Here is a 45,000-nt window from a genome sequence, read left to right on the forward strand (position 1 = left end):
AGTCCGATCGGAGACAACGCCTTATTCACAATTATTCACAAAGTCATTCACATAGTCACAGCCACGGCGGCTGCCCTATGTATGGCAAGCGAGGTACCCTATGGACTTCTTTCAATTATGGGATCAGATCCTGGACTATATCGACCAGTATGACCACCCGTACTATGACATGTTTTCCAACGAAGTCTTTCCTATCTCCATGACAGAAAACACACTGACGATTTCGCCCAAAAACAAGAGGCGGAAACCATGGATCGAAAATGTATATAAAGGAAAGCTGGAAAAAATTATTTTCGACATCACGGGGAAGCAGCTTTCCATCGAGATCTCCGATATCATGAACCAGCCCGCGGAGCCCGCGCCGATGCCGCCGGTTCCGGAAGCCGGCGCCTCCAAAAAGCAGGCAGCGAGCGAGGCACCCTTCCCGATGGCCCATGAGACAGCCGATGCCCCCTATGAAAATACGCCTGCGCCTCTCCCGGAACCTGATATCGATGATCCCTTTCCGAAGGAAGCCATGCCGCCGGATTTTTCCAAGCTGAAGCCTATGACGGCCGATGAGGTACCGCTCCCTGACATCCGGGAGCTCGGAGAGACCTCCCTCTTCGATGCGCCTGTGCGCAGCGAGCCGAAGAAGAGAAATGCCTTCCTGCCGAATCCGGTCAATGAAGAATACACCTTCTCCACCTTCGTCCATGGCAACTGCAACGAGATCGCCTTTCAGGCCGCTTATGCGGTCGCCAAGACGGCCGACCATCCGGATCAGGCCGACCAGAAAATGAACCCTCTTTTCATCTACGGACCCTCCGGCCTTGGCAAGACGCATCTGCTCCACGCCATCTGCAACTACATCCACGAAAACAAGCCGGAGCTTTCCGTCCTCTTCGTCTCGAGCGAGACTTTCACCAATGAGCTGATCGATGCCATCCAGAATCACACCATGCCGAAATTCCGTGCCAAGTATAGAAATCTGGACTTTCTCCTGATCGACGACGTGCAGTTCTTCGGCTCCAAGGATGCGACGAAGATGGAGATCTTCAATACATTCAATGACCTCTTCGATAAGAAGAAGCATATCATCATGACGAGCGACCGCACACCGCAGGATATCGACAAGCTCGAAGACCGCCTGCAGACGCGCTTCTCGAGCGGGCTCGTCGCCCCGATCTCTCCGCCGGACTATGAGATCTGCTGTATCATCCTTCAGCAGAGAGCAGAAAAGCTCAATATCACACTCCCGAAAGACGTGGTCGACTATATCGCAAGTCATATCAATACCAATGTCCGTGAGCTGGAGGGGGCTTTCAATAAGCTCGTCACCTTCTCGCAGATCAAGAAACAAACGATCACGCTCGCCTTCACCAAGGATGCGCTGAAAGACCAGATCCCCCTCGACAACCGACAAGAGCTTACCGTCGACTTCATCATCGATACCGTCTGCCAGTACTACGGCGTCAAGAAGGATAAGCTCCTCGGCCGCGGCCGTCCGCAGAAGATCGTCATCCCGCGCCAGATCGCCATGTACCTGTGCCGCAATGAGCTGAACGAGTCCTACCCGACGCTGCGTGACTATTTCCATAGAAAAGACCACTCGACAGTCCTCTATGCCTGCGAACGCGTGGAAAAAGACATCGAGCGTGACCCGCAGACCCGCGCTTCTATCGAAGCGATCCGAAAGCTCTTAAAGCAGCGGGGATAAGGGACCCCATGGGCGGATAAGGTAAAGTATCCCTTTCTCCCATGCCACTCACTCACTGTGAACAACCCCATTTCCCATCATCCAATATCCTGCTGAAAAACTGTGAAAAACGTCAGGTTCGTAAAAAACTGTGAAAACCGTGAATTCCCAAAAAAGTTATTCAATCCTTTTTAACAAACCGCGAGATCCGAGAAAATCTCACTTTTCACAGAGTTATTCACTTATTCACACCGCCCTACTACGGCGACTACTATCTTTTATCTATCATCGTTATTTTTTAGAGGTGCTGCCATGAGAGTCATTTTCGACAAAACGGAATTGTCTGATGCGATCGACCGCGTACAGCGGGCTGCACAGGCAAAAATTACATCCAATACCAATAACGGATACTTTATTGCTGCAGAAAACGGAAAAGTCGAGCTGCAGGCCAATGATTACACCATCGGGATCAAAACAAGCTGCCCGGCCATGATCGAGGAAGAAGGCATTATCGTGATCGCTGCCAGCCAGCTGCAAAGCACGATCCGCATGATGCCGGCAGGGGATATTGTTATGGAAAAGAAAAAAGAGGAAAATATGGTCTCCTTTACCTGCGGCTCTTATTTTGCCCGCTTTCCGACCCGCGACATCAATGATTTCCCGGAAGTCAAAGAAATGGAGCATACCAATCATGCGACAGTCTCTTGCCAAGACTTCAAAGAAATGACTGGTCAGGTCTCCTTTGCCACGGCTTCCGACAAACAGAAACCGCTTTTCACCGGTGTGCTCTTTGAGGTCGATCAGTACCGCTTCATCATGGCAGCGACCAATACGCACCGCCTAGCTGCCAAAGAGATCACACTGCCGGAGGAAGCAAGCGCCCAAGGACGCTTCGTCGTTTCCGGCAGCATCCTTTCGGATGTGGTCCGCCTGCTGCCGGACGAAGAGGACAGCACCGTCGAGATCTCCTGGTCTAAAAACCATGTCGCCTTCACCTTTGGCAGCACGTACTTCATTACCAGCCTTCTCAACGGTGAATATCCGGATTACCACCGCGTCATCCCGACCCATCATGATGCACTCGTGACAGTCAATGTTCACGATTTTCAGGAAGCCGTCCGTTTCGTCAGCCCGATCTCCAGCGGTGTGGACTACCATACCATCAATTTCATCTTCCATGAGGATGCGGTGGAGATTTACGAAGAGGATCCTGCGATCGGCCGCAGCAGCACATCGATCCCCATCAAGCTCGAAGGCGAGCCGATCAAGATCACCTACAACTGCAACTATATCGAAGATATCCTGAAGCATTCTGAGGGCGAGACAGTCATCCTGCATCTGCAGAAAAACGGCCCGCTTCTGGTAGAGCAGGAAGAAGATAAAGCCTACCAGTATGTCGTGACACCGATGAGGGGGAGACATTGATGGAGATCATAGCCGTCTACGGAGACTACATCCAGCTTGACCAGCTTTTGAAAAAGATCGATGCGATCAGCTCCGGCGGAGAGACCGGCGCTTACCTTGCCCGGCATCAGGTGAAGCTGAATGGCAATCCTGTCCATGAAAAACGCAAGAAGATCCGTCCCGGAGATGTCCTTGCCATCGATGGCAGGGAGTATCAGATGAAGGCCGAATAGGGAAAAGGAAAAGGAAAAGGAGCTGTGAAGAAATGAGGATTCATTTCTTCACAGCTCCTTTTTACTTTGCTTTCATTTGGTTCAGGGTTCAAGGTTCAGGGCTCTCGTGGCGGCTTCGTCGCAATTATATGTGGGGCGATGCCCGATCAAGAATTATTCTCGCCCCTTCCTCTGGAAGGGGCAGACGAGCGAAGCGAGGCGGGGTTGGCATCCCCGCGTGTGAAAATATCGCTTCACGCAGCCAACCTCCGCCCCTTCGGGGCACCTCCTTCCAAAGGAAGGAGGGAGAAAAGCGGAGTGCGTTGACTGGTAACTAGGACTCAGGGCTCTCGTGGCGGCTTCGCCGCCTTTTTTTTAGAAGATGGTATTCTCGTATCGTAGCATTCCCCTCTAGGGGAAGGTACCCGCAGGGGCGGATAGGGTGACTATGGCATGAAAGACAGCTGGGATAAGGTTTCCCGGCTACTCCTATGAGAGCTGCAAGTCCCCGTGGCAGATGGAACGCGAAAATGAGATGATCGTTACTTCACATCGCCTTTTTTCGTGGGGAAAATGGGGTATAATAGGAGAAAGAAATGAAACCACTGCGAGTCAGGAACTACGAAAGGATCTCCCATGTACTGCGAAAAGCTTCGTCTGATCCATATCAGAAATCTGGATGATAAAACCATAGAGCCCGGAAAGGGACTGACCTTCATCGCCGGTCCCAATGGCTGCGGCAAGACGAATCTCATCGAGGCCATCTATTACAGCTCCGTGGGGAAGTCCTTTCGCACGGCGAATGATAATGACATGATCCGGCTCGGCGCGGAGGAGGGCTCGATCCTCTTGACCTACCGCGTGCATCAGACCTCGCATGTGCTGAAGATCCGCATGGTGCGCGGGAAGGGAAAGAAATTCTATCTGAATGATACGCCGATCCGCCGCAAGGAGCTTCTAGGGCTCTTCCGGACGGTCCTCTTCACACCGGATGAGCTGCAGCTCATCAAAGGCGCGCCGCTCATCCGCCGCCGTTTTCTGGATATGGAGATCTCACAGGTTTCTCCCCGCTACTATGAGACGCTCCTCTCCTACAACAGGGCCGTGCAGCAGCGCAATGCGGCTTTCCGTCAGGCGCAGCTCTCCGGACGCAAAGCAGAAGTGGATCTGTGGGATATGCAGATCGCCAAGGGGGCAGCCTACCTCGTGAAAAAACGTCTGGAAACGGTCGCGAAGATGGACCGTAAGGTCCCTTTGCTGGAGCGGTATCTGACGGGAGAGAAGGAGACGCTTTCCATTCGCTATGTGCAGCAGGGGGAAGAAGAGGCGCACACCGAGGTGGAGTGGTACCTGACGATGCTTTCCCAGCATCGTGAGATGGATGCCCGTCTGGCGCATACCTCTGTCGGCCCGCATCGGGATGACCTCCGGTTTCTTCTGAACGGGCTCGACATCGCCGCCTATGGCTCGCAGGGACAGCAGCGGACAGCGATCCTTTCGATGAAGCTCTCGGAAATGGAATTCATCAAAGAGGAAACGGGCTCCTATCCCGTACTGCTCTTAGACGACATCGGAAGCGAGCTCGATGCCGCGCGCAGGGAGGCTTTGATGGCGTATCTGGAAAAAGAGAAGATCCAGACACTCATGACAGGGACCGATTCCGCACTCGTCGGCATGGGGACTGTGATAGAAATGGAAAATAAATAAAAAAAGGTCGGTGTGAAATAACGATCATCTCATTTTCGCGTTCCATCTGCCGCGGGGGACTTGCAGCTCTCATAGGAGTAGCCGGGAAACCTTATCCCAGCTGTCTTTCATACCATAGTCACCCTATCCGCCCCTGCGGGGCACCTTCCCCTAGAGGGGAAGGCTGCGATACGAGAATACCATCTTCTAAAAAAAGGCGGCGAAGCCGCCACCTGAACCCTGAACCTTGAACCAAATGAAAGCAAAATAAAAAGGGGCTGTGAAGAAATGAGGATTCATTTCTTCACAGCTCCTTTTTTTTATTGGCGGAAATAGGCGCAGCAGGGAAGGGTATGGCGGCTTGGAAACGGCCGATCATATCCCTTTCTCACCATGACTTTTTGGGGAGCTTTTTCAGCGCTTCCTCCGCCTCCTGATCCGTCATGGACTCGATGGGGCGATGGGTCAGGAGAGCGAGGAGGCGGCGCTTCTCATCCGGGCGGGCAAATTGATGAAAAATGCGCTCCTTATATCCGTGGATCAGCTGATTCACGCAGGACTCATAGAGCGGATAGGTACAGGGGAAGCGGCTCGTGACCTCCTGAAAGGTGAAATGCGGATTCCTTCGAAGCAGCTCGATGATGCGGGCGCGCTTTTCCTGACGGTTTTTGCGTTCGCAGCTGCTGCAGAGCGAGGTATCCGGCGGCGTGAGTGCGCCGCAGCGCGGGCATGGGTGGTAGCCGGCGGCGAGCTCGCCTTTTCGGATCTGAAGGACAGCCTTCATCATATCGGAGAAGGGAGCCTGCAGAGCTTCCTTTTCTATATGCGTACTGACCCAGTGCCGGATCCAGTCGGTCTCCTTGTCTGTCAGCGGCTGGTCATACATTCGCTGCTCCTTTTCGATCGCGCGATTGATGGGATCTAAGGTCGTGAAGGTCTGGTATTTCTTCTTTCGCGGACCGGCGATGAAGCAGATATCTGTGAATCGCTTTCCGAATTCATCCTCCGACAGGCGCGAAAGGATATCGTTCTTGATGACATAGAGCTGCTGGAGAAAGACGGAATTCGTGACAGTCACGAAGAGCACGTCATTCTTATAGCTTGAGACATAGGACTCCTTCGCCATCACCTGGCCCACCAGCTTTTCCCAGCGCTTCTGGAAGAGGAAGAATTGGAATCCTTCGTGACCGAAGAGCCGATGGTTCAGGTCGGAGGAGGAAAATACGCTGGAAATATTCTCCATCCGGCGAAACCGTTTTCCTGTGGGTTTCTTATCTTCGTCCATAAAGGCCTCCGTTGAAATGTGAAATACGAAATGAAAAAATGCTGGTGCAGCGCATAAGAATGATAAGCGCGGCGAAGTTATACATATAAGGGGGCTATATGAATTGTGCGCCCCTTTCGTCCCATCTGAACCTGACAGGCTCATTTCATAGTAGGGCGCTACTGCGCTGGGGAAAATCGTAAGCCTAATCCCTAATCCCTAATCCCTAGTCACTGTTCACCAGCTACTTATTACTTCCATTATACTATACCTGCCTTCTTCCGGCTTTGTGAATAAATTTTCTATAACTGTCTCTATTGCTTTTTTATTAAATGCATATGGGGAAAATGCACTATAATAAAAGCAAATGCGAAAGAAATGGGCTTGATTTTCCGCGGATATATGGCCCGTCAGACAGAAAGGAAGGATCTGTATGCCGGAAAGTAAGAATGGAAAGATCGATATCGATCGGTATCGCGTCAAAGAAGGAGAAAAGATCTCACTGAAGGATTTCCCGACAGCCTGCGATGTGAAGATCGAGAAAGCAGAAGTGAAGGAAAGATATTTTCCGGAAACCATCGAAAAATTGAAGGTGCTTCAGGAAAAGCTCTATGCCCAGAATACCTACGGTCTCATCATCGTCCTGCAGGCGATGGATGCGGCCGGCAAGGACGGTACGGTGAACCATGTCTTTGCGAGCCTCAATCCGGGCGGCGTGAAGGTCGTCTCCTTCAAGCAGCCGACGAGTGAGGAGAAGGATCATGATTACATGTGGCGCATCAATAAAGCCCTGCCGGAGCGCGGAAATATCGGCATTTTCAACCGTTCGCAGTATGAAGACGTCATCGTGACGCGCATTCATGATCTGATCCATCAGGGGCAGCTTCCGAGAAATCTCATTCACAAGGACATCTGGGAAGAGCGTTATGAGCAGATCACAAACTGGGAAAAATATCTGGCAGCCAACGGCTTCCCCATGTTCAAGATCTTTCTGCATGTATCCAAAGAGGAGCAGCAGAAGCGCCTCATGGACCGCATCTTCAACCAGCAGAAAAACTGGAAATTCTCCATGGCAGATATGCGTGAGCGCCAGTACTGGGACCAGTATCAGGAAATTTACGGAGAAATGATCTCCAAAACATCGAAAGACTATGCGCCGTGGTATATCGTTCCGGCGGATAACAAGTGGTACACCCGATACGTCGTCTCGCAGATCACACTGCAGGCACTGAAGAAGATCGATCCCCAGTTCCCGCCGCTAGCTCCGGACATCGCCGAGCAGCTCGAAAAATTCAAAAAGCTCATCTCCTCTGTGGATGTGAAGTCGCTCGAAGAAATCCAGCAGGCGATCAAGAAGTAAGGCGGCAGAGCTTAGGTCCTCTTGCGCCGCCATTTCGGGCGTCAGCGGGAGATCCTTTCCGCTTGCGGATGGGAGCGAGGCTCCGTTTCCTGTTTCACGTGAAACAAATACACTTATAACAACAATCATTATCAAAAGGAGAGAACGACCATGGAAAAAGAAATGCCTGAGATCAAGATCGACATTGACCGCTATCGTGCCAAGGAAGGCGATAAGATCAACCTCAAAAAGATCGCCACGGCCTGCGATATCGACATCGACAAGGAAGCCGTCAAGACGGCTGCTTTTCCGGAAGCATTGGAAGAGATCAATCTCTTGCAGGCAAAGCTCTATGCACAGAGTACCTATGGGTTCATCATCGTCCTGCAGGCGATGGATGCGGCAGGCAAGGACGGGACGATCAAGCATGTCTTCTCACATTTGGATCCGAATGGCGTCCATGTCGTTTCCTTCAAGCAGCCGAACAGTGAAGAAAAGGACCACGACTACATGTGGCGTATCAATCGCGCGCTGCCGCGCCGCGGGGATATCGGCATCTTCAACCGTTCCCACTATGAGGATGTCATCGTGACCCGCGTGCATGACCTCATCAAAGAGGACAAGCTGCCGCAGAATCTGGTCAATAAAAATATCTGGGATACCCGCTACCGGCAGATCAAGGACTGGGAGCGCTATCTGGGGGAGAATGGCTTCCATGTCATCAAGATCTTTCTCCATGTCTCCAAGGATGAGCAGCGCAACCGTCTGGCCGAGCGCATCCTGAACAAGAAGAAAAATTGGAAATTCTCTATGGCAGATATCAATGAACGCCGCTACTGGGACCGCTATCAGGAGCTTTACAGCGAAATGATCACAGCGACCAGCACAAAGGCTGCGCCGTGGTACATCGTTCCGGCGGATAATAAATGGTATACCCGCTTTGTCGTCTCGCAGATCGTCATCAGGGCGCTGCGCGATATTGCGCCGGAATTTCCGGAAATGTCGAAGGAGATCAAGAACCAGCTCGACGAATTCCGCCGTCTCATCGAAAGCGGCAATGTCGGCATGATCGAAGAAATGCAGGATATGATGAAAGGCGGAAACTAGGGATAGGTGACTAGGGACTAGTAGCTAGGGATTAGGTTTGCGATACGAGAAAACCGCTGGTTTCAAACCTCCGCGGCGCTTCTACATTCTTATGCTCCATTTCTCATTTCTTATTCAAGCGAGGTTTTCGCACGCAATTAAGGGACAGCACGCCCCACGGGTTAAGTTTGAAAGCAGGGATGTGTAGCTAGGGATGAGTGGCTAGGGATGAGGAATTGGGGATTAGGAATTGGGGATTAGGAATTGGGGATTAGGAATTGGGGATTAGGAATGGTGGTGCGGCGCATAAAAATCAGAAGCGCCGCGGAGTTTTGATAGCGCTTCGCGCGCATCGTCATTTCGAGCGTAGCCCTCAATCTTTATTGCAGAACGTTCATCGCCTGATGTGAGACAGCACCAGGACATCGTTTTCCCTCGGCGCATACACGCTAATTCCCGCAGTGCAGTAAAGATCCCTCGGCTACGCTCGGGATGACGATACCGGCGAATCCCAGTCACCAGTCACTCCTAATCCCTAATTCCTCATTCCTAATTTCTCATTCAAGCAGAGCTTTCAAACGTAATCATGGGACAGCACGCTCCGAGGGCCGCCCGGTACTGGCGAGTCCTTCGCCTTTACATGGAATGATATAATAAGATATATATGACCAATATCCTATGACACTTTCCCTGATTTTTTCTACGAGGTGAAGATCATGAAAAAGACAATCGCTATGATGCTGGCGCTGGCTGCGATCTCTACGACCGCATTTGCATCCCCGCAGACGACCTTCCGTCCGGGTGAATTTGAGATCAATGCAGGCATGTGGGACTCGGCGGCTCGCACCGCCGGCTACAAGTCGGATGGAGAATGGAATTTTCTGGGCGGCGTGAGCTATGGGATCACCGATAAATGGGCAGCGCAGTACCAGTACACCGGCCTTCACACCGATCATACGAATGGAAATATGAATGAACTCAATGCCGTGTACTCCCTGCATCCGCAGGTCGCTGCCTTTGCGGGTTGGAACCGCATCGCTATGAAGGACTATCCGTCGGGGATGCTTGATAATGGCAAAGCCACCAACAACATTTTCCAGCTGGGCGTCGTAGCCCGTCAGCCTGTGACGGACGTCGTCGATGTCTATGCCAAAGGGGCTCTCGGTACGGAAGAGACCTCCATGTGGGAGGCCGGCGTGAACATGGCTGTCGACAGTGATGTGGATCTGACGGCTGGCTATCGCTATATGAATACCCGCGGAAACAGTGACCGCAATGTCTCTTATAAGGGATTCCTGGCAGGCGTTTCGTATCGCTTCGGCGGACATGACCCGGTCATGTCCTATGAGGAAGAGCCTTCGAAGAATTATGATTTCGAAGAAGATGAGCCTAGCGATGTGAGCGTGGTGAGGACAGAGGCTCCGGAAGAAGCGCTTCCGGCAGAAACACCGGCTAAGGCAGCGGAAAATGATTACTATCTGAATAGCGTCCTCTTTGAAAGTGACTCGGCGGATATTCAGAATGCCCAGAAGGTGAATCTGGATGCCTTTGTGAAACAGGCCAAGGAAACCGGCCATGTCTTCAAGCTCGTCGGCCGTGCGGATCCGACCGGCAGTGCAGAGTACAACAAAGAGCTCGCTGCCCAGCGCGTGAAGAGCGTCAAGGAATACGCTGTCTCTCAGGGCGTCGATGCGACAAAGCTGGTCGAAATGGTGAAAGGGGCAGACAGTGACAGCAAGGATCACGCTGCCGCTCGCCGCGTCGATATTTTTGAACATAAATAATGTGAGACATATAAAAAAGGAGCTGTGAAGAAATGAATCCTCATTTCTTCACAGCCCCTTTTTACTTTGCTTTCATTTGGTTCAGGGTTCAAGGTTTAGGGCTCTCGTGGCGGCTTCGCCGCCTTTTTTTGGGAAGATGGTATTCTCGTATCGCAGCCTTCCCCTCTAGGTAATGCTATTAAGTTAAGAAAATCGTTAGCTACGTAACGTCTTGCTTCCCCCTTCGGGGGAAGTGCCGAAGGCAATAGGGGCGTGCTAACGGTATAGCGTGCTATGTTGAATAGTCCAATGCTATCGATATTCCAACACTTTCATGCAATACCGCTCTGGATTTTCGCGTCGCTTCACTCCTAAAAATCCAGTTCGCTTGCACAAGCCCTTCAGGCAGCTCCCCCGATGGGGAGCCAAGAACGTTCTGCCGCTTAGCTTAATAGCCTTCCCCTCGAGGGGAAGGTGCCCCGAAGGGGCGGATAGGGCACTGGCGGTATGAAAGAGAGTGGGGAAAGCGGATAAGTGCGTCGTTTATGAAAGCAACCGAGCGCCTCATATATACTTGCGGAGAAGCCGCCACCTTCATTCCTTATTCGAGCAAAGCTTTTATCCCCAATGAAGGGGCGGCATGCCCATAGGGATGCCCCTGAACCTATGACTCCCTCATTCCCAATTCCATGGCCAGCTCCGTTGCATTCTCTACGATGCGTGTCGCGCCATGGCGGGCGAGGAAGCTTTTATTTCTAAATCCCCATGTGACGGAAATGCAGGCAAGGCCGGCGTTTTTTGCTGTCTCTATGTCTACTTCCGAGTCACCGATATAGACAGCCTGTTCTTTCGGAATGGAAAGGTCATGAAGAATGCGATCAAGCATGTCGGGCGCAGGCTTTCTGTGGATGGCAGGGGAATTGCCCATGATGGCGTCGAAAAGACCGGGGAAATGCATCGCGGCGAGCTTCGCTACATCCGCTTCGTCTTTGTTCGAGGCGACGGCGGTACGGATCCCTCTTTTCCGAAGCGCGGAAAGGAGAGCGGGGATGCCGTCGTAGGGGGTGGTGTGAAGGTGGCAGTGTGCGCTGTAGTAGGGCACGAAGATCGACTGCAGGCGGGCGGTGTCCTGCGCTGTAAGACCGTAGGAGGAAAGCGGCGTAGGATTTTCTACGTATTCCAAGTCTTCACCGGCGCATCCGGCGGCCATGGCGAGTGCTTTCTGCATGTCGGCTTCGATGCCGCAGCCGTAGCAGAGCTTCACGAGCTCTGCGGGAAATTCATGGGGCTTTCCCAGCTGGGAAAGTGCGTAATTGGTACAGATCGTAAGATCGGTGATGGTATCGAGGATCGTGCCATCCATATCGAAGAGAACTGCCTGGTACATGATGGGCTCCTTTTTTCGTGGTAGTGACTGGAAATTAGTAGCTAGGGATTAGGGACGCACAGTGACTGGTGACTTGAATTCTACTTTCGGGCATCGCCTCATATATTTTCGGCGAAGCCGTCACCTTCATTTCTCATTTCTAATTCCTTATTCGAGCAGAGCTTTCATCCGTAATCAATGGACATCACGCCCTATGGGCTAGCCCTGAACCCTTTTCCCTATTCTAGAATCCCCCTTTCCATTCTGCTATAATGGGCTTTACGAAATAAAGAATAAGAAGGAAAGAAGGAATCGATATGCATTTGACCATGATGCACATGGGGATCATCATCGCGACGCTCGTATGTGTGATCGGGATCGGGATCTATAGCTCGCGGTCGGTGAGATCGGCGGCTGGATACAGCGTCGGCGGCCGGTCAGCGGGAGCGCCGCTTGTCGCAGGAAGTATCGCAGGGACGGTAGTCGGCGGGGGCGCTACAGTGGGGACGGCGCAACTGGCGTATCATTTTGGCCTTTCCGCGTGGTGGTTCACACTGGGGAGCGGTATCGCCTTCATCATCATGGGGCTTTTTTATGCAAAGAAAATGCGCGGCACGGGGCTTGAGACGATCCCGCAGTTTCTGGCGATGCACTACGGGAAGAAGGCGGAGGAGCTTTCTTCGGTGATTTCCTCCATCGGTATCCTTTTTTCTGCGGTGGCGAGCTGTCTGCCGGGGATAGAGATCGTAGCAGAGGTCTTTCACGTCGATGCGTATACCGCTTCTGCGCTTCTGATCCTTTTGGTCGCTGCCTATACATTCTTTGGCGGGATGAAATCAGCGGGGATCGGCGGTATGCTGAAAATGGGGATCATCTGGGTGGCTCTCTTCATTGCAGGATGGGAAGCCTTTCAGACGGTCCATGAGACTGCTGCGTGGAGTCAGTTTCCCGCTGCTCAATTTTCCCTCTTCGGGCGCGGCGCAGAGCCTGCGCTGGCGAATCTTTTTTCCGTCCTCGTGGGGGTACTCTGTACGCAGACATATATCCAGTGCATTTTCTCTGCGGATACGCCGTCCACTGCATCGGCAGGCTGCTTTTTAGCGGCAGCCATCGTCATTCCCGTTGGTCTGCCTTCTGTCGCGGTCGGCCTCTATATGCAGACTTTGTATCCGGATATACAGCCGATCATGGTGCTTCCGACCTACCTCATCAATGAGGTACATCCGCTCCTCGGAGGTCTGGCCATGGGCGGCATCATCCTGTCGCTGATCGGCGGGATCGGCGGGCTCACGCTCGGCATCGGTACGATGATCACACGCGATATGATCGTGCCGCTCTGTCGCATGACCGATGACCGGAAGATGCTGACGGTGAATAAGCTGACCGTGCTTTTCGTCATGCTTCTGGCCTGCTTCATCGCCATCCTGAATCGCGGGAGTGAGGTGCTTTTTTGGACGTACATTTCCATGGCGCTTCGCGGCGGCGGGATCTTCCTGCCCCTGACGCTCGCTGTTTTCTGGCCGGGGCATGTGAAGAGAGGCTGGGCCGTCCTTTCCATGCTCGGAAGTACAGCGGCCGCACTCCTCACGGCGACGGTGGTAAAGCTCACGATCGACCCGCTCTTTGTCGGGCTGATCGTGAGCGCCCTCTTGCTCCTGCCGGGGATCCGGATGAAGAAGTAAAATGAGGAAGAGGCGCTGTGGAAGGTTTTTGAAGCACTCTTCGAAAGCCGGCTGTATCTCTTGCGTCTTCATCGAATAAGCCATAAAAAAAGAGCTCCCGCGGGAGCTCTTTTTTTATGGCTTATTCGACATCTACGGTGTCTGGTCTGCCTGCGTCATCAAGACCCAGGTAAGCCACTTCTCTGACATGACCATCATAGGTCAGAGTGATGTGGTAATGGAAGGTCTGTCCATCGAATACTTCATCACCGAGCATAATAGCGGTGGTGTAGCTGTCCGGACGGTAGTCTCTGACGGTATCGCCGACGACCGGGAACTGCAGGAATACGTATTCCTCACCCTGGTAGCTTACGCCGCCATAAACACGTTTCAGATCAGCGACGAGATATTTGTCGACGCCATTGACGATGATGCTCTTTTCAGTTACTTCTGCCATGTTTATCACCTCACGACCAATTTATAGCAAGGAAATTGCTATTTCTTCCTATAATATAACACTTTTTCATAATAAACAGAAGAGGAAAAATTTCTAGGGAAACACTGATTAAATCGTTGTCAGATTTTACTCTTGAATTTTTATGCATGGCAAGGAATAACCTGACGCGAATAGCGGGCTATTTAAGGAAGGTTATGACGAAGCTATGTATAAAAATTCTTGTAAAATCTGACTCTGCGATTCAATCAGCGCTTCCCCAGAGCCGTAGGCAGGCCGGAAATGAAGGAGCAAAGGCGGCGCTTTTCCCCAGTGATCGGAGCAGCGGTCTTTTCCTATCCCTTTTGGCAGAACACGAGAGGCTGGTCACGCCCATGCCATGATTTTCTTGACATTCCATGCCTGCTCTGTTACCATTTATAGAAATATTTCAATTCATTGAAGAAAATGTATTCTATGAATCTTGACTGACTGATGGAGCATTTATGGAACAGATCTACATTGATACGGCGAAAATTTTGAAAGCCATCTCCGATCCGAAACGGTTGAAGATCGTCGACATGCTATCCTGCCATGCCCAGTGTGCCAATAAGCTGCAGGAAGCCTTCGCCATCACCCAGCCGACGCTTTCGCATGATATGAAGGTGCTGGTCGAGTCCGGTCTGGTCCTTGATCGTCGTGATGGGAAGCATATTTTTTATACGCTGAATCCGGATGCGTTAGGTGAACTGCACACCATCATGGGGACGATCTTCAAAAAGAAAAAACGCTGCTTTGCAGATCAATAAAACGAAGCCGAGAGGCTTCGCTTTTTTGATGAAAAAAGCCTTGGGAGGGGGATCGGGAGAGTCCGGCGGTCGGGCGATCTTTTTTTTCATGTAAGGGATGGTCTCAGAACGCAGAAATGGGAGATCTGTATTTCCGTGAGCCATGAAAACCGCGCGAAGCGCTCACCGGCATATCCGCTTCCGCGGGGGCCTTCGGAAGCAGGAGAGCTTCATTTTTTCTCCCATAACCCCATACAATCATGGTATAATAAAGTGACTATCGATGAAAGGAAGAAAGCTATGGGCGTGATCATCAGCATTATCAATCAGAAGGGCGGCGTGGGGAAGACGACCACGGCGGTGAACCTGGCGGCCTACCTGGCAGACCGCGGGAAAAAGACGCTTCTTATCGACGAAGACGCGCAGGGAAATTCCACCAGCGGACTCTCTAAGGATGTGGAGCTCAAAAAGAATCTGTATGATGTGCTGCTCGATGATGCGGACGCAGAAGAGGCCATCGTCAAGACAGCGGTGAAGAAGCTCTCTCTTCTTCCTTCCTCCATCGATCTTGCGGGGGCGGATATCGAGCTGTCGGCCATGGACGGACGGGAGCACATCCTGAAGAAAAAGATCGAAGCGCTGAAGGATGCCTATGATTTCATCCTGATCGACTGCCCGCCATCGCTGGGGCTGATGACGCTCAATGCGCTTGTCGCATCCGATTCGATCCTGATCCCGATCCAGGCGGAATTCTATGCACTGGAAGGGCTTTCGCAGCTGGTGAAGACGGTGCAGATCGTCAGCCGCAAGCTGAATCCGTCGCTCCGTATCCTGGGGATCCTCCTCACGATGTTCGACGGACGGACGAATCTGTCGCTGCAGGTGGCGGAGGAAGTCAAGACGTATTTCGGTTCTAAGGTCTTCAAGACAGTGATTCCAAGGACCGTGAAATTATCGGAGGCTCCGAGTTTCGGTGAGCCGATCCTGACCTATGCGCCCAAGTCCAAGGGAGCAGAGGCGTATAAGAAGCTGTGCCGGGAGGTATTGAAACGTGGTTAAGCGAAAATTGGGACGGGGGCTCGGCTCTCTTCTGGAAAATGCACTGGATGAGACGGGCAAGGTCATTGAGCTGGATATTTCCAAGATCCATCCCAATCCCTGGCAGCCGCGCCGCCAGTTTGATTTTAAGTCGCTGGAAGATCTGGCGGCTTCCATCAAGGGAAAAGGACTGATCCAGCCGATCACGGTGCGCTACCGTGACAAGGACGGCGACTTTGAGTATGAGCTCGTCACCGGCGAGCGCCGTCTGCGGGCGGCGGATCTCGCAGGGCTCAAGACGGTGCCGGCGATCGTTTCTGCCTATGATGACAGATCCATGGCAGAGGTGGCGCTGATCGAGAATCTGCAGCGCGAAGACCTGAACCCGATCGAAGAGTGTGAAGCCTATCAGCAGCTGATCAATCAGTATGGGCTGACGCAGGAGCAGATGGCGGCCAAGGTCGGCAAAAGCCGCCCCTACATCGCCAATATGCTCCGTCTCGCGGATTTCCCCGATGAAGTGAAAAAGCTCATGGTCGAAGGCAAGCTCACGACCGGCCAGGCGCGCCCGCTCCTCGGACTTTCGTCCGGCGAAGAGCAGGTCCAGCTTGCGAAACAGATCGTAGACGAAGGTCTCTCGGCCCGCCACGTCGAAGACCTGACCCGTGAAAAGAAGAAAAAGAAAAAAGAAATCGCCGATCCGCAGACGCACGCCTTCCTTCGCTCCATCGAAGAAAAACTAGGCATGTCCGTCGGCAGCCGCGTGGCGATCAAGCTCGGGCGCGGGAAAAATGCCCATAGCGGCACGATCTCCATCACCTTCAAAAATGATGAAGAATTTGAGCGAATCACGGAATTTTTAAATGGGAAAAGGTAGGATGTAGTGACTAGTGACTAAGAGACATCAGACTCTCTCGTATCGTCATTTCGAGCGAAGCGGGAAATCTTTTCCGTTTGCGGTCAAACGAATCATGTCAGAAAAGTTCAAACGGGAAACCTGTTTCCTAAGAAACCTTCGGACATCGCCTTATATATAATTGCGGCGAAGCCGCCACTACAACCCTGAACCCTGAAGTTTGAAAGCAGGGATGAGTAGCTAGGGATTAGTGGCTAGGGATTAGGAGTCTCAAGTGACTAGTGACTTAAATTCCATTTTCGGGCATCGCCCCGTTTCGTCATCCTGAGCGGCGAGAAACGTCGTATGTGAGATAACGAATGCCAGAACAGCTGCGACCTGAGTCGAAGGATCTCGGCGAAGCCGCCACCACCATTCCTAATTCCTAATTCCTCATTCGAGCAGAGCTTTCATCCACAATCAAGGGACGCCCCGTCCCATGGGCTAACCCTGAACCCTGAACCTTTAACCTACAACCCTATCCCCAGGAGATATACACAAATCATGCAGAGTGCAAATATGATCTTTTATGTCATCGGTGCGATCGTCATCGTGCTTTTCATCCTTCTTCTCGTGAACATGTTGCTCATGAGAAATAAGCTGAACCGTCTGGCCAAGAAGTACAAATATTTCATGAATGGCGAAGACGGCGGCTCGCTCGAGCTGCGCCTCTCGACCGAAGTGAGAGAGCTTCGGGAAATGGTGAGTTCCTCCGAAAATATGCTGCATCAGCAGGAGCTTCTCGCGACCATGCAGCTGTCCTCCTTCCAAAAGGTGGGACTTGTGCGCTACGATGCCTTCGATGACACCGGCGACAAGCTCTCCTTCTCGCTGACCGTGCTCGACGGCAAGAACAACGGCTTCATCCTGTCCTCGCTGGCGGGGCACGACACCTCCCGCATCTATGCGAAGCAGATCGTGAATGGCCAGTGCAAGGAGGCTCTCTCTTCTGAAGAAGCGGAAAGCATCAATATGGCTCTGGATACCCTGATGCCGGATATGGCTTCAGAAGCGCAGGAGCTTGTGAATGAGACGCGCGGCGAAGCCCTGTCCAAGTCCCAGCCGGATAACCATCGCATTGATACGGCCGGGAAATAAAGGCTCGCGCTCGGTGACGGGAGACCTGTCATCCGAGAGGATGACCTGAAATAAGGAAGCAACTATGAAACGAAATGAAAATACAGACACTGGCGAAGTGAGCTTTCATTTCAACAGTGACGAATGGAAAAAACTGAAGATCGCAGGCATCGCAGCGGGCCTCCTTCTGGCAGCGAGCCTCGGGACGGCGGTGTACTCTGCCGTGTCTATGGAGAGCCTCTCCCGGCAGAACCAGCTCTATCAGAACCAGCTCAAAATGGCAGAGGAGAAGATGAAGTCGCTGGAGGACAAGACAGCGACGATAGAAAAGCTCTCCGATCAGCTGCAGGACATGGTGAAGGCCAATAGCAATGGCGCCGCGCAGAATATGACGGGCGGCATCGGCGGTGCCTCCACCGTACCGGATAAGGCGAAAACGGCAGCCGTAAAAGAGCAGGGGGCAAGTACCTCCTATGCGACGCCGGGCAGTCTTTTGCGATCGATGCGTCAGCTCGATGCGCGTCTCGATGCGCAGATCAAGACCATGATCGTCCTGCGTGAGCAGGTGATGAACCAGACCTACGGGATGCAGACCACGCTGCTTTCCGCCTCGTCTGCGACGCCGGACATCTGGCCGGTCAAAGGGCAGGTCTCCAGCAGTTACGGCTTCCGCGCAAGTCCTGGGGGCATCGGCTCCACCTACCACGAAGGCCTCGATATTGCTGCCGATTATGGCGCGCCTGTCTCAGCGACGGCCTCTGGTACAGTCACTCGCGCAGGCTGGGTGGACGGCTATGGCTATCTCGTCGAGGTGAAGCACGACGGCGATATCACGACCCGCTATGGACATAATTCTGCGATCCTCGTCACGGAAGGACAGCAGGTCGAGCAGGGCACTATCCTTGCTCTTGTCGGGAGTACGGGAAACAGTACCGGCCCGCACTGCCACTATGAAGTCCGTATCCATGGCGATGCGGTCGATCCGACGTACTTCCTCCCCGGAAATGATTGATCACGAGCAGGCGCAAGCCTGCTTTTTTGATAGAGGGATTAGTGACTAGGGATTAGGGATTAGAAATTTGGCTTCTCTGATCGCCCTCCTTCGAAAAAAAGTGCCCCGAAGGGGCAGAGACTGCTTTTCCTGTAGCGGTAAGCATGCCATCTGCGCTCATGGATAAACAAAGATGGGAAATCCACTATCCAGTAGACTTTCGGGCATCGCCCCATTTATACTCTGCGGCACTCCTGATTATTATGCGCCGCACAACCCCTTTTGAACCTCTTGAACCCATAGAACCCGCTGAACCTCTTTTGTGCGAAATCAAAGGGCAGCACGCCCCAGGGGATAACCCTTAAAATAAGAAAACAACCATGAAACATATCTTACTCTCCGCGCTGCTTCTTGCGGCGCTCCCTACGGCAGCCATGGCCGAGACAGACCTTGGCTCCGTTTTGATGGAAAATGCCATCTCTTATGAAAATGAGGATGCCCGGAAGGCAGAAGATCCGCTTCTGCTTCTTTCCTGGCCGGAAAATGCGGAGTCCGTCCGCTACGAAGTGGAGATCTTCAAAGGACTGCCGGAGCATCTGGATCGGAATACGCCTCTGGAAGAAACGGTCTATCACGACCGCCGCATTTATATGAACCGCATCCTTGTCCGTATCCCGCCTGTCATGGACGGTACGCCGCTCTACTGGCGCGTGCGTCCGATCAATGCCGACTGGGAGGGACTAGCTCCCTTCTCAGCGCCGATGGAAGTCAGGAGCACGATGCGCCTCATTTCCAGAAATGCTCCCTATCCGAAGGCGGTAGGACGGGGGAATGGCGCCTTTCTTCTCTATCCCGTCTACTCTTATACAGGAAATCCGGGAGCCTCATCCTATGAAGTCGAAGTGACGAAGGAATATCCGGAGAATATCGATGACGCGCGTCCCTCCAGATACCGCGTCTGGAGCGAGGTGACGACACTTTCCAATGTCTATGATGAGCAGCCAAGACTTGGGACATACTACTGGCGTGTCCGCGGGATAGGGAGCGACGGAGAACCGGTCGGTGTCTGGAGCCTGCCGGAAAAGATACGAAATCAGGCGGCGGTGCATTTTGATATCGGGATCTTCGGTGACAGCATCACACAGGGCGGGGGACACCTCTACCACAGTCCATCCGATCTTGCCTACAGCTATGTGTCGTATCTGGACTTTCCTGCCGTGAATCTGGGGAGGAGCGGCGACACGACGGAGATGATGGAGAAACGCTTTGACCGAGACGTGCTGCCGTTTCACGTGAAACAGCTTCTGATCATGGGCGGCATCAATGACCTGCGTATGGGAGCCGATCCGGAAAAGGTCATCAAGCATCTGAAGCGGATACAGGAAAAATGCCGCGCCCATGGCATCACGCCGATCCTGATGACGATCCTTCCCATCAATCCAGAAAATATAGAGAAATACTATAGAGAAAAGACGAATGAAAACTGGCGGGAGGCGGTAGACACGGTGAATGCTTTCATCCGAAGCGAAGAGCATATCGATACCGCGGCGCCCTTTGCTGCCTTTCCTGTCATGCCGACAGAGCTTGCGATGGACGGACTGCATGGCGACTGGAATGCCAAGCAGATGATCGCAGGGGAGATCAATCGGGAGATGGAAAGGCTTGTCAGACGGTAGAGAAAAAAATTTCTACTTATCCACAAAATGTGAACAACCTGTGAACAGTTGTGAAAAGAAAAGTGAATACATGTGAACAAAGCCCGATAGTATCGGGCTGTTTTTTATGTGGATAAGTGAATGAAGTTATTCAATTATTCACATAAAATGGTTCGGGATACGGGCCTTTGGGGGTTCTGGTCTCATCATCATTTACTCCTGCTCCCTGGACACTCATCCCTGTTTTCAAGGTTCAGGGTTAGCTCCTTGGGCGGCTCCGTCCACTGATTATGAATGAAAGCTTTGCGCGAATGAGAAATTAGGAATGGTGGTGCGGCGCCAGATCCTTCGACTCAGTTCTCACTGTTCCGCCTTTACATGATCGAACATCCGACATTTCACTCCGCTCAGGATGACGATGCCGGAGAAATCCCAGTCACCAGTCACTCCTAATCCCCAATCCCTAATCCCTAGCTACTCGTCCCTGTTTTCAAGGTTCAGGGTTCGGGGGGTAGTAGCGGCTTCGCCGCAAATCATATATGGTGCGATGCCCGAAGGTGGTATTCAAGTCACCAGCCACTAGCTACTAGTCACCAGTCACCAGTCAGTCGAGGCTCCTAATCCCTAGCCCCTAATCCCTCATCCCTTGACAAAGCTCTCTGGACGCGCTATAAAGATGTTGAAAATAGTTTTCAATAAGGAGGGCCTATGACAGATACATTTTTGGGATTATTGATCCCATTTCTGGGAACGTCGCTTGGCGCAGCGTGTGTCTTTTTCATGCAGGGCGAGATGAACCGCGGTGTAGAGAGAGGTCTCACGGGATTTGCCTCCGGGGTCATGGTGGCGGCTTCGATCTGGAGTCTTTTGATCCCTGCGCTGGATGAGTGCGAAGCGATGGGCCGCTGGGCGTTTCTGCCGCCGGTCATCGGCTTTGGGATCGGGATGGCGTTTTTGCTGCTGCTTGACCATGCGATCCCGCATCTGCACATGAATGCCAAGGAAGCAGAAGGGCCGAAGAGTCATCTGGCGCGGACGACGATGCTGGTGCTCGCGGTGACACTGCACAACATTCCGGAAGGGATGGCTGTCGGCGTGGTCTATGCGGGATTCTTATCCGGGCATGAGAGCATCACGGCAGCGTCGGCTATGGCGCTTTCTCTGGGGATCGCGATTCAAAATTTTCCGGAAGGCGCGATCATTTCCATGCCGCTCCATTCCGCAGGGATGGGGCGCTGGCGCTCCTTCGCCGGCGGGGTGCTCTCCGGCATAGTGGAGCCTATCGGCGCTGTAGCCACCATTCTTCTGACAGCGATGGTGGTGCCGATGATGCCCTATCTCCTTTCTTTTGCGGCCGGGGCGATGATGTATGTCGTGGTGGAGGAGCTGATCCCTGAAATGTCAGCAGGTGAACACTCGGATGTAGGGGTCATCTCTTTTGCCATTGGATTCATGATAATGATGGCTCTGGATGTCGCATTGGGATGAGAGTGTGTTTAGCAGATAAGGAAATAAGAGATACACGGCTGCCCCTGTCACTTATGACAGGGGCAGCCGTCTTTTTTTGTGATAAAATGATAAGAATCACAGGTGTGCTTCTTTACGAAAATGATTACATTTTGTATAATTTTATAGAAATTTAATCGGTTTAATCGGTATTTTCGGTCTATTATGTGTAAGGGGAAGATCTCATGCATCAGGCGTACAAAAAGGCGGCCGTTCTGGCGATCATTACTTTGTTGGGATGGGGCGGTATACATTCCTATTATCGCTATACCCAGGACATGATCTATCAGGAAAGTACCGACAGTCTGCGTGCGACCTATACCCAAGTGGGAACTTCGTTTCGTCTGTTCACACAGCGCAATTGGAATATTCTCTCGGTCTATGAAAAAAATATCCAGCTGTTGCCTGCGGAATACAGGACGAATGAGCAATGGAAGGTGCTTCTCGGGGAGCGAAGCCAGTGGATGTACAGAGATTTCTATCTTTTCGATCAGGCAGGCAATTATGTGACGGATCGTGGCCTCAGGGGGCAGACGGACAGCTTCCAAGCGGCCGTCAAAAATGTTTACGAGGCAGGGAAGCCGATCATCTCGAGCTATGTGTCGACGAGTGGCGTGCGTCGGGTCGTCTTTGCCGTGCCTTTCAAAGAACCTGTAACGATTGATGGGACCGATTACATGGGGATAGCCGTTACCTATGACAATCAATTGGTGGAGCGTCTCATCACGGGCAATATTTACGATGGAGAAAGTGACTGCTATGTCGTCGATGCGGCGGGCAATGTGGTGCTGTCCCTGGCACCGAAGAGTGAGATCCCGGAGCATGTGGATAATATCCTCTCCTATTTCAAGGTGCATGATGCAGCGGAAGAGAAGGGGAGCCTGAAATGGATGGCGCAAGGCATTCGTGAGGAGCAGGGAGGAAGTCTTCTGCTCTCTCTGGCGGGAAGGAAGTACTATACCGTCTATCGCCCGCTCGGTATCGGTCATCTGTCATTGGTGGGGATCGTCCGTGACCGCGTGGTGGATGAAGGGCTTGTGCGCGTGCGGAATGCGACGATCGTTGCACTGGCGGCTGTCTTTTCCCTGCTGGCTTTTTTCATGATCGGTGTGACCATCAAGGAGGCCAGACATAGACTGCATGAGAAAGAGCAGGAAAAGAAGATACTCACCAGCCAGAAAGAGATGATGCGAGAGCTCTTTGGCGGGATGGGGCGCGTGGCGGATCGCTTCGTCGTGGCCGATCTGAAGACGGATCAGTATCATTATGTGGAGAATCTGCTGAAGAAATCTCTGTATCCGGAGACGGGTCCTCTTTCAAAGCTCGTGGAAGAAGTCTCCCGGACATATGTCGCGACGGGGGACGCGGAGCATATGAAGCTCAGCCAGCTGCTGTCCAAAGAATATCTCGTCAGCGTTTTGAGAGAAAAGGATGATCTCATGCGCTTTGAGTACTGTGGCCGCCAGAAACAGGTCTTCCGACTTATGACGGTGGTGCCGATCTCTTGGGACAAAAAGGGCATGCTGGAAAAAGTGATGTGCATCAGTCAGGATATCGGGGAGAAGCATGAACTGGAAAACTTAGCAAATACCGATGGGCTGACCGGACTTTTCAATGAGCGCTATTTCACGATGATGCTGCAGGACAAAGAGAAAAAGAAGCTGCCTTTCGTGCTGGTGTATCTGGATCTGGATCAGTTCAAGCCCATCAATGATACCTACGGACACGCGATGGGGGATAAGCTCTTGCAGGAAACGGCGAAGCGCCTCTTGCTGTGCATTCGTAAAAATGACTATGTATTCCGCATCGGCGGCGATGAATTCACGATCCTCTTCAGCATGGATTTCGATGAGCATATGATAGGAGAGATCAAGAAACGGCTGAAGGAGATGCTGGAGAAGCCCTTCCAGATTGATGATCACACACTGCACGTGGGATGCAGCATAGGCTTTGCCGCGTATCCGAAGGAGTCTGTCGACACCACATATATCCGCATCCTGGCCGATCGGCGCATGTACGAGGAGAAGGAAAGAGATCACAAGGAAAGATGATGAAGCAGAGCGTTCCTTGATTGCGTTTGAAAGCCTCGAGTGAATGAGAAATTAGAAATTAGAAATGAGAAATGGTGGTGCGGCGCATACAATTAGGAAGCGCCGCGGAGTATAAATAATGGCGATGCCATGGACGGGCATTCCGGTCACCAGTCCCTAGTCACTAGTCACTTGAGACTCCTAATCCCTAGTCACTAATCCCTAGCTACCAGTCATCAGCCACTCCTAGCCTCCCAAAACTATACCCATAGTCAATTATAAAAAAATAATAAAAACGAAAATTTCCTCTTGCAAAATGAAAGCAAGGGCCTTATAATGCAAACATCAAATTCATATTGGTGGATGAAACATGTGGGAGAAAGCCGTAAGGCTTACCGAAGGAGTAACACTCTCAGGTATCTCGAAAGAGGTAGTACCGCATGTGGACACACTCTGGAGAGTCTCATAATAAGAGCGCCGAAGGTGTAAGGGTCGCAAGATCCCAATCTCTCAGGCAAAAGGACAGAGAAAAAACGTCACACTTCCTGTGATCGTTCAGGTAGACAATGCCGGCTTCCAGAGTTATTTTTTATTGGAAAAGCCGGCTTTTTTATTTATCTTACTTTCCTGGAGGGAGACAAAGAAATGGATTTGAATCTTGAATTGCTGAATGCGATCGATAGTTTTGTATGGGGACCGCCGCTCTTGGTACTGCTGGTAGGGACGGGTATCCTCCTGACGCTTCGTCTGAAGTTCCTGCAGATCTTCCGGCTGCCGAAGGCACTGGGACTGATCTTCAAAGCACAGAATAAGGGAAACGGGGATATCGACTCCTTCAAAGCTCTCTGCACAGCACTTTCTGCTACGGTAGGCACAGGGAATATCGTAGGTGTCGCGACCGCGATCGCTGCCGGCGGCCCGGGCGCTATTTTCTGGATGTGGATGGCCGCATTCTTCGGAATGGCCACCAAGTATGCCGAAGGTCTTCTGGCGGTGAAATATCGTGAAGTGGACTCCAAAGGCGAGATCGCCGGCGGCCCGATGTTCTACATCAAGAATGGTATGGGTCCCAAGTTCAAATGGCTGGGATCGCTCTTTGCCATCTTTGGCATATTGGTCGCTTACTTCGGTATCGGTACTTTCGCTCAGGTGAATTCCATCGTCGATATCACCAAAATGACGATCGGTCTCGATCCTATGTGGACCGCTCTCATCCTGACCATTCTGGTCGCAGCCATCACCTTGGGCGGGCTGCAGTCTATCGCATCGGCCGCTGCGAAGATCGTTCCGGCTATGGCAGTGATTTACTTTATTTCTACGATCGGTGTACTTGTGTATTTCGCAGACAAGGTGCCTGCAGCCATTCAGACCATCGTGTACAGTGCCTTCTCCGGAAGCGCAGCAGCCGGCGGTTTCCTGGGTGCGACAGTGATGCTCGCGATGAGAAATGGTATCGCCAGAGGCGTATTCTCCAATGAATCCGGCCTCGGCTCTGCTCCTATCGTAGCTGCTGCCGCTAAGACCAAATGGCCTGCAGAACAGGGTCTGATCTCTATGACCGGTACCTTCATCGATACCATCATCATCTGCACGCTGACCGGTCTTTCCATCGTCGTTTCCGGCGAATGGATGAATGGTCTCAACGGTGCAGCACTCACGAATGCAGCTTTCAAAGATGCATTCCCCGTATTCGGCGGCTATATGCTGATGATCGGGCTGATCCTCTTCGCTTTCACCACCATCCTCGGATGGAACTACTATGGGGAACGCTGCATGATCTATCTCTGCGGCACGAAGGGCGTCCTTCCCTATCGCATCATCTTCATCATCCTCGTCGCAAGCGGCGCATTCCTGAAACTTGAAGCCATCTGGGTCCTGGCGGATATCGTCAATGGTCTCATGGCTATTCCAAACCTGATCGCCCTTCTGGCTCTCTCCGGCGTCGTCGTAAGAGAGACAGCTAAATATTTCGACCATCTCAAAACTGGTAAAGCATACGAAGAATACGAAGATTTAGATCCCAGCAAGGTCACAACGTCCAAGGCTCAAGACAGTCTCGCGGACTAGCATCAGGTCCTGATATAACATATTATTTCCTCCCTGAAGGTTTTCCCATTTTCCTTCCCGGCGGCATAATATGACACCCCATCCGGCAAAGGGCACTCCTTCGGATAAGCCCTCCTAAACTGATCCAAGGAGTCTGCCGGGCGGCGGGGAAGATTCCCAGAAAGTCTTCCCCGCCGCGGAGGCCCTACCTCTTTATAAATGGCGAAATGCATATCTTGAGCAAGGAAGCCCGCTAAGGAGATCGGATCTCCTGCGGGCTTTTGTGTTTTAGTTAGAAATGAGAAATGAGAAATGAGAAATGGTGGTAGCGGCGCAAAAAAGATGGAAGCGCCGCAGGTTTTAGAGAGAAGGGATTAGGGATTAGAAAGGGGACTGGCGGTTTCCCCGGGCTGTCATCCCGAGCGAAGTCGAGGGATCTCCATGGCAGAATGGAATCAGCTCTTATAAGCCTCTATGGAAACGATGACTCGATGCATCGCTTTAAGGCTTTCAAGCAAGCGACGTTTGACGGTTTGCAAGAAAGATTTCTCGGCTGCGCTCGAAATGACGATACGGGGGATGCCTTTTCTAAAAAAGCGGAGAAGCCGCCACCACAAGTTTGAAAGAGACTATTTTTATTCCCTGCTTACGAAGTCTCATAGGGGAAACAGGTTCTGAAGGTTCAAAAGGTTCACAGGTTTCCCATCTTTCGTGAATACCGCATATTTTAAAACTCCGCGGCGCTTAGATTCTTCGACTCAGTTCTCATGCTTTAGATAAGCCATTCTCTCATATACGACGTTTTTCTCCGCTCAGGATGACGAAATGCGCCGCACCGACCCCTTTGAACCCGTAGAACCCACTGAACCTCTTTTGCACGTAATCAAAGGGCGGTATGCCCCACGGGCTAACCCTAATCCCTAGCCACTGTATTTTTTCTCGAAGGAGTGCGAAAGCATCTCCTGTATCCATATCGTTGCCCCCCCTCACTTCCCTAGGAAGTGGGACATCCCCCTATCCTGTTCCTCTGAATTCCAACAGGATAGGGGATTTTTTATTGATTGATGGTAACAAGCACCAACCAATAAAAAATCGGGAACCGCGTGCAATGTATTAACGTAGAATAAATAATAAATTGATATTTCTTTGAATTTTCAAGAAAATGTGATACACTGCTAATGTCAAGTGTCCTTTGCGGAAGGGAAAACGGAAAGGACCTCGTCGGTCTATTTTTTTATTGTCAGGAAATGAGGAAATCCTATGAACAAGACCAAAACCGCACAAAGAAAAGCGCTGCTGGCAGCCATCACCGTTTTTGTCATGGGGGGGGTAACGGCACAGGCCGAAGAGCTGCCCGTCTACTCCTTTGATGAAGTCGTCGTCACCGCGACGCGTACGGAAAACGATGTAAAGAAAGTCCCAGCCTCGACGCAGGTCATCACACAGGAGGATATCAAACGGGGCGGAGCAACGAGCGTACGGAATGCTCTCTCTATGTATGCAAATATTTTCCAGAAATCCAAAGTCCGTGGCGGCGGGCATGATATCATCATCCGCGGGATGGAAACGAAGCACTCCCTCGTCATGGTAAATGGGCGTCGTATTTCCAATGAAGCTGATGCCAGCGGACTGGGCAATGCGATGTCGCTTGATCGCATCAATATCAACGATGTGGAAAAAATTGAAATCGTTCGCGGTCCTTCGTCTGCTCTGTATGGCTCGGAAGCCATGGGCGGTGTTTTGAATATTATCACGAAACCGTCAAAAGAGCAGACCCTTTTGACCGGCCTTGAACACACCTCCGAAGACACGAGCCACTGGTGGCATGCTGACACTGGGCGCATCGGAAATTTCTCCATGACTTTGGATGCCCGCTTTAATAAAATCAACCGCAGCATGCTCGATACGGCGACGGAGTCCGACCCCTACGGGACGGCGCAGACCTACAACGCATCTCTCAATTACTATGTGAATGACCATAGCTATGTCAATGCGTACATGGATTACTATAGTCAGCACTTGAAAACCGATATGGGGGAGGCCGTACTTAAAGATTTCCCTGTTAAGATGGGACCTATGACATTAAAGGGACAGGCAAAGATCGATGGCGTCGGCACCAAAGACTATAAGCAGAAAAATTATGGCATCAGCTGGAATGGGAAGACGGATAAAAACGACTGGCAAATCCAGGCGTACATGAGTAAATTCAATTGGGACACGACAAAGAGTCAGAAGGTACTTCAGGCTATTCCGGATCCATCTGATAGGATGTCCATGATGGCTTATAAGGGATTTGTAACAAGCCACTATGGGACTTACGATTTCAATCATGATGAGCACAATATGTGGGCCATCGAAGGGAGAGATAGCCTCCGTGTCAATGATCATCACCGCGTGACCTTTGGTGCGGAGTATGTGAAAGAAAAAGTCGCCGGCACGGGTCTTGGCAGCAATGGGGATGGTGTGCATAATATCACAGAGAATGGCACGACCAAGTCCTCTTCTGAAAAGACGCTAAGCTCCTACGCCGCCTACTTGCAGGATGAAATCGAGTACGGGAAATGGTTCATTGTACCGGCCATCCGCTACGACCATCATAGTGCGTATGGCAGTCACACCTCTCCGAAAATTGGCGTGACGTACAATGCGACGGACCATTTCCGCATCAAAGCCAATTACGGTGACGGCTTCAAGGCCCCGTCCGTGTCGCAGCTTTACTATGATCTTGCCATGCAAATGGGACCCGGGAATTGGGTCCATCTTACAGGAAATCCAAACTTGAAGCCGGAGAAATCGAAGAGCTGGGACTTGGGCGTCGAAGCGGAATTTGGGAAAGGCTACGGCTCTTTGACCTATTTCGATAATGATGTCGACAATTTGATTGCAAGTATCCCCAAAGGGAAAGACAGCAATGGACACAATCTCTATCGCTATGAAAATGTCAATAAAGCGCGCATCAAGGGATTGGAAAATACCTTGGGGTATCGCTTCAATGATACCCTCGAATTCAAAGTGACCTCGACACTTCTCGACGCAAAAGACACGAGCGCTGGGAAAGATCTGACACAGCGCGCAAGACTGTCACAGATTTATCAGCTGATTTATGATGATCACAAAGACACCGGATGGAGCGCGGTGCTGTGGAATCAGCTCGACTATAAATTCGTCACCGGAAAGGCATGGGAGGGCGGCGAAAGCGTCAAGAAATCCTACAGTTTGACGAATTTCTCACTGACTCGCAAGGTGAATAAAGACACCCGCTTCTATGGCAGCGTACAAAACATCTTTGATAAGAAAGATGTGGACTGCGACTTGGACGGCCGCTTCTGGTCCATCGGCTGGGAGCACAAATTCTAAGAGGGCAAAGAAATGAAACCATTTCTGATTGGTCTTTTGGCAGGACTTTGCCTCCTTTCGGCGGGCTGTGGCAAGGAAGCCACGCCGCCCCCGCCTGCGGCGTTTTACTCGCTTCATGACACGACGGGAAAGGAAATCGTCCTCACGAAGAAGCCGGAAAAAATTGTGCTGCTCTCCCCGGCGTTTCTCAATATCATGCACGCCGCGGGCGGAGATTTCGTGGCCTATGGCAGCTCGCCCTCGCTGGACGCGCCGGACTACGCGAAGGGAAAAGTGAATCTCGGCTACTCCTATCAGATCAATATGGAGAAACTCATTGGAGAAAAGCCGGATCTTGTCATTGGCCTTAAAGGCTTGCACAATCCGCTGGCATCGTCACTAGAAGCGAATCACATTCTTCTTGTGCTGCTATCGATTTCGACGAAAGACGAAGTGGCGCAAGCGATAGAAATCATGGGGGATGTCTCCGGACACACAGAAGAAGGTGCGAAGGCCTCGAAAGAGTTCCAAAAGGAAATCGACGCACTGTCCCAAAAAGTGCCGGACAAGGGCATGACCTGCGCCGTCATCTTTGGTGCGGCGCACGCCGTGATGTTTGCGAAAGAAGGAACGATTGCGACAGAGACCGCAAAAATTCTCCATTTCCAAAATGTCTTTGCCAAAGAAGGCGCCTCCGAGATGCACATGATGCCCTTCAGCATGGAAGACCTTATGAAGAAGGACCCGGATATCCTCTTCTTGACCACCATGGTCACACCAGGGCAGGAGAAAAAAGTCTTTGAAGAATCCCTTCTAAACCAGCCCGCCTGGCAGGAGCTGCGGGCCGTCAAAGAAGGCCGTGTCTACTTTCTCCCGCAAAACCTCTTCCTCTCAAGCCCCGGCATCGACTACCCCAAAGCCATCCGCTGCATGGCCGGTCAGGTGTATCCGGAGATGAGGTTCTAAGGGTAATGCTGTTAAGTTAAGGAAATTGTTAGCGCCGTAATGACTTGCTTCCCCCTTCGGGGGAAGTGCCGAAGGCAATAGGGGCATGCTAGCGGTATAGCGTACTATGTTGAATAGTCCGATGCTATCGATATTCCAACACTTTCATGCAATACCACTACGTAGCCCCCTCATCTCACTTCGTTCGAAATGGCGTCTCACTGGATTTTCGCGTCGCTTCACTCCTAAAAATCCAGTTCGCTTGCACAACCCCTTCGGGGAGCTCCCCCGATGGGGAGCCAAGAACGTTCTTCCGCTTAACTTAATAGCATTAGTTCTAAGGGGGCTGGTGCTGGTTGGTGGTTGTCAGGGGTTCTGAAGGGATTTAAGGTTAGCCGATACCGCTTGAGAACCAAGAATCAAGTACCGCCAACCACCAACCGCCAACCATTCTGAGAGTGTGGAGTAACTATGAGTGATTACGAAAAAAATATCGAAAGACTCTACCAAGAGCCGATCTTTGCAAAGGGCGGCGGCGTGTGCCGTTCGCCTTGGGACATTGACTGGCAGGACGAGCCATTTTCTCCGCGGGACGAAACGCTGATTTCTCCCATCAAACTGCCGGGCATCATGAAAGACATCTGGGAAAAGGGCGAGCCGACGAAGACCTCGGCTGTCTACATCCACGTGCCCTTCTGCCGCCTGTCCTGCACCTATTGCGCTTTTTACAAAAAGCAGGCGGACGAAGCGGCGCAGCATGCGTATGCGAATCTTCTTGTAAAGGAAATACAATCGCTGCAAAATCGCCCGTACCTTACCAGGTCAAAGATTTCCTCTATTTTCTTTGGCGGAGGCACGCCGGGCATTTTATCTGCTGCGGATATTTCCTCTATCATGGAGGCCATTCACGAGGTGCTGCCTTTAACAAAGGACGCAGAAATCACGATGGAGTCGAGCCTTTCTGACATGACGGAAGAAAAAATGGATGCCGCGATTTCCTGCGGAGTGAACCGCTTCAGTTTCGGCGTGCAGTCCTTTGATACGAAGATTCGAAATGCTGTCGGCCGGCCGCTCCCGCGAGAAGAGGTGTTAAAGAAACTTTCGGCGTTTGCAAAAAAAGACGCCCTGATGATTCTTGACTTGATTTACGGCCTTCCCGGCGAGACGGAAGAGACGATGCGGTCGGACATCCGCGATGCCAAGGCATGCAGTATGGCGGGGCTTGACCTCTATCAGCTCCACATCCTGCCCAATTCCCCTTTAGGAAAGCAATTCAAAAAATGGGGGAAGAGCTTAGACATCGCTGTACTGCAAAGTCTATTCCGCACCGCTGAGGATGAACTCGGAAGGAGCGGTGCTGCCAATATTTCCTGCACCCACTGGAAATGGCATCCGGCGGAACGAAGCTTGTACAATACCCTCTCTTCTAGCGGGGGCGATATCCTGCCCCTCGGCATGGCCTGCGGCGGGCAAATCGGCGGCGTGGGGCTCATGAAGCCGATGGCGGATGCGATGTATAGCGCCGCGGTCCGCATGGGAAAATTTCTCCCGATGGGTGCAAGGCAAAGCAGCCGTTACCGCGCGTTCTATAAAGCGATAGAAGGTGCGGGCGACCGGGGGGTCATCGAGCCGGCAAGACTTGCGAAAGAGACCGTCCTTCCGGCGGACCTTCTCTTGACGCCGCTTCTCGATATATGGAAATCCTGGGGCCTCGTCACGGAAGCGGGCGGTGTCTATCGCTACACGAGTAGTGGCCGCTACTGGTACCGTGTGATGATCCGTCGCATGATGCACGCCGCGGACTACATGCTTTTTGGCAAACCCGACACAAAGAAAAAAGCCCATTGGGGCGGCATGATGAATATGAGGTGAATGATGAAATTTTTGATTGTATACTCGAGCCGCACAGGAAATACCCGCCAAGTGGCCGAAGCCCTGTATGCGGCAGCACCGGATGGAAGCACGATTTCTAAAGTAGAAACGGCACCCGCGGCGGACGGCTATGACGTGATTTTCGTAGGCTACTGGATGGACCGGGGGACGGCGGATGAAAAGAGCAAGGAATACCTGCGCACGCTTACGAAGAAGAAAGTCGTCCTCTTTGAAACCATGGGCGCAAGTCCCGCCTCCGAGCACGCCTATACCGGCTTTGCGAATGCGGCGACCTGCCTCTCTGAAGGAAATACCATCATGGGCGTCCTTGCCATCCAAGGGGCCGTCGACCCCGCCCTCATCGCCATGATGCGCAAGATGCCCGTCGGCAGCGCTCACAACACCGGTGAAATGGAAAAGACCACAGAAGAAGCCGCCAAACACCCGGACGCCGCGGATTTGGAAAAAGCCAAGGCGTACATGGAAGCCTTCACGGCGAAATACGAGAAGTACTACGGGAAGAAATAGGATGCTGAGGGGGCTCACGGGACCGATGACGCAAGTGGTATCCTCTTCCTCTAGCCGTCACTTTGGCGTGTAGATCCTCCCCAAGTCGTCTTCTCTTTCTCCGCAGCCTGTGGCTGTGGGGAAGGAGGAGACGACTTTTAACTTGCTATCTGGGAAGTGGTCGGCGATCTTCCCCTTGCCCCCAAGGGGAATGCCTTTGAAGCAGCCGTCGGAAGAGACCGGTGACGCGGATGCATTCAACGAGGAGAAGAAACGCAAAGAGAAAGACGAGAATTTTTTTCATGGGAAGCCGCCTTTGAAAATAAAAATGTCTGGAATCTTCTTCTCTATTCAATGAAATGTATGGGAAATGGGTAAGAAATTTCGCTTTCTCATTCTCATTTAGCGCGTATACGAAACGAGAGTGACCGCTAACTCTTCGTGGTGATAATAATTTCTTATGAATTTGTAAATTGATTTCTATAACGAAATAGATGTACAAAAGCTATTGAAATTTATTTAATTATAAGTAGCTACAAAAAACACATAAATTATATATATATCGTAAATATGCAGAAAATCTTCGCCAAAAGAGCAAGAGGGAAACTTTAGTATAGCAAAAGGTTTACAATATGAAAAATGGGCAAAATTCGCATGTTGCATTTTGATTTTCATCGTGTATAATCTAGGTAAATCACTTGAGGCTTCGGAATTCAGAATCTGGAAAGCCCAAGTGAAAAATGTATGTTGCCGCATACCATATAGGTGGATGATGTACACTGAAAAATGAAGGTCTTTATGATCTTCTGCCGAAGGAGTAACACTATCAGGCGTTCAGTAAGAACACGAAACTGTGTACGGACACGACTCTGGAGAAGCTCGCTGAAAAGATGCGAGGGCCGAAGGTGTTAAAGGATTTCACCCGTAGAAATCCTGAATCTCTCAGGCAAAAGGACAGGGCTGGCACTTGGGTAACTCCCTTGTTTTCATGAACCATGAATTCGCCAGCTTCAGTCTTCTTCGAACATAAGACTGAGTGCGGCGATTTTTTGTTTCTTATCATAATAAGAACAGTTACGGGAACAAGGGGGATTTTACAATGGATATGGTGCAAATCAATCAACTTGTCGGTGAGCTTGACAGCTTCGTATGGGGGCCTGTCATGCTGTGTCTTCTGGTCGGTACGGGTGTCTACATGACACTGAAGCTGCGTTTCCTGACCTGGAGAAATCTGCCATACGCATTAAAAATGATCTTTTCGAAGAAGTCTCGCACGACCCAGGTCGGAAGCGGTGACGTTTCTCCTTTCTCTGCGCTGATGACTGCGCTTGCTGCGACCATCGGTACCGGTAATATCGTCGGTGTCGCGACGGCAATGTTCGCCGGCGGCCCGGGCGCTCTGGTCTGGATGTGGATCTCCGCATGCTTCGGCCTTACGACCAAGTTCTCTGAATGTATGCTCGGCTTCAAGTTCCGTGAAGTGAATGCCAAGGGTGAAATGAAGGGCGGCCCGATGTTCACCATGAAGAACGGCTTCAAAAACAAAAAAGCCGGCCTCTTCCTGGGTACTGCTTTCGCTCTCTTCGCTGTCCTTGCTTCCTTCGGTATCGGCAACATGACGCAGGCGAATTCGATCTCCACCGCGATCAACACCACCTTCGGCGTATCGAATGAGATCGTGGGCGCAGTCCTGACTGTCATGACCCTCGCTGTCATCGTCGGCGGTATCACTTCGATCTCCAAGGTCTCTTCCGTCGTCGTTCCCGGCATGGCCGTTTTCTACATCCTGGCTGGCCTCTCCTGCATCATTCTTAACATCGAAAACATTCCGCATGGCCTTTACCTCATCGTGATGATGGCTTTCGATCCTACGGCTGTCGAAGGCGGCGTCGTTGGTACCATCACCGTTTCCGTCATGAATGCGATGCGTTATGGCGTAGCGCGCGGCTGCTTCTCCAATGAAGCCGGCCTTGGCTCGGCAGCGATTTCCGCCGCAGCTTCTACCACGGATCACCCGGCAAGACAGGGCTACATCTCCATGACCGGTACCTTCATCGATACCATCGTAGTCTGCACCATCACCGGCCTTACCATCGCCTCCTCCGGCGTGCTCGGCATGGTCGGCGCGGATGGCAAGCCGCTCACCGGCGTAGCACTCACCATGGCAGCATTCTCTTCCAATATCGGCGTCATTGGTTCTTATATCGTTTCCATCGGTATCATCCTCTTTGCTTACTCCACCATCCTCGGTTGGGAATACAATGGTGAAAAGGCTTGGGAATATCTCTTTGGTACCCATAAGTACAACATCATTTACCGCGTTGTCTTCTCTCTGGTAGTTTATGTCGGTGCGACCCAGACCCTCGATCTGGTTTGGAACCTCTCCGATATCGCGAATGCCCTCATGGCGATCCCGAACCTGATCTCCATCCTCGTCCTCGCTCCGGTCATCAAGGAAGAAGTCTTCTCCTTCCAGGCTGTGATCGAAAAGGAAAAGGCAGCGGCTCGCAAGGAAGCTCTTGCGGAAGCAGAAGAAGCACAGAAGATCTGATGCCTATATATAAGGTATAAAATAAATATAGTGAAATCCCTTAGGAATGAGCGAGCAGCTGCCGTCAGGCGGCTGCTCCTTTTTGATGGAGCCCTTCCCAAGGAGCGGAGCAGGCAGCGGATGAAGAGCTTTGTATAAAAGAAAGCGTGAGCTCGGGAAGCGGCTTCTCGGTGCTTCTCTGGCAAGGGGGAGGGAGGCATGCCGGTCCCGGTCACTCTCCCCTTGAGGCGAGACAAGCGTACACACCAACTATTGCGAGCGTATACATCAATAAACAAATGATTATAAAAATTGAAAAATATAGAAAAACGGCAAAATTTATATAATATAAAACATAAGAGAATGAAATCATATAATTTATTAAACATCGGATTACGAATTACATGAAAATATATGGATGATTTCACAAATCTATTGGTCATTCAGCATGGATGCGCCTATAATGTAGTCATTGATTTTAATAGGTCAGGGCAATGGCGTCCATGGGACAGCCGCTCTGGTGCAGGAGGGAAGAAATGAATCTATCTATTCAAATTTTCCTGTCATTGGTCTTATCTGTGGTGGTAGGACTGATGCTGGGAGAGGGTGCGGCGGCTCCGGTCAAGATGTGGATCGCGCCGATCGGCACCATGTTTATCAATCTCATCAAAATGATGATCGTTCCGGTGGTCTTCTGTTCTCTCATCGTGGGCATGACATCCATGGGGGATATGAAGAAGCTGGGGCGCATCGGGGTGAAGACACTCGTCATTTACATGGTGACGACAGCGATCGCGATCGTGATCGGCTTTGCCGTCGCTATGGCGATCGAGCCGGGCATCGGCATGGCTCTGCCGACGGCAGAAGCACCGAAGGTGAAGGAAGCGCCGTCGATCATGCAGGTCTTTGTCGCAATGATCCCGTCGAATCCGATCGCTTCCATGGCGAAGGCGGACATCCTTCCGATCATTATCTTTGCGCTCTTCATCGGGGCGGGTATCATTTCCGTCGGCGGAAAGCGTGCGGAGATCCTGATCTCCTTCTTCGATGCGATGGCTGAGGTATGCTACAAGATCATCGCCATGATCATGCGTCTTGCACCGATCGGCGTCTTCTGCCTGCTGCTTCCGGTCGTCGTCATGAATGGCCCGAAGGTGCTGCTTCCGCTCTTATCGGTCATCCTCTGTATGGCGATCGGCTGCTGCATCCATGCCATCGGTGTATACTCGACGCTTGCCGGTGTCTCTGCACACATGAGTCCGCTCACATTCTTCCGCGGCATGTCGGAAGCTATGGCGATCGGCTTCACCACCTGCTCTTCTGCCGGTACGCTTCCTGTCAATATGAAAAATATCCAGACGAAGCTGGGGGTCAGGAGAGATATCGCTTCTTTCGTCCTTCCGCTGGGCGCGACCATCAATATGGACGGGACGGCTCTTTACATGGGCGTTTGTTCCCTTTTCATCGCGAATGTCTTCGGTATCCCGCTGACCTTTGATCAGATGTTGATGATCGTCCTGACCGGGACACTGGCTTCCATCGGTACCGCAGGCGTACCGGGCGCCGGCCTCATCATGCTGGCGATGGTCCTGCAGTCTGTCGGTCTGCCGCTCGAAGGGCTGGCACTGGTAGCCGGTATCGATCGTGTGCTCGACATGTTCCGTACCTGCCTCAATATCACCGGCGACGCAGCAGTCGCTGTGGCTGTCAATGCGACAGAGAAGGATGCGGAAATGGAATAAGAGGATTTAGGGCTATCCCGTAGGGTGTGCCACCTTTGGTTCCGTTTGAAAGCCTTTCTTGAATGAGAAATTAGAAATGAGAAATGGTGGTGCGGCGCATAAAAACAGAAGCGCCGCGGAGTATAAATAAGGCGATGCTCGAAGATGGCATTTAAGTCGCCAGCCACCAGTCACTAGCCACCAGTCACTAGTCACCCAAACACACATAACAACTCTATACTGACTTGGATGATCCATGGGGAAAAAGACCGAGGGCAATGCCCGAGGCTGCCGAAGGAGTAACACTATCAGGCGTTCAGTGAACACGAAACTCCATGGGGACAGATCTCTGGAGATCTCTTCAATGAGAGCCGAAGGGGCATAGGCGGAAACGCTGTAATCTCTCAGGCCAAAGGACAGAGCCGATTTCATGAGGAAAGCTCATGAAGCCGGTTCTGTTTTTATTTTATACAGAACCGGCTTTTTAGGGAAACACTGATTAAATCGTTGCCAGATTTCATTCTTGAATTTTTATAAAATGCAAGGAATGATTCGACGCGAATAGCGCGCTATTTAAGGAGAATAATGACGAAGCAGTGTATAAAAATTCTTATGAAATCTGACTCTGCGATTTAATCAGCGTTTCCTTAGGTTCACAGGCGACCCTTGGGGCGCTCACTCTTTTCAGAGAAAGGGAAAATAGGAGGAAACATGATGACAGATATTTTGAACCAGATCGACGGGCTCGTGTGGGGGCCATGGCTTCTGGTGCTTCTCGTTGGCACCGGGGTACTGCTGACCTGCCGGCTCTCGCTCCTGCAGGTATTGAAACTGCCGCGCGCACTGAAGCTGATCTTCTTTGCAAGAAACAAGGGCGATGGCGATATCGACAGCTTCAAGGCGCTCTGCACGGCGCTCGCTGCGACGGTCGGTACGGGAAACATCGTCGGCGTAGCGACGGCGATCAAGCTCGGCGGCCCGGGCGCGCTCTTCTGGATGTGGCTTGCCGCTTTTTTCGGCATGGCGACCAAGTATGCGGAAGGCTGCCTCGCGGTCAAGTACAGAGGGGTGGATGACCAGGGCAATATTGCCGGCGGCCCGATGTACTATATCGAAATGGGTCTTGGCAAGAAATGGAAGCCTCTCGCTGTCGCTTTTGCCATCTTCGGCATCATGACGGCCATGCTCGGCAGTGGTACGACCACGCAGATGAATGCGATCACGGCTTCCGTGCAGGCTGGATTCGGGGTTTCCACATACATCACCTGCGCCGTCATCACGGTCCTTGTCGCGATCATCACTTTTGGCGGCTTGAAATCGATCTCCAAGACAGCCTCCAAGATCGTTCCGGCGATGGCAGTCGTTTATTTCATCGTCACTGTGATCTTCCTCGGCCTCAATGCGGGTGAACTGCCGCATGCGATCGCTCTCGTCATCGACGGAGCCTTCAATGGTACCGCAGCGGCTGGCGGCTTCGCAGGCGCCGGCGTCATGCTCGTCCTTCGAAGCGGTATTGCCCGCGGCCTGTACTCGAATGAGTCCGGTCTCGGCTCTGCGCCGATCGTAGCGGCGGCAGCAAAGACCAAGTGGCCGGCCGAGCAGGGACTGATCTCCATGACAGGCACCTTCATCGATACCATCATCATCTGCACCATGACCGGCCTCACCATCATCGTGTCCGGCCAGTGGCTGGGAGAGCTCAATGGCGCCGAGCTCACGCAGGCGGCTTTTGCGACGACCTACGGCGTCTTTGCTCCCTTCCTTCTGACGATCTCCTTAACGCTCTTTGCTTTCACCACCATCATCGGCTGGAACTACTATGGGGAACGCTGCTGGGAATACCTCTTCGGCACAAAGACCATCCCTGTGTACCGCGTGTGCTACATCGCCGTGCTGGCTTCCGCAGTCTTCCTGAAGCTGGAAGCCATCTGGGCGCTGGCTGATATCGTAAACGGCCTCATGGCCATTCCAAACCTCATCGCCCTTCTCGGGCTTTCGGGCGTCATCGTTTCTGAGACGAAGAAATACTTCGGACATCTTGAGATCCGCGATGCCAGACTCGCGGCGTATAAGGAACGCCGCATCGGGAAAAAGGCAGAAGTATAATGGGGAAAAGATCCCGTCGGAGTCACTCCGGCGGGATTTTGTATTGGTGGTTCAAGGGTTCAGGGTTCAAGGTTCAGGGCTAGCCTGTGGGGCGTGCTGCCCCTTGACTGGAGATGAAAGCTTTGCTTGAATGAGAAATTAGAAATGAGAAATGCGAAATGGCGGTGCGGCGCATCAGAATATAGAAGCGCCGCAGAGTATAAATAATGGCGATGCCCGAAGGTCTGCGGATAAGCAGGTTTCTCGTTTTGGATTCCCTGATATCGACCGCCTGACTGCGAATGACAAAGATTTCTCGCTTCGTTCGGAATGACGATGCTAGGATACCGCATCACCCACCATCTTAGGGCATTGCCCTATTTATACTTGCGGCGAAGCCGCCACCACAACCCTGAACCCTGAACCCTCCCTCCTTGACCGCCGCCCAAAACTACGCTACAATAAGTAGTCATGGAAATTCGTAGAAGCTCTTAGAAAAGGCGGCTTTCTATGATATAATAAATAGGATTATAAATAGAACAAGGGGGGCGGTCAGTCTTGGAAAAAAAGGTCATCATCAATGTCACTTCTCTGCAGCGGAATGAGGCGGGAAAGGATGAGAAAATCACCCTGGAAACGCCGGGCATCTATGGCGAGAAGGACGGCATGAAGTACGTTTCCTATGAGGAGACCAAGCTGGCCGGCATGGAAGGGACGACGACCACGCTGGAGATCCACAAAGACCACGTGCGCCTCATCCGAGACGGCAGCTTCCTGCAGGAGCAGGTCTACCGCATCGGAGAGAAGAACCACTCCCTGTACGAGACCCCGATGGGCACGATGGATATCTACGTCGTGACGCGCGAGATCGAAGACTCGATCGAGGCGGGAAAGGGACGTATGCGCCTTTCCTATGATGTGGAGCTGAAAGGCCTGTTTAACCATTTGAATGAAATTATTGTAGAAGTTCGGGAGGATCCGGAGGATTCATGGAAGTCAGAGAAGAACTGAAAGAAATCATTGAGAAAGCGAAAGAGGCAGCCATCGCTGCCGGTGAACTGCCGGAGGGCGATTACGCGGCTGTACAGCGTCTGGAAGTGCCGAAATCCAAGGAATTTGGTGATTATTCCACCAATGCGGCTATGCAGTGGGCGAGAACAGCTCACAAAGCACCGCGCATGATCGCAGAATCCATCGTGAAGCATCTGGACACACCGCTGGTCACTCGGACGGAGATCGCGGGTGCCGGCTTCATCAATTTCTACCTTGCCGCAGATACGGTGTACAGCGAGCTGAAGCAGATCCTGAAGGCTGGCCCTTCCTACGGGGATCTGCCGAAAAATAAAAAAGACCGCATCCTTGTCGAGTATGTCTCGGCAAATCCGACCGGCCTTCTCCACATCGGACACGCCAGAGGTGCTGCCTATGGCTCAGCGATGGTGAATCTGCTGCGCGCGGCCGGCTATGATGTACTGTCGGAATACTATGTGAATGATGCCGGCAACCAGATCGATCATCTGGCGGAATCCATCAATGCACGCTATCTTCAGCTCTGCGGTCTGGATGCCGAGATCCCGGAAGACGGCTACCATGGACAGGATATCATCGATACAGCGAAAAATATCCTTGCCAAGGATGGCAAGAAGTACCTCGATATGGATGAGAAAGAACGTCTGGAGATCTTCAAAGAGCTCGGCCTTCAGGAAAAGCTCGCAGACCTCAAGAAGGATCTGCAGGAATTCCACGTCGACTTCGACAATTGGTTCTCCGAAAGATCTCTCTATCCGGATCAGGTGAATGAAGCGCTCAAAGTCCTGAAGGACGAAGACAATATGTACGAGAAGGACGGCGCTCTCTGGCTCCGCACCACAAAGAACGGCGATGACAAGGACCGCGTGGTCATCCGCACGAATGGCGTGCCGACTTATTTCTGCTCCGATATCGCCTATGTAGGAAATAAGATCCGCCGCGGCTACAACAAGCTCATCGATATCTGGGGAGCGGATCACCATGGCTACATCATCCGTCTGAAGACAGCCATGAAATTTTTGGGCTACAACCCGGATGATTTCGAGATCATGCTGCTCCAGATGGTGACACTTCTCCGCGACGGACAGCCGGTCAAAATGTCCAAGCGTACCGGACAGGCCGTATCGCTGCGCGAGCTGATGGAAGAAGTCGGCACCGATGCAGCGCGCTATTTCTTCTGCGCCCGCACACTGGACTCCCAGATGGACTTCGATATCGACCTGGCAAAGAAACAGTCCAGCGATAACCCGGTCTATTACATCCAGTATGCGAATGCCCGCATTCACAGCCTCTTCCGTCAGGCGAAGGAAGCCAAGGTCACCTGGGATCCCCAGTTCACTGGCGTCGATTTCACCTACCTCAAAGAAGAATGTGAAATGGATCTGATCAAAAAGATGGAAAACTACCACCAGCTCATCGATGGAGCCGCGAAAGAAAGAGCTCCGCAGCGTATCGCCAAATATGCGTACGAGCTGGCAGCCCTCTTCCATCATTTCTATAGAGAATGCCGTATCCTTGGTGTAGATAGCGAAGTCACGCAGGCGCGCCTCGGTCTCATCACCGCCGTCCAGTACGTCCTGGTCCACGCCCTCACCATCTTAGGCATTACCGCTCCGGAAAAAATGTAAGGAAAGGATAGGCTTCACAGGTTCAAATGCTTCGCGGCGTCATAGGATGCGCCGCGCTGCACCTGCTGAACCTATCACAGCTCATTTTCTGGTCACCAGCGACCAGTCACTCTTCCCATCCACCCTATCTCAAAGGAGGTCCCATGACAAAATACATCTTCGTAACAGGCGGCGTCGTTTCATCCCTGGGCAAAGGCATCACCGCTGCATCCCTGGGCAGACTGCTGAAGAACAGAGGCTACAAAGTCACCATTCAGAAATTCGACCCTTACATCAATATCGACCCGGGCACCATGAGCCCGTACCAGCACGGCGAGGTCTTCGTCACCGATGACGGCGCGGAAACCGATCTGGATCTCGGTCATTACGAAAGATTCATCGATGAAAATCTGTCCAAGGCATCCAATGTCACCACAGGCAAGGTCTATCAGGCTGTCATCAACAAAGAAAGAAAGGGCGAATACCTAGGCTCCACCATTCAGGTCATCCCGCATATCACGAACGAGATCAAAGACCGCGTGCTCCGTGTCGGCAGAAATGACAATGCAGACATCGTTATCACGGAGATCGGCGGCACCGTCGGTGATATCGAGTCCCTGCCATTCCTCGAAGCCATCCGTCAGGTTAAGAAAGACGTACCGAATCGAAATGACGTCATCTATATTCACGTCACACTCGTACCATACATCGAAGCCGCTGACGAACTCAAGACAAAGCCGACCCAGCACTCCGTCAAGGAGCTGCGCTCCATCGGCATCCAGCCGGACGTTATCGTCTGCCGTACCGTGAAGGCGCTCTCTCCGGATATGAAGAGAAAGATCGGCATGTTCTGCGATGTAGAACCCGAAGCCGTCATCAATAACCTCACTGCCAAGAGCATCTATGAAGTACCGCTTCTCCTGCAGGAAGAAGGCCTCGATCACATCGTCCTCCAGAAGCTTGGTATGGAAGACACCAAGTGCGACATGGAAGACTGGAAAGCGATGGTGGACCGCATTGTTTCCTCTGACAAAGAACTCAACATCGCTCTCGTTGGGAAATATGTCGAACTCCATGACGCCTACCTCTCCGTCGTCGAATCTCTGTCTCACGCCGGCTACGCCTTCGGCAACAAGGTCAAGGTCCACTGGATCAATTCCGAAGTCCTCGAAGAAGAGAAACCGGATCTTCGCGAAGTCTTCCAGGGCATCGACGGCATCGTCGTCCCCGGCGGCTTCGGCTACCGCGGCGTCGAAGGCAAGATCGACACCATCAAATATGCGCGAGTCAATAAGATCCCGTTCCTCGGCCTCTGCCTCGGTATGCAGTGCGCTGTCATTGAATTTGCCAGAAATGTATGCGGCATGACCGGTGCAAACTCCTCCGAATTCATCCCGGACACCCAGTACCCTGTCATCGACCTCATGCCAGACCAGGAAGACGTCACCGAAAAAGGCGGCACCATGCGCCTTGGCATCTATCCGTGCAAGCTCAAGGAAGGCAGCAAAGCCAGAGAACTCTACGGCGGTCAGGAGATCGTCTACGAACGTCATCGCCATAGATACGAAGTCTCCAATGCCCTTCGTCCGGAGCTTGAAAAAGCAGGCCTCATCATCTGCGGCACCAGCCCGGACGGACGCCTCGTCGAAACGATCGAGCTCAAGGATCATCCGTACTTCGAAGCCACCCAGGCTCATCCGGAATTCAAGAGCCGCCCGAACCGTCCGCACCCGCTCTTCCGCGGCCTCATCGAAGCAGCCATCAAGCATAGAGATGAAAAATAAACGGACAGCGGCATAAAAAAAGCGAACCTCGAAAGGGGTTCGCTTTTTTGTTGGCGGGTTTGGGGTTCGGGTGGCGGCTTCGAAGCATGTTAGATGACGGTATTCCCGTATCGTCAGCCTTCCCCTCAAGGGGAAGGTGCCTCGAAGGGGCGGATAGGGCACTAGCGGTATGAAAGAGAGCGGGAAGGAGCGTCTCAAGTGCGTCGCTTACGAAAGCACCCTATCCACCGCTGACGCGGTCCCCCTTCCCCTAGAGGGGTAATGCTATTAAGTTAAGGAAATCGTTAGCTGCGTAACGTCTTGCGTCCCCCTTCGGGGGAAGTGCCGAAGGCAATGGGGGCATGCTAGCGGTATAGCGTGCTATGTTGAATAGTCCGTCGATTTTTATAAACGGCGATGCCCGAAGGCTGGAGGATAAAAGTCAGGTGTCTGATGTCTCTCAGTCTTCCAGTCTAATCCCCAATCCCTAATCCCTAGTACTTATCCCTACGGGTTCCGGTGGCGGCTTCGCCGCATTTTAGATGACGGTATTCTCGTATCGTCAGCCTTCCCCTCGAGGGGAAGGTGCCCCGAAGGGGCGGATAGGGCACAGGCGGTATGAAAGAGCCTGGGGAAAAGCGTCTCAAGTGCGGCGCTTTGCGCCGATTTTTGTAAATGGTGATGCCCCAAAGTGGTATTCAAGCCTTACACCTCTTTGCACGGATTTTCAAAAACCATCATAAAAGCCATGGACATGCCCGCCCATGGCTTTTTGCTATTTCATCTTCTGATAATGATCGTTTTCTCCGCCCCAGTAGAGTGTCTTTTTATCGACAACGGTCATGTCGTACACGACGCCTTCGTGATCGTCAGAGACGGCTTCGAAGCGGCCTTCGCCTTTCGCGCGCAGGGTGCCGCTGTCCACTTCTTTGAATTTGCCTTTCTTCCCTGGCCGTTCGCGCAGGTGCCAGCCGCCTTCGTCATCGATATCCAGCACACTCTTGGGATTTTTCTCTCCATCCATCGCCCAAGTGCCTTCCAGCGGCTGGAAATCAAAGCTCTCTTCCTCCGCGCCTTCTATCGCTCTCGTGAAGATACCGAAGGCGTCCATACGGAGGACATCGCTGTTCTCGCTGTCGATCCAAGTGCGGTGCGCCATGCCGTCGTGTTCATTGTAGAAATAGTCTGCTCCATATTTCTTGACAGGCTGCAGGTAGCCGCTGGCATAGATGTCTCCTTTGGCATCATAGAGTGCGACGCGCACTTCTTCTGTCTCACCGCTCTTCTCGATCTCAAGACGGTTCTCTTCTTCGCCCTGCCAGCTTCCCAGATAGCGGCTGCTCTCTTCGGAAATCTTCGACTCTTTTACCATACCTTCAAACGAATCGGGCGGCGGCTTCGGCGGATCGTTTCCGCAGGCAGAGAGGCCCATGCACAGGACGAGCGACAGAATGAGGGCCATCGGTTTCTTTGCGTACTTCATCTTCCTTCCTCCTTTATCATGAATTCGGAGCGCCTTGCTCTTTGTCTTCATTATATAGGAAATCGAGCCGGGCGGGCAAGAATGAGAGCGCGGTTAAACGGACAGCATGGGCAGCTCTCAAAACGGGACCTCCACCATTCAGTAGGTTAAATAGGTTCAGAAGGTTCTAAGGGTTCAGAGGGGTCAATGGGGGTGGTGCGGCGC

Annotated in this window: 33 protein-coding genes and 3 riboswitches; of the genes, 28 read left to right on the forward strand and 5 right to left on the reverse strand. The window is 52.1% G+C overall.

Going from position 1 to position 45,000, the window contains the following annotated elements; all coding sequences use genetic code 11:
• Positions 1-100 precede the first annotated feature (100 nt).
• From dnaA to recF, 4 genes are all read left to right on the forward strand, one after another.
• Positions 101-1,699, forward strand: coding sequence for a chromosomal replication initiator protein DnaA (dnaA, locus tag ACGG9R_RS00005; protein ID WP_390149962.1), 1,599 nt, complete (start codon positions 101-103; stop codon positions 1,697-1,699).
• 291 nt (positions 1,700-1,990) lie between these two features.
• On the forward strand, positions 1,991-3,103 hold the full coding sequence (gene dnaN, locus ACGG9R_RS00010; RefSeq protein WP_390149966.1) for a DNA polymerase III subunit beta: 1,113 nt from the start codon (positions 1,991-1,993) through the stop codon (positions 3,101-3,103).
• Positions 3,103-3,315: an RNA-binding S4 domain-containing protein gene (locus ACGG9R_RS00015; protein WP_390155010.1), complete on the forward strand. Its 213-nt coding sequence runs from the start codon at positions 3,103-3,105 to the stop codon at positions 3,313-3,315. Before dnaN ends, ACGG9R_RS00015 begins: the two co-directional genes overlap by 1 nt.
• 615 nt (positions 3,316-3,930) lie before the next feature.
• Positions 3,931-5,001, forward strand: a complete 1,071-nt coding sequence (gene recF / locus ACGG9R_RS00020; protein WP_390149969.1) for a DNA replication/repair protein RecF — start codon at positions 3,931-3,933, stop codon at positions 4,999-5,001.
• A 367-nt stretch (positions 5,002-5,368) separates the two neighbouring features.
• On the opposite strand, the gene ACGG9R_RS00025 is transcribed toward recF, so the two are convergent.
• Complete coding sequence (locus tag ACGG9R_RS00025) at positions 5,369-6,265, reverse strand: DciA family protein (RefSeq protein ID WP_390149972.1); 897 nt, start codon at positions 6,263-6,265, stop codon at positions 5,369-5,371.
• Positions 6,266-6,677: 412 nt separating this feature from the next.
• Between ACGG9R_RS00025 and ACGG9R_RS00030 the strand changes: the two genes are divergently transcribed.
• From ACGG9R_RS00030 to ACGG9R_RS00040, 3 genes are all read left to right on the forward strand, one after another.
• Entirely contained in the window at positions 6,678-7,604 is a 927-nt protein-coding gene (locus ACGG9R_RS00030) for a polyphosphate kinase 2 family protein (protein ID WP_390149975.1), read from the forward strand.
• A 150-nt stretch (positions 7,605-7,754) separates the two neighbouring features.
• Positions 7,755-8,690 carry a PPK2 family polyphosphate kinase gene (locus ACGG9R_RS00035; protein WP_390149978.1) on the forward strand — a complete coding sequence of 312 codons (936 nt, stop codon included), beginning with the start codon at positions 7,755-7,757 and terminating at the stop codon, positions 8,688-8,690.
• 695 nt (positions 8,691-9,385) lie between these two features.
• Complete coding sequence (locus ACGG9R_RS00040; RefSeq protein WP_390149981.1) at positions 9,386-10,453, forward strand: OmpA family protein; 1,068 nt, start codon at positions 9,386-9,388, stop codon at positions 10,451-10,453.
• 643 nt (positions 10,454-11,096) lie between these two features.
• Here the strand turns inward: ACGG9R_RS00040 and ACGG9R_RS00045 are convergent.
• Entirely contained in the window at positions 11,097-11,819 is a 723-nt protein-coding gene (locus ACGG9R_RS00045; RefSeq protein ID WP_390149984.1) for an HAD family hydrolase, read from the reverse strand.
• A 296-nt stretch (positions 11,820-12,115) separates the two neighbouring features.
• Between ACGG9R_RS00045 and ACGG9R_RS00050 the strand changes: the two genes are divergently transcribed.
• Positions 12,116-13,480, forward strand: a complete 1,365-nt coding sequence (locus ACGG9R_RS00050; RefSeq protein ID WP_390149986.1) for a sodium:solute symporter — start codon at positions 12,116-12,118, stop codon at positions 13,478-13,480.
• A gap of 121 nt (positions 13,481-13,601) precedes the next feature.
• Here the strand turns inward: ACGG9R_RS00050 and ACGG9R_RS00055 are convergent, their stop codons facing one another.
• On the reverse strand, positions 13,602-13,916 hold the full coding sequence (locus tag ACGG9R_RS00055) for a hypothetical protein (protein WP_022105896.1): 315 nt from the start codon (positions 13,914-13,916) through the stop codon (positions 13,602-13,604).
• A 482-nt stretch (positions 13,917-14,398) separates the two neighbouring features.
• Here ACGG9R_RS00055 and ACGG9R_RS00060 point away from each other — a divergent pair, with 482 nt between their 5' ends.
• The 9 genes from ACGG9R_RS00060 (at position 14,399) to ACGG9R_RS00100 (ending at position 25,939) form a co-directional block, all read left to right on the forward strand.
• Positions 14,399-14,701 carry a helix-turn-helix transcriptional regulator gene (locus tag ACGG9R_RS00060; RefSeq protein WP_022105897.1) on the forward strand — a complete coding sequence of 101 codons (303 nt, stop codon included), beginning with the start codon at positions 14,399-14,401 and terminating at the stop codon, positions 14,699-14,701.
• 279 nt (positions 14,702-14,980) lie between these two features.
• The gene (locus ACGG9R_RS00065; RefSeq protein ID WP_022105898.1) at positions 14,981-15,739 is read left to right on the forward strand and encodes a ParA family protein; all 759 of its coding nucleotides are present in this window, start codon (positions 14,981-14,983) and stop codon (positions 15,737-15,739) included.
• Positions 15,732-16,595: a ParB/RepB/Spo0J family partition protein gene (locus ACGG9R_RS00070; RefSeq protein ID WP_390149991.1), complete on the forward strand. Its 864-nt coding sequence runs from the start codon at positions 15,732-15,734 to the stop codon at positions 16,593-16,595. The genes ACGG9R_RS00065 and ACGG9R_RS00070 overlap by 8 nt, the downstream gene beginning before the upstream one ends.
• Before the next feature lie 522 nt (positions 16,596-17,117).
• Positions 17,118-17,711 carry a DUF4446 family protein gene (locus ACGG9R_RS00075; protein WP_022105900.1) on the forward strand — a complete coding sequence of 198 codons (594 nt, stop codon included), beginning with the start codon at positions 17,118-17,120 and terminating at the stop codon, positions 17,709-17,711.
• Positions 17,712-17,775: 64 nt separating this feature from the next.
• Positions 17,776-18,702, forward strand: a complete 927-nt coding sequence (locus ACGG9R_RS00080) for a M23 family metallopeptidase (RefSeq protein ID WP_390149995.1) — start codon at positions 17,776-17,778, stop codon at positions 18,700-18,702.
• Between the two features lie 359 nt (positions 18,703-19,061).
• Positions 19,062-20,357: an SGNH/GDSL hydrolase family protein gene (locus ACGG9R_RS00085; protein ID WP_390149998.1), complete on the forward strand. Its 1,296-nt coding sequence runs from the start codon at positions 19,062-19,064 to the stop codon at positions 20,355-20,357.
• A gap of 687 nt (positions 20,358-21,044) precedes the next feature.
• Entirely contained in the window at positions 21,045-21,824 is a 780-nt protein-coding gene (locus tag ACGG9R_RS00090; RefSeq protein ID WP_390150001.1) for a ZIP family metal transporter, read from the forward strand.
• A 203-nt stretch (positions 21,825-22,027) separates the two neighbouring features.
• Complete coding sequence (locus tag ACGG9R_RS00095; protein ID WP_390150004.1) at positions 22,028-23,893, forward strand: sensor domain-containing diguanylate cyclase; 1,866 nt, start codon at positions 22,028-22,030, stop codon at positions 23,891-23,893.
• 422 nt (positions 23,894-24,315) lie between these two features.
• Positions 24,316-24,408: riboswitch (glycine riboswitch) on the forward strand.
• A gap of 109 nt (positions 24,409-24,517) precedes the next feature.
• Positions 24,518-25,939, forward strand: coding sequence for an alanine/glycine:cation symporter family protein (locus ACGG9R_RS00100; protein ID WP_390150007.1), 1,422 nt, complete (start codon positions 24,518-24,520; stop codon positions 25,937-25,939).
• Positions 25,940-26,707: 768 nt separating this feature from the next.
• On the opposite strand, the gene ACGG9R_RS00105 is transcribed toward ACGG9R_RS00100, so the two are convergent.
• Positions 26,708-26,890: a hypothetical protein gene (locus ACGG9R_RS00105; protein WP_390150010.1), complete on the reverse strand. Its 183-nt coding sequence runs from the start codon at positions 26,888-26,890 to the stop codon at positions 26,708-26,710.
• Positions 26,891-27,178: 288 nt separating this feature from the next.
• Between ACGG9R_RS00105 and ACGG9R_RS00110 the strand changes: the two genes are divergently transcribed.
• The 11 genes from ACGG9R_RS00110 to ACGG9R_RS00160 all read left to right on the forward strand — a co-directional run bounded on the left by ACGG9R_RS00110 (position 27,179) and on the right by ACGG9R_RS00160 (position 43,334).
• Complete coding sequence (locus tag ACGG9R_RS00110; RefSeq protein WP_390150013.1) at positions 27,179-29,275, forward strand: TonB-dependent receptor plug domain-containing protein; 2,097 nt, start codon at positions 27,179-27,181, stop codon at positions 29,273-29,275.
• Positions 29,276-29,287: 12 nt separating this feature from the next.
• Positions 29,288-30,220: an ABC transporter substrate-binding protein gene (locus tag ACGG9R_RS00115; RefSeq protein WP_390150016.1), complete on the forward strand. Its 933-nt coding sequence runs from the start codon at positions 29,288-29,290 to the stop codon at positions 30,218-30,220.
• A gap of 450 nt (positions 30,221-30,670) precedes the next feature.
• Positions 30,671-32,071 (forward strand): radical SAM protein, encoded by a 1,401-nt coding sequence (locus ACGG9R_RS00120; RefSeq protein WP_390150019.1) that lies wholly within the window; start codon positions 30,671-30,673, stop codon positions 32,069-32,071.
• A 3-nt stretch (positions 32,072-32,074) separates the two neighbouring features.
• Entirely contained in the window at positions 32,075-32,599 is a 525-nt protein-coding gene (locus ACGG9R_RS00125; RefSeq protein ID WP_390150022.1) for a flavodoxin family protein, read from the forward strand.
• An 838-nt stretch (positions 32,600-33,437) separates the two neighbouring features.
• Positions 33,438-33,546: riboswitch (glycine riboswitch) on the forward strand.
• 131 nt (positions 33,547-33,677) lie between these two features.
• On the forward strand, positions 33,678-35,129 hold the full coding sequence (locus ACGG9R_RS00130) for an alanine/glycine:cation symporter family protein (RefSeq protein ID WP_390150025.1): 1,452 nt from the start codon (positions 33,678-33,680) through the stop codon (positions 35,127-35,129).
• A 515-nt stretch (positions 35,130-35,644) separates the two neighbouring features.
• Complete coding sequence (locus ACGG9R_RS00135) at positions 35,645-36,850, forward strand: dicarboxylate/amino acid:cation symporter (protein ID WP_390150028.1); 1,206 nt, start codon at positions 35,645-35,647, stop codon at positions 36,848-36,850.
• A 318-nt stretch (positions 36,851-37,168) separates the two neighbouring features.
• Positions 37,169-37,259, forward strand: a riboswitch (glycine riboswitch).
• A gap of 281 nt (positions 37,260-37,540) precedes the next feature.
• Positions 37,541-38,935, forward strand: coding sequence for an alanine/glycine:cation symporter family protein (locus ACGG9R_RS00140; protein WP_390150031.1), 1,395 nt, complete (start codon positions 37,541-37,543; stop codon positions 38,933-38,935).
• A 151-nt stretch (positions 38,936-39,086) separates the two neighbouring features.
• Positions 39,087-39,248 (forward strand): hypothetical protein, encoded by a 162-nt coding sequence (locus ACGG9R_RS00145; RefSeq protein WP_390150034.1) that lies wholly within the window; start codon positions 39,087-39,089, stop codon positions 39,246-39,248.
• Between the two features lie 224 nt (positions 39,249-39,472).
• The gene (locus ACGG9R_RS00150; RefSeq protein ID WP_022106333.1) at positions 39,473-39,925 is read left to right on the forward strand and encodes a DUF1934 domain-containing protein; all 453 of its coding nucleotides are present in this window, start codon (positions 39,473-39,475) and stop codon (positions 39,923-39,925) included.
• Positions 39,904-41,571 carry an arginine--tRNA ligase gene (argS, locus tag ACGG9R_RS00155; protein ID WP_390150038.1) on the forward strand — a complete coding sequence of 556 codons (1,668 nt, stop codon included), beginning with the start codon at positions 39,904-39,906 and terminating at the stop codon, positions 41,569-41,571. The genes ACGG9R_RS00150 and argS overlap by 22 nt, the downstream gene beginning before the upstream one ends.
• Positions 41,572-41,714: 143 nt before the next feature.
• The gene (locus ACGG9R_RS00160) at positions 41,715-43,334 is read left to right on the forward strand and encodes a CTP synthase (RefSeq protein ID WP_390150041.1); all 1,620 of its coding nucleotides are present in this window, start codon (positions 41,715-41,717) and stop codon (positions 43,332-43,334) included.
• Positions 43,335-44,088: 754 nt separating this feature from the next.
• Here the strand turns inward: ACGG9R_RS00160 and ACGG9R_RS00165 are convergent.
• Positions 44,089-44,796 carry a hypothetical protein gene (locus ACGG9R_RS00165; protein WP_390150044.1) on the reverse strand — a complete coding sequence of 236 codons (708 nt, stop codon included), beginning with the start codon at positions 44,794-44,796 and terminating at the stop codon, positions 44,089-44,091.
• Positions 44,797-45,000: the final 204 nt, after the last annotated feature.

Source organism: Dialister sp. i34-0019-2H8 (assembly GCF_042846925.1).
Taxonomy (GTDB): Bacteria; Bacillota; Negativicutes; order Veillonellales; family Dialisteraceae; genus Dialister.

Coding starts and splice junctions, on each gene's coding strand:
- ACGG9R_RS00095 (WP_390150004.1), top strand. CDS start 22,028: ATGCATCAGGCGTACAAAAAGGCGGCCGTTCTGGCGATCATTACTTTG.
- ACGG9R_RS00085 (WP_390149998.1), top strand. CDS start 19,062: ATGAAACATATCTTACTCTCCGCGCTGCTTCTTGCGGCGCTCCCTACG.
- ACGG9R_RS00035 (WP_390149978.1), top strand. CDS start 7,755: ATGGAAAAAGAAATGCCTGAGATCAAGATCGACATTGACCGCTATCGT.
- ACGG9R_RS00045 (WP_390149984.1), bottom strand. CDS start 11,819: ATGTACCAGGCAGTTCTCTTCGATATGGATGGCACGATCCTCGATACC.
- ACGG9R_RS00075 (WP_022105900.1), top strand. CDS start 17,118: ATGCAGAGTGCAAATATGATCTTTTATGTCATCGGTGCGATCGTCATC.
- dnaN (WP_390149966.1), top strand. CDS start 1,991: ATGAGAGTCATTTTCGACAAAACGGAATTGTCTGATGCGATCGACCGC.
- dnaA (WP_390149962.1), top strand. CDS start 101: ATGGACTTCTTTCAATTATGGGATCAGATCCTGGACTATATCGACCAG.
- ACGG9R_RS00145 (WP_390150034.1), top strand. CDS start 39,087: ATGCGAAATGGCGGTGCGGCGCATCAGAATATAGAAGCGCCGCAGAGT.
- ACGG9R_RS00050 (WP_390149986.1), top strand. CDS start 12,116: ATGCATTTGACCATGATGCACATGGGGATCATCATCGCGACGCTCGTA.
- ACGG9R_RS00135 (WP_390150028.1), top strand. CDS start 35,645: ATGAATCTATCTATTCAAATTTTCCTGTCATTGGTCTTATCTGTGGTG.
- recF (WP_390149969.1), top strand. CDS start 3,931: ATGTACTGCGAAAAGCTTCGTCTGATCCATATCAGAAATCTGGATGAT.
- ACGG9R_RS00030 (WP_390149975.1), top strand. CDS start 6,678: ATGCCGGAAAGTAAGAATGGAAAGATCGATATCGATCGGTATCGCGTC.
- ACGG9R_RS00015 (WP_390155010.1), top strand. CDS start 3,103: ATGGAGATCATAGCCGTCTACGGAGACTACATCCAGCTTGACCAGCTT.
- ACGG9R_RS00165 (WP_390150044.1), bottom strand. CDS start 44,796: ATGAAGTACGCAAAGAAACCGATGGCCCTCATTCTGTCGCTCGTCCTG.
- ACGG9R_RS00105 (WP_390150010.1), bottom strand. CDS start 26,890: ATGGATACAGGAGATGCTTTCGCACTCCTTCGAGAAAAAATACAGTGG.
- ACGG9R_RS00140 (WP_390150031.1), top strand. CDS start 37,541: ATGATGACAGATATTTTGAACCAGATCGACGGGCTCGTGTGGGGGCCA.
- ACGG9R_RS00090 (WP_390150001.1), top strand. CDS start 21,045: ATGACAGATACATTTTTGGGATTATTGATCCCATTTCTGGGAACGTCG.
- ACGG9R_RS00025 (WP_390149972.1), bottom strand. CDS start 6,265: ATGGACGAAGATAAGAAACCCACAGGAAAACGGTTTCGCCGGATGGAG.
- argS (WP_390150038.1), top strand. CDS start 39,904: ATGGAAGTCAGAGAAGAACTGAAAGAAATCATTGAGAAAGCGAAAGAG.
- ACGG9R_RS00120 (WP_390150019.1), top strand. CDS start 30,671: ATGAGTGATTACGAAAAAAATATCGAAAGACTCTACCAAGAGCCGATC.
- ACGG9R_RS00080 (WP_390149995.1), top strand. CDS start 17,776: ATGAAACGAAATGAAAATACAGACACTGGCGAAGTGAGCTTTCATTTC.
- ACGG9R_RS00060 (WP_022105897.1), top strand. CDS start 14,399: ATGGAACAGATCTACATTGATACGGCGAAAATTTTGAAAGCCATCTCC.
- ACGG9R_RS00115 (WP_390150016.1), top strand. CDS start 29,288: ATGAAACCATTTCTGATTGGTCTTTTGGCAGGACTTTGCCTCCTTTCG.
- ACGG9R_RS00110 (WP_390150013.1), top strand. CDS start 27,179: ATGAACAAGACCAAAACCGCACAAAGAAAAGCGCTGCTGGCAGCCATC.
- ACGG9R_RS00040 (WP_390149981.1), top strand. CDS start 9,386: ATGAAAAAGACAATCGCTATGATGCTGGCGCTGGCTGCGATCTCTACG.
- ACGG9R_RS00130 (WP_390150025.1), top strand. CDS start 33,678: ATGGATATGGTGCAAATCAATCAACTTGTCGGTGAGCTTGACAGCTTC.
- ACGG9R_RS00100 (WP_390150007.1), top strand. CDS start 24,518: ATGGATTTGAATCTTGAATTGCTGAATGCGATCGATAGTTTTGTATGG.
- ACGG9R_RS00125 (WP_390150022.1), top strand. CDS start 32,075: ATGAAATTTTTGATTGTATACTCGAGCCGCACAGGAAATACCCGCCAA.
- ACGG9R_RS00055 (WP_022105896.1), bottom strand. CDS start 13,916: ATGGCAGAAGTAACTGAAAAGAGCATCATCGTCAATGGCGTCGACAAA.
- ACGG9R_RS00065 (WP_022105898.1), top strand. CDS start 14,981: ATGGGCGTGATCATCAGCATTATCAATCAGAAGGGCGGCGTGGGGAAG.
- ACGG9R_RS00160 (WP_390150041.1), top strand. CDS start 41,715: ATGACAAAATACATCTTCGTAACAGGCGGCGTCGTTTCATCCCTGGGC.